This window comes from Winogradskyella sp. 266wxhm, from assembly GCF_058964685.1.
In genome coordinates, this window is record NZ_CM179559.1 from 3,512,916 (window position 1) to 3,570,586 (window position 57,671).

The following is a 57,671-nucleotide window of genomic DNA, read 5'->3' on the forward strand; positions in this document are numbered from 1 at the left end:
AGGGCAAACAAAAGATAAAATTACCATCTTATATTGTTACAAATGAATTAATTATTCTACCTGCTTTTAGTCTTTTTACAGGTCTAAATACCCGCTTGAATTTTACCGAAAATGAATATTTCGCATTTTCAGACGCTCATTTTTATTGATTTCACTATAAAAAAAGTGCATTTCGTCGAAAAAATACTTCTTTTTATCGGTAGTTTAATTTTTGATTTATATGTTTGTCATCCCAAATTGAAATAAATAGGTTGTTGCAACTTATTTGTTATTAAACTTTTAACCAATGAAAAACCTACTTAGGCTAATGCCTTTTTTAGGGCTTACAGCTATGTTCCTTACCTGCACTTCTCCAATGGAAGATGAAGAGGTAATAGATTTCGAAGTTCAAAACTCTACATTAGTTCCTTGTGTAGATGATGACCCAATTACCAGAGTTGTTAATAACGGTACGGCTACGTTCGATTTGAATGTATTAGATAGTGACGGTGTAGTTTTGGTATCAATACCAAACATTCCACCAAGCTCTACCACATCATGGGCTAGTTTTCCGCAGGGAGAAGTTCTTTTTGAACTTGCAAGTCAGACTACATTGGTTAGTGATGACAAAGTGATAATACAGATGGATAACTGCATGGCTTTTGATATAGAAGTGAACAGTAGTAATCAAATCGTGTCTTATATACCTACGTCACTTTAGAACAGATAATTACAATTTTTGAGTTATTAAGATCGGTGGTGAAAAAAATATAGTTTTCACCACCATCTTTAATTTTGAATTTTTTTCGAATATCATTTACTGATATAGGGAAATTTCTGGTAGTGATATTAGCTTTCTTAATACCTTCTTTTAAGATTGCTTTTTTATTGAAATCTATACATTTTTCTATTTTGAAAGATCTACCAGGAAACTCAAATAAATCTACAGAGGTGTAAAGATGTGAGTGCTTATGTAGTTTTTTCAGCTTCAGTTTGTCACTAATTGAATTGAAAGCGCCCGATTTTAAGATTGCTGAATTAGGCTCATACAGATAATTTAGCGGTTTTGAATATTCAGCTATAGCAAAACTTTCTTCCTCAATTTTGAAGTCAAATACTTGATTTGATTCTTTTTGTAAATTGATGGTTTTTACAAGAATATCTTTGGTGTAATCTTTCTCTAAGATCCATAAAAGCTCTTTAACTTCATTATTTACTGCAACAACGTGTATCTCTTTAATGTAATCTAAAACATCAATAGTTGCAGAAAAATCCAATAAAGGTGATGTTTTTATCATCACATTTTTAGCATTTTGAAAAAATAAATTTTGAAGTTTCTCTACATCAGGTGTGCAATCACTTAATAGAAAAACTTTTTGTTTACTATTATCTCGTCTTGAAGGGTCTATATAAATCCAGTCAAATACTTTGTCAGTGTTTTCTAAAAAGTCTATTCCACTGTCTTTAATACATGAAATATTTGTAACTCCAAGTTGTTTATAGTTGTGTTTTGCAATAGAGGAAAGTTCTTCATTTATTTCACAATGCGTAAGCTCGTCAACTTTTTTAGAAAAGAAATAACAGTCAATTCCCAACCCTCCTGTAATATCAATAAGTGATTTTCCAAAAATTAAATTTGCTTTATAAGAAGCTGTAATTTCTGATGAAGTTTGCTCAATATTAAGCTTGTTAGGATAATAGATATTGTTAGTATTAAACCAAGTTGGTAGCTTTTTTTGAGAGCGCTTTTTAGCTTCAATTTGTTCTATAACAGCTTTAGGGTCAACATCATTAAAAGGAACACCTTTCAATAATAATTCAGAAATATTTGAATTTATATTTGAATTTATAAACTCTTGAATTTTAGTATTTAAGATGGTTTTATCCAAACTAAATTTATAAGTCTTTAGTAAGTCGTTTTACCACTCTATATTCACTGAAAAATTCTTTAGCAATCACTTTAATTGAGGTATAAAGTGGGATTGCAATTATTAATCCGGTCATTCCAAAAAGTAAACCGAAAATAATAATAATTAAGAAAATTTCTAATGGATGTGATTTTACACTCGTTGAAAATATAAATGGTTGACTGAAGAAATTATCGATTAGCTGGGCGATAATAAAACCAATCATTACATACATGGTTTTTGGTAAAATAACATTACTGAAATCTTGACCTAAATTACTACTAATAGTCAGTAAGATTATTAAGACAGCGCTTATTAGTGGCCCAACATAAGGGATAATATTTAACAGCGCACAAAGTGTAGCAATTACGATGGCATTTTCAATACCAAATATAAAAAGCGTAATAGAGTAGATGGTAAATAAAATCAAAATCTGAAGTAATAATCCACCAAAATATCTAGATAGTAAATCTCTAATTTTTGAAAATGTATTTTTTAGTCTTGTATCTTCTTTCTTAGGAAATAAGGTTAAAATAGCATTAGTAAAGAGTTTGCTATCTTTTAGAAAGAAAAAGAGAATAAATAAAACTGAAAAAAGACCAATACTAAAACTGCCAAATCCGGTTATAATTGAATTCAAAAAATTAGGAACAAAGCTAAAATTCATTTTGGAAAGAAATTGAGAGTCTTCAATCGTAGATTCTACGTCCTGTTCGTTCATACCAAAATGTTCTATCCAACTAACATAAATATCTTCTACACTGCTTTGAAGGTCGTCTACATCTAATAAGGACAAATTTTGTCCTTGCTCAATGACTAAAGGAATAAACATGCCAATTATTCCAGTAATTATTAGTAAAAAGAATACCATAGTAACAATGACAGCTACTGTGTTGTTAAATTTAAGTTTTCGTTCTAAAAAAATCACAACGGGTCTTCCTAATAACGATAAGACTCCAGCGATGGCCAAATAGACTATAACAGTCTGAATTTTATATAAAAAGATAAGAGTTAAAGCTATAACGACAATAACGCCTAAAGCTCTTAAAATGCCGTTTGCAATAGTTTTTGAGTTCATAAAACTTAAATATACCCAAAGATGCTAAAATATTTTGATAGTATAACGACGTAATAAAAAATTATGAGTTGAGCTGTTTGGTTAACTCATATAAGGTAATGCCTGTAGCCTGTACAACATTCATACTACTATTATTACCATACATGTTAATATGAAGTACAAAATCAGCATTGTTTAGAATTGTTTCTGAAACTCCAAAGTTTTCATCACCAAGAATTAGAGCAATAGGATGTTTAGAAGTCAATTTAAAATCGGTTAATTCAATACTGTTTTCTGTAATTTCTAATGCAATTAACTGATAGTCTTGTTTTTTTAGATGGTTTATAGCCTCTGAGATGTTATTTTCAATTCTATAAGACACATATTTTTCTGTAGAACGTGATGTTTTAGTCATGCGTTTACCTAGAGGAATATCATTACCACAAAAAACTATTTCTTCGATACCAAAAGCATCTGCAACTCTAAATAAACTACCAATATTTGGTGCGTTAGTAATATTATCGCAGACCAATGTTATTGGGTGTTTTTGTTTTTTAAAATTTGAATTATAGTGGGTGAGTTGACTCAAAATTATTTTACCATTGTTCGGTTAAAGCTACTAGATTTTTTCTTCATTTCTATCCAAAACCAAATAGGAACACTAAAGGTTATACTAGAAATAAAGCCTAAATCCCATAAAAGAATAGTTGCAATTGCAGCGGCTACGAAACCTATTAAAACTAAGGAGTAATTGTCCTCAGCATAAAGTCTATTGATGTGTTTCTTCGTGAAATTACCACAGTGTTTACATCTTTCATGGAATTCGTTTTTTCCTAACTCCATAAGTAATTCATGTCTATTTTTAGCTTTCGTTTTTAAAGTATTATCTTTTTTACAAGAGCTACAGCGGTAGGATAATTTCATATAAGTGAAGTATTATTAATTCTCAAAAGCATATTTAATAATATTAGCGCCCATTTTTAAGGCTTTTTCACGAACATCTTCCGGGTCGTTATGTACCTCTTCATCTTCCCAGCCATCACCTAAATCACTTTCAAAAGTAAAAAGTAAGACTAATCTGCTTTCCTGAAATATACCAAATGCCTGAGGTGCTTTACCATCATGCTCATGAATTTTGGGTAATCCATTTGGGAACTCAAATGCTGTGTTGAAAATTTCATGATTTTTTGGAATTTCAACCAATTCACTATTAGGAAACACCTTTTTTAGTTCTTTGGTTATATATGGCTCCATACCGTAATTATCATCAATATGAAGAAAACCTCCTGAGACTAAATAGTTTCTGAGGTTTATAGCATCGTCTTCATTAAAAAACACATTACCATGCCCTGTCATATGTAAAAAAGGAAACTGAAAAATATCGGTACTTCCTACTTCTACAGTTTGAACATTTTCATCTATAGAAGTATTGATATTCTTATTGCAATATTTTACCAAATTTGGCAAAGCAGTAGGATTACTGTACCAATCTCCACCACCATTATATTTTAAAACAGCGACTTCTTGTGAAAAAAGTAACAAAGCGAAAAGTGATAAAAAAGCAGAGAACAATAGTTTCATATGTTATTCATTTAAAAATGCCACGGAATGACAGGCAGCAATAGCAGCAGTTTCAGTTCGTAATCGTGTGTCTCCCAAAGTTACAGGAATGTAATTCTGCTGCAAAGCAATTTCAATTTCTTTAACGCTAAAGTCACCTTCCGGTCCAATTAATATGGTATAGTTGCCGTTTTCTTGTAATTGTGATTTTAGGGATTTTTTATCTGTTTCTTCACAATGCGCTATAAATTTTTGACCTTCAAGTTCATTTAAAATGAAATCTTGAAATGCAATAGCTTCATTAAGAATTGGCTTGTAACATTGCAATGACTGCTTCATTGCCGATTGAATAATCTTTTCGAATCGTTCTGTCTTTATAACTTTACGTTCGCTATGATCACAAATAATTGGTGTAATAGTTTCTATGCCTATTTCAGTTGCTTTTTCTAAAAACCACTCATAACGATCGTTCATTTTTGTGGGAGCAACAGCAAGATGTAGGCTGTAAGGTCGTTTTTCTTGAACTGATTTTGAGGTGATATTAACAATGCAGTTCTTCTGATCAGCAGTTGTTAACTCTCCTTCAAACAACCAACCTTTACCATTGGTAATATGAAGTTTATCTCCAATTCTTTTGCGGAGTACTTTTACAATATGTCGACTTTCTTCTTTATCGAAGCTAAAATTGGTTTCATTTTCTGAAATATCGGAATTGTAAAATAGTTGCATGAATTTTTAAATCTCTTCTGTAAATCTTAACACCGTAATTTCCTCAATAGGTTTTTTATCTGCCGTACGCATTACAAGATAAAACTTTTTATTTTCAACATCATCAACTTTAAATACATCATTTAGAGTATGAGTTTTTATGAAAGCTTCTTTGTCAAAAGCTTCCGATATTTCCCCTTGTTTTATCCAACCAGCATCACCGTCAGTTTTTGCAGTGTTACCAGAGGAATGGTGTTTTGCCAAATCACTAAATTTTTTGCCATTGTTGTATTCTGCTAGAATCTTATCACGTATAATTTTCGCAGATCTGTTTGATGATGTTTTGCCATCAATTAAGATAAAACTGAACTTATAATGGTCAACAATATCTTTGTTGATGACTTTATAGAAGGTTTTTTTTAGGCCAGTTTTAACAACTTTTTTCCCACCTTTAGAAAGTCTAAAAAGGTCATTTGCTAATTGAGTTTTGTGCTTTTCTTTATTGTAAGTGTACAATTTGCCATCTTCGGGCTTATGAGCTTTCAAAAAAGTTTTGGCGTCTTCTGAACTTGCAATTGAATCTAAATTTTTTTCAAGTGAATTTTGAGAAAAGCCATAAAGTGAAATAAATAGTAAAAGCGGTAAACAATATTTCATTTTAGTAGGACTTGTTACGTTAGGGTAACTACAAAAAAACTAAAATTTAAGAGAATTAAAAAATAAACTTTCTATATGAGATTTAAATATCAGATAATCAAATTTTTAATCGTGCAGTTGCCATTACATCAAAATCAGAAAAATCTTTCTTTAGGTATTTTAGGTAGCCAACTATAGCAATCATAGCAGCGTTATCTGTAGTATATTCAAATTTAGGGATGTAGGTTATCCAGCCAAACTTTTGTTCCCCATCTTTAAGTGCTTTTCTAATTCCAGAATTTGCAGACACTCCACCACCAATAGCAATATACTTTATTTCAGTTTGTTTTACGGCGAGTTTCAGTTTATCCATTAAAATTCCGATAATGGTATACTGAATTGAAGCACAGATATCATTGAGATTTTCTTCAATGAAATTTGGATTAGCTTTAACTTCACGTTGTACAAAGTAAAGAATAGCTGTTTTAAGACCAGAGAAACTAAAATTTAGTCCATCAACTTTTGGTTTGGTGAATTTGTAAGCTTTAGGATTTCCTAGTTGAGCTCTTCTATCTATTTCTGGACCTGCAGGATAACCAAGTCCTAATATTTTCCCACTTTTATCGTAAGCTTCTCCAACGGCATCATCTATAGTTTCACCAAGAACCTCCATATTAAAATAGTCATTCACTTTTACAATTTGTGTGTGACCACCAGAAATAGTCATGGCTAAAAACGGAAAAGGCGGTTTGTTGTGATCTTCTTCATCAATAAAATGAGCTAAAATATGAGCTTGCATATGATTCACATCTATCAAAGGAATATCCAAACCATACGCTAAGGACTTTGCAAAAGACGTACCTACTAAGAGTGATCCCATCAATCCTGGACCACGAGTAAAGGCAATTGCACTGAGTTGCTCTTTTTCAATATTGGCCTTTTTTAAAGCTTGATGTACGACAGGAACAATATTTTGCTGATGTGCTCTAGAGGCTAGTTCTGGTACAACTCCTCCATATTCTGAATGTATTTTTTGATCTGCTACAACATTGCTTAAAATACTATCGTTACATAATACAGCAGCCGAAGTATCATCACATGAGGACTCTATACCTAGAATATAAATATTTTCTTTTTCCATAGTCGATATTAGGCACAATAATTGTTAATTTTGACAGATATAGTCCATTACAACAATTACAACGTATTGTAAGAACAAAGGTAATGAAGATTTCAGACAATAAAACTTATAAATTCTATCAAAAAAGTACTTAAAATAATAGGTAAAATAGTAGCAATATTTTTGCTGCTGTTTATCATTTTGTTTTTAATTCTTTCAATTCCAGCGGTTCAGACTAGGTTAGGGAAATATGCTACAGATAGAATAAATGAAGATTTCAAAACAGACATAAATATTGGTAAGATAGGACTTCAACTCAATGGCGATATTGAGTTAAAGGAAATATTGATTAGAGATTACAAAAAAGATACACTTTTTAGTATCGGTGAGTTGAACAGCTCTATTATAAGTTTTAGAAATTTATTCAATACGAAGCTTAATTTCGGAGATATAGATATTCAAGATTTGGTTTTTAACCTCAAAACTTATGAAGGGGAAAAAGACACTAATCTCGATGTTTTTGTAGCTAAGTTTGATGACGATAACCCAAGGAAAGAAAGAAGTGATTTTCTGTTTTCATCGAGCGATTTATCTATTGAAAATGGAATTTTTAAGCTCATTGATGAAAATAGAGAAACACCAAATGTTTTCAATTTTGAAGGTATCAACGCCAATACTACCAACTTTTTAATTAACGGTCCGGACGTTAGTTGTAGGATTAACAAATTCAGTTTTACAGATAGTAGAGGTGTAGAGGTTAAAAATCTTATGACCAATTTTGAATACACTTTGGATCATATGAATTTTGGTGACCTTAACATTAAAACAGAGCGATCTGAACTTAAGGGTAACTTACGATTTAACTATAACAGAGAAGACTTTAAGGATTTTGTTGATAAGGTAAATCTTGAAGCCAGTTTTAAAGATTCAGAGATTTCATTAACAGAACTTAATGTTTTTTTTGATGAATTTGGAGTTAATCAACGTACGAGCTTTAATGCCGAACTTTCAGGAACACTTAATAATTTAAAAGCCGAAAATCTAGATTTAAGTACCACTAGAGACACACGAATTTTAGGAGATATCACTTTTAAAAATTTGTTTAGTGATGATGAAGAGGGCTTTGCTATTAATGGCCGTTTCGATAATATAGCGTCAAACTATAAGGATTTAACAGATTTACTACCACGACTTTTAGGTAATTCCATACCAACAATACTCTCTGAAGTAGGTAATTTTAGAATAAAAGGAACTTCATATATAACAGAAAAAACAGTAGATGCAGATATTGTCATTAATACTGATATTGGTTTAATAGATACGGATTTAAAACTAACCAACATTGATGATATTGATAATGCCAACTATGTTGGAAATGTTGTTTTTGACGAGTTCAATTTAGGTGAAATGTTGAATGATCCGCTATTGAAAACTGTATCATTAAATTTAGATGTTGATGGAAAAGGTTTTACAATTGATAACCTAAGAACAGGTGTAGAAGGTCAGGTTTTTGTACTAGACTACAATGGTTACGTTTATGAAGATATTACACTTTCTGGTGATTTAGGGAATAATATATTTAATGGAGTTTTAAAAGCAGATGATCCTAATCTACAATTAGACTTTAATGGTTTAATAGATTTTTCCCAAGAACTTAAAAAGTTTGATTTTAAAGCAGATGTAGCTTATGCAAATCTTAAAGTGCTAAACTTTGTAACAAGAGATAGTATTTCCGAATTTAATGGGTTGGTGACCATGAGAGGGAGTGCAACCACCTACGATACTGCAAGTGGTGAGATTAACATTACAAATACAACATATAAAAATCAGGATAGTAATTATAATTTTCAGGATTTTGATATAGTATCCTCTTTTAATGGTGATGTTAGAACGATTTCCATTAACTCACCAGATATCATAAATGGCCGTGTAGTTGGTGAATTCAAGATTATGGATGTTTTAAAATTGGTTGAAAACTCCGTAGGAAGTATCTATACAAATTATAGTCCTCACGATATAGAACAAGGGCAATACCTTAATTTTCATTTCAACATTTACTCTAAAATAGCTGCTGTATTTTTTAAGGATTTAACCCTTGGAAAAAATACATTTATTGAAGGACGAGTAGAATCTGACGAGAAAGGTTTCGATTTAAAATTTAGTTCTCCAGAAATAAAATACAAAGAGTATTTTGCTAATAATATCAATTTAAATGTAGATAACAGCAACCCTTTGTTTAATACTTTCATTGAAGTCGATAGTGTAAATGCTGGTGCTTATAGAGCGTCACAATTCAGCTTGATAAATGTGACAAAGCGAGACACCTTATTGATTAAAACAGAGTTTAAAGGAGGTGAAAATAATAAAGATAATTACGATTTAAACTTATTCTACACCATAGATCAATCTAATAAATCTGTGGTTGGATTTAAAAAGTCCGATATCAAATTCAAAGGTTATGATTGGTCTGTAAATTCAGGAAAGGATACGCTTAATAAAATTAGTTTTGATAGAGATTTTAAAACCTTTGATATTTCACCAATAAGGATAGATCATGGCAATGAGGAAATTCTATTGTCAGGTAGAATAGAAGATACGCTAAATAAAAGCTTCAAAGCAGATTTTAAGAATGTAGAATTAGTGAAAATTACACCTAGAATAGACAGTTTAGATCTAAAAGGTGTGGTTGATGGAAAGTTGGATTTAATTCAAAGTGATGGAGTGTATTTGCCAAAATCAGACGTGGTTATTAGTAATCTTTTTGTCAATGATTTCGATTTAGGAAACCTTACTGCTCGTGTAGTTGGTAATAATTCAATTACAAATTACCGTGTTAACGTTTCTTTAATTAATGATAATTTAAAATCGCTTGAAGCTAACGGAACTATTGATTTTAATGAAAGCGACCCAAGTATCAATTTAGATGTAGGTTTTGAAGAATTTCTCTTAGATCCTTTAAATCCTTTGGGAGAAGGAGTTATTAGTAATATTAGAGGTTTGGTTTCTGGAAATGCAAGGGTCACGGGAAGTCTTCGGAAGCCTAGTATAGATGGCGAACTGTTGTTAGATAGGGCAGGTATGACCATTCCTTACCTTAATGTAGACTATGGTTTTGATTTCGACTCAAAAGTAATTTTAAGAGGACAACGCTTTAACTTTGGTGATGTCGCTATGACTGATTCTAAATATTTTTCTAAAGGAAGTTTGAACGGTTATATTGAGCATGATAACTTTTCTGATTGGAAACTAGGGCTAGAGCTAAGCACCAACCGCCTTTTAGTTTTAGATACAGAAGAGTCCGAAGATGAATTATATTACGGTACTGCTTTTGTGTCAGGAGATGCTACAATAAAAGGACCTACAGATCAACTAGTGGTTGATTTTGAAGGAAGTACAGCACAAGGTACAGTGTTTAATATTCCTTTAAACGATGCTGAAAGTTTTGGTGATAACTCATTTATTCATTTTTTAAGTCCAGAAGAAAAAGCAGCAAGAGTTAATGGTGAGGTAACAGAACAGATTGAAGTAAAAGGTTTAGAACTTAATTTTGGACTTGCCGTAAACCAAAATGCTTTAATAGAAATTGTAATTGATAAAGAAGCAGGTAGTACTATAAAAGGTAAAGGAGATGGTAACCTTGGATTTTATATAAATACCAATGGTACTTTTAATATGTGGGGAGATTTTTTAGTTAATGAAGGTACTTATAACTTTAAATATGGAGGTCTTGTAGAGAAAAAATTTAAAGTGCAACAAGGCGGAACAATTGTTTGGGAAGGTGATCCAATGAAAGCTCAAATAAATCTTAAAGCTATATATTCAACTAAAGCTAATCCATCTGTATTGTTAGATAATCCAATTAGTCAAAGAATTGATGTTGAAGTAGAAATTCAACTAACAGGTCAATTGGAGCAGCCTGAACCAGATTTTAAACTGAATTTTCCAGGTGTAAGTTCAACCGTAAAATCAGAGTTAGACTATAGACTATCTTCTAAAGATGAACGCGATTATCAAGCTTTAGCACTTTTAGGAACAGGTGGATTCACTACAACTTCTGGTGGCTTAGATATTACAGGTACACTTTCTGAACGTTTATCAGGTATTGTAAATAATATTCTAGGAGGTGATAATGAAAACTTAGATATTGGTATCGTTGCTGAAATAGGGCAAGACACACCAGATGTTCAGACTAACAGTACTGTTGGGTTAACACTTCAAACAAGAATCAATGATAGATTACTGGTTAATGGTCAGGTTGGTGTTCCTTTTGGTGCGGCACAGCAAACGACCATTACTGGAGATGTTCAAATAGATTGGTTGTTAAATGAAGATGGTTCATTACGTGCTAAAGTTTTTAATAGAGAAAATACCATTAGAAACTTCGGTGAAGAAATTGGTTATACACAAGGTGTTGGTCTTTCTTATAATGTAGAATTTGATACTTTTCAAGAGTTAATTCAGATTATCTTTTCAGGAAAAAACAAGAAAGATAAAGATGAAAAGAAGGAAGAAAAGAAAGAGGAACAAAACTCAGATGCCATGCTTCCAGATTACATGAGAATGAAAAAAGAGGACTCTAAATCCAAGTCCTAGTATTATTTCTTTCATTTTTTTTAAATACTTATTAACGAAAACGTTTGAATTCATTTCGCTATCATTATTTTATGATAATAGTCACTTTTTTATGTTCATAATTAAGTAATTTTACTGAAAATAGATTACAATAATGCTACATACAATTAAGAAAATAGGTGTTATGACTTCTGGGGGAGATTCTCCAGGAATGAATGCTGCAATAAGATCTGTAGTAAGAGCATGTGCGTTTCATAATATAGAATGCTATGGTATTTACAGAGGTTATGAAGGCATGATTGATGGCGATTTTGAAAAAATGGATGCACGTAGTGTAAAAGGTATCATTAACAAAGGTGGTACAATATTAAAATCGGCACGTTCACAAGAGTTCAGAACTAAAGAAGGTAGAGCAAAAGCTCATGAGCAATTATTAAAAGCAGGTATAGATGCTTTTGTTGTTATTGGTGGTGACGGTAGTTTTACAGGTGCGATGATATTTAATCAAGAATATGGTTTTCCTGTAATGGGAATCCCAGGAACTATTGATAATGATATTTACGGTACAACACATACTTTAGGTTACGATACAGCTTTAAACACCGTTGTAGAAGTTATAGATAAAATTAGAGATACAGCAAGTTCTCATAACCGTTTATTCTTTGTTGAAGTTATGGGACGCGATGTTGGTCATATAGCTTTAAATGTAGGAGTAGGAGCTGGTGCTGAAGAAATTTTAATTCCAGAGGAAGATTTAGGTTTAGATAGACTTCTAGAGTCTCTAAGACGAAGTAAACAATCAGGTAAATCTTCAAGTATCGTTGTTGTTGCTGAAGGTGATAAAATTGGTAAAAGTGTTTTTGAACTAAAGGATTATGTTGAAGAAAATATGACAGAATACGAAGTTCGAGTTTCTGTTTTAGGACACATGCAGCGTGGTGGTTCACCATCTTGTTTCGATAGAGTTTTAGCAAGTAGAATGGGAGTTAAGGCTGTTGAAAGCTTAATTACAGGAAAGAGCAACTTTATGGTTGGTCTTAAAAATGATCAAATGGATCTAACTCCATTTGACCAAGCAGTAAAAGGAAAATCAAAAATTGATATGGAGCTTCTTAGAGTTTCAGATATCATGACTATATAAAATAACTAAGTAGAATTAAATCAAAATTAGAAATGTCAAAATTAAAATTAGGAATAAACGGATTTGGAAGAATAGGAAGAATTGTTTTTAGAGCAACCGTTAAACGTGACGATGTAGATGTTGTTGCTATCAACGATTTATTAGATGTAGAGCATTTAGCCTATTTATTAAAATATGATTCTGTACACGGTCGCTTTGATGGTACAGTTGAAGTTAAAGATGGTCATTTAGTAGTAGATGGTAAAACGGTTAGAGTAACTGCGGAACGCGATCCTAAAAACTTAAAATGGGATGAAGTTGGTGCTGATATCGTTGCTGAATGTACAGGTATTTTTACAACATTAGAAACAGCAAACTATCATATAGAAGGTGGTGCTAAAAAAGTTGTAATCTCTGCTCCAAGTAAAGATGCACCTATGTTTGTAATGGGTGTTAATGATCATGAATTAACTGCAGATCATAAAATTGTTTCAAACGCATCTTGTACAACAAACTGTTTAGCTCCTTTAGCAAAAGTTGTTGATGATAATTTTGGTATTGAAGAAGCTTTAATGACTACTGTACATGCTACAACAGCAACACAATTAACTGTTGATGGTCCTTCAAGAAAAGATTACAGAGGTGGTCGTAGTGCTTTAATGAATATTATCCCAGCTTCTACAGGTGCAGCAAAAGCTGTAGGTAAAGTGATTCCTAAATTAGATGGAAAACTTACAGGTATGGCATTTAGAGTACCAACAGCAGATGTATCTGTGGTAGATTTAACTGTTAAGACTCAAAAAGAAACATCTCTAGAAGAAATCAAAGCAGCTTTTAAAGCGGCTTCTGAAGGTCCTATGAACGGAGTTTTAGGTTACACAGATGAGTTAGTGGTTTCTCAAGATTTTGTTAGCGATGCACGTACAAGTATCTTTGATGCTGATGCTGCGATTGAGTTAAACTCAACATTCTTTAAATTAGTATCTTGGTACGATAATGAGTTTGGATATTCAAATAAATTAGTAGATTTAGCTCAAAAAGTTAATTCCCTATAATTAATAGTAACATAAATTCTAAAATTCCGTAGGATTATGTTTAAGGCATAGGCTACGGAATTTTTGTATAAAGGTATTATCATGATTTTAATTACAGATAGCGGTTCTACAAAATGCGATTGGATTGCAATTGATGACACAGGTAAGATGTTGTCAGAAAAAATTAGAACTAAAGGTTTAAATCCAGCGATTCTTCCAGAGAAAAAGCTTAGAAAAATAATCAGTAAGAGTGATGAGCTAATGCAGTTTAAGGCACAAGCAACTCACGTATTTTTCTATGGTGCTGGTTGTGGTACAGAAAATCCTAGATTAGCATTAAAAAAAGTACTTGAAGATATTTTTCCTAATGCAGCAGTAGATGTGCAGGAAGATACCATGGCTGCTGTAAGAGCATCATTAAATCACAATGATGAAGCTGCAGTGGTTTGTATTATGGGTACAGGATCTAACTGTAGTTATTATGATGGTGATAAATTACATCAGCGTGTAAAAAGTTTAGGCTATTCACTTATGGATGACGCTAGTGGTAATCACTATGGTAAATTGCTTATTAGAGATTATTATTTCAACAAGATGCCACAAACCATAAAGTTAGCATTTGAACACAAGTACAATTTAGATGCCGACTTTATAAAGTATAATTTATACAAAAAGCCAAACCCAAATGCTTATTTAGCAAATTTTGCTGAATTTATGTTTTTAAATAAAGATTCTGATTATATACAAGACGTTATAAAACGAGGTTTCAGAATTTTTGCTGAAAATATGATCATGCAATACAAAGAAGAGCTGAAAACAGCTCCTGTTCATTTTGCAGGATCAATAGCTTTTTTCTCTAAAAAAGAAATAAAGCAAGTTGCAGAAGAGTTAGGTTTTAAGGTTGGCAATTTTGTGAGACGACCAATTGACGGTTTAGTAGATTATCATATTAAAAATCTCTAAGATGGAAATTGCAATTATTGCTCATGACGGAAAAAAAGCCGAAATGGTTCAGTTTCTAAATGAGCATAAAGATGTTTTACTTCAAAAAAACATTTCTCTAATTTCAACAGGAACAACGGGAGATAAAGCTATTAAAGCAGGTTTTGAAGTTAATGCTTTACTTTCTGGCCCAGTTGGTGGAGATGCCCAGATAGCTGCTAGAGTAGCTGAAGGTAAGTGTAATATGGTTTTGTTTTTTAGAGATCCTTTGGATCGTCACCCTCATGAACCAGATATTCTGATGTTAATGAGACTTTGTGATGTGCACAATGTACCCTTAGCAACAAACCCAGCAACTGCAGAATTATTAATCAAGGCTATATAGCAATTGTTTATTTCCTGTTAATAAATCTCATTTTACCTATTGTAAAACTTATAATTTGGTTATATCTTTGCAAGAACTAAAACGTAAATAAAATAAATAGCATGTTTGATTTTGATCAATATTTAGGATTTTTAGCATTCTTAACCATATTAACAATTGGATTTTGGTTAATGATTTTCCTTTTAACTTTTGTAGTTCCTTATTGGATTTTTGGATCAGCTATTGAACGTTTTAAAGAAATTAAAGAAGAAAAGAAAGCAAAACGTGAAGCTGCAATTCACTAGTCTTTCTTAAAAGTATAAAAATAAAAGAGCGCAATTAGCGCTCTTTTTTTATGTCTCATATTAAATCCTTTTTAAACTTGCAAAACACCTAAATTAAAAGGTTTTTCAATAGGTGAGTGGTTTGCAGCTTCTATTCCCATACTGATCCAAGTTCTTGTATCCAAAGGATCAATCACACCATCTGTCCAAAGTCTAGCAGCAGCATAGTAAGGTGATACCTGATTATCGTATCGTGATTTTATCTTATTGAATAGCTCTTCTTCTTTTTCTTTTGTAATCGTTTCACCTTTCTTTTTTAATGAAGCAGTTTCAATTTGAAGTAGAACTTTAGCAGCAGAATTTCCACTCATCACAGCGAGTTCAGCACTTGGCCATGCAGCGATTAATCTAGGATCGTAAGCTTTACCACACATGGCATAATTTCCGGCACCATAACTATTTCCTACTACGATTGTAAATTTAGGAACAACAGAATTACTCACGGCATTAACCATTTTGGCACCATCTTTTATAATACCTGAGTGTTCAGACTTGCTTCCTACCATAAACCCTGTAACATCTTGTAAAAATATAAGAGGTATTTTCTTTTGGTTACAATTTGCTATAAAACGAGTTGCTTTATCTGCTGAGTCGTTATAAATAACACCTCCAAACTGCATTTCGCTAGGTTTGGTTTTTGCAGCTGTAGTCTTAACTAATTGACGTTGATTAGCAACAATACCAACAGCCCAACCATCAATACGTGCATAAGCAGTTATAATAGTTTTACCATAGCCTTCTTTATATTCTTCAAATTCAGAATTGTCAACCAAACGTTTAATGATTTCCTTCATATCGTATTGGTCAGCTCTACTTTTTGGTAAAATACCGTAGATATCGTCAGGATTTTCTTTTGGCTTTTTAGAAGCAACACGATTGTAGCCCGCTTTATCAAAATCACCAATCTTATCAACTATGTTTTTTATTTTATCTAAAGCATCTTTGTCGTCCTTAGCTTTGTAATCTGTTACGCCAGAAATTTCACTATGCGTAGTAGCTCCTCCTAAGGTTTCATTATCTATAGATTCTCCAATAGCAGCTTTTACCAAATAGCTTCCAGCAAGGAAAATACTTCCTGTTTTATCCACAATTAAAGCCTCATCACTCATAATAGGTAAGTAGGCACCACCAGCCACACAGCTTCCCATAACTGCAGCAATCTGAGTAATACCTATACTACTCATTACGGCATTGTTTCTGAATATGCGACCAAAATGTTCTTTATCAGGAAAAATTTCATCCTGCATTGGTAAAAACACACCTGCAGAATCCACTAAATAAATAATAGGTAATTTATTTTCTATGGCAATTTCTTGAGCTCTTAAGTTCTTTTTTCCAGTAATAGGAAACCAAGCACCAGCTTTTACTGTGGCATCATTTGCAACAACAATACATTGTTTGCCTTGTATATAACCCATTTTTACAACCACACCACCAGAAGGGCAACCGCCATAATCTTTATACATTTCATCACCTGCAAAAGCACCAATCTCTATAGATTTCGATTTAGAATCTAGGAGATAATCAATACGTTCCCTAGCGGTCATTTTACCTTTACTATGATGTTTTTCAATGCTTTTTTCGCCACCACCAAGCTTTACTTTGGCAAGTCTTTTCTTTAAATCAGATACAAGTAGTTTGTTATGATCTTCGTTTTTATTGAAGTTGATGTCCATATGATTATTAGTTTGCTACGAATTTACAAAAGATTAATGGCATTGGTGATGGTGATTTTTCTTAAAGCGAAGTTAAATATATTTACATGGAAATAGTTTCCTTGGAAAATAAATATTTTATCCATAACTTTGTACCATCAAAAAATAGAAATAATGAAAAAAATATTAGCCTTTGCAGGAACTAATAGTAGTAAATCGATTAACAAGCAATTAGCAGAGTATGCTGCATCTCTTTTGAAAGATGTAGAAGTTAACACCATTGATTTAAATGATTTTGATGCACCAATTTATGGTGTTGATTTAGAAAAAGAGTTGGGGGAAGCACCTGAAAGTGCTCATAGATTATTAAACCTTATTAAAAATGCTGATGGAATCGTTCTTTCTTTGGCAGAACACAACGGAGCTTATGCAACCGTATTTAAAAACCTTTTTGATTGGATGACAAGGATAGAAGGTAATTTTCTTTACAAAAAGCCGATGTTATTAATGGCAACATCTACAGGTGGTAGAGGAGGAAAAACTGTATTGACTATTGCTAAGGATAGATTTATATGGCACGACGGTAATATTGTAGGATTATTTTCATTACCTTTTTTCAACGATAATTTTGAAGCAGGAAAAATTTCCAACGAGGAGTTTAATGAAGAACTTTTAGCAGAAGTTGATAAACTACAAAAAGCATTATAAGATGGGAGATATAGCAAAAGATGTTCATTCAAAGTTTAAGGATAATAAAACTAAGGCCTTAATAAATATTTTATATACAGCCAATTGGATTTCGGCTAAACAGAATACATTTTTTGCAAGTTTTGGACTCTCACCACAACAGTATAATATTCTAAGGATTTTAAGAGGTGCTAATGAGCCTTTATCGATGCAAGTTGTTAAAGACAGAATGATAGAGCGCGCTCCTAATGCCACAAGGTTAACAGACAAATTATGTGCTAAAGATCTTATAGAGCGCATACCGTGTGAACATGATAGGCGTGTTGTTCATATTCAAATTACAAAGAAAGGTTTACAGCTTTTAGAAGATATTTCAGATGATTTTAATGATAATTGGTTAAATCGAATCACAGAAGAAGAAGCGGCACAATTAAGTGACTTGCTAGATAAATTGAGATAAATTAAAAGAAAGAGAGAAATGAAAACTATAATTCACAAAGCAGAAGATAGAGGATTTGCAAATCATGGGTGGTTGCAGGCCAATCATTCCTTTAGTTTTGCTAATTGGTATAACCCAGAAAAAGTTCATTTTGGAGCGTTAAGGGTGTTGAATGACGATATTATTGCACCAAATATGGGGTTTGGTACACATCCTCATGATAATATGGAGATTATTACCATTCCATTAAAAGGTGTGCTAAAACATCGAGATAATATGGGTGATGATTGGATACCAGTTATTCCAGGGGAAGTACAGGTAATGTCTGCAGGTACAGGTGTGCAACACTCTGAGATCAATGGTTCGGTTGATGAGTATTTAAGTTTGTTTCAAATTTGGATTATTCCTGAAGAAAGAAGCGTTAAGCCTCGTTACGATCAAAAAGCATTTAATCCAGAAGACCGACAAGGAAAACTTCAAACTCTAGTGACATCTTTTAAGGATGAGGATTCTGAAAGTTTAAAAATTCATCAAGATGCTAAATTGTCTCGTATAGATTTAAAAGAAGAAGAGTCATTTACATATGATTTAAAAAGTGAGAATCATGGAGTTTATATCATGACGATTTCAGGAAATATAAATGTAGATCAAAACACCTTAGAGACAAGAGATGCTATAGGGATTTCAGAAACCGATAGTTTTAATATTGACGCTAAAGAGGATTCTGAACTTTTATTTATTGAAGTCCCTATGCTGAAATTGTAACAAATACATTAATATAATGTTAGAAGCATCACAATTTGTGGTGCTTTTTTTATTTAAAATACGATATTTGTAACACTAACAAACTAACTAAAAGAATAATTTAATTTTAAGAAATAGGTTATGGCGATGAATAAAAATACGGTTTTAGCTTGGGCTACTACCATTATGATAATTGTAGGATTGGGATTAATTGCACTTGGGGCTTTTAGATATTACGAAGTAGCAGGCTATGGTTTTGCTGCTGTTGGTGTGGGTTTTTTAGCGGTAGCATGGGTGTTTAATGCCTTAAAAGGTAGAGTTTAATTTCCGTAAAAATAGTCTAATACATCAGAATTAAATTTTAAGAAAAAATATGAGCGACGATAAAAAAGTCATTTTCGCAATGTCAGGTCTTACAAAGACTTTTCAAGGTGCTAACACACCTGTATTAAAGAATATTTACCTCAGTTTCTTTTATGGTGCCAAAATAGGTATTTTGGGTCTTAATGGTTCAGGTAAGTCTACCTTACTAAAGATTATAGCAGGTGTAGATAAAAATTACCAAGGTGATGTTGTATTTCAACCAGGCTACACTGTGGGTTACTTGGAGCAAGAACCACAGTTGGATGATGAAAAAACAGTGTTGGAAGTTGTAAAAGAAGGAGCTGCCGAAACTGTGGCTATATTAGACGAGTACAACAGTATTAATGATCAATTTGGTTTAGAGGAAGTTTATAGCAATCCTGATAAAATGGAAAAACTAATGAACAGACAAGCTGAGCTACAAGATAAAATAGATGCCACCAATGCTTGGGAACTCGATACAAAGTTAGAAATAGCAATGGATGCTTTACGTACACCTGAAGGTGATAAAAAGATAGGTGTACTTTCTGGTGGTGAGCGTCGTAGAGTTGCTTTGTGTAGATTATTACTTCAAGAACCAGATGTTCTATTGTTAGATGAGCCTACCAACCACTTGGATGCAGAGTCTGTACATTGGTTAGAACACCATCTGGCTCAATACAAAGGAACTGTAATTGCTGTAACGCACGATAGATATTTCTTGGATAATGTTGCTGGTTGGATTTTAGAACTTGATAGAGGCGAGGGAATTCCTTGGAAAGGAAACTACTCATCTTGGTTAGATCAAAAGTCGAAGCGTATGGCACAAGAGAGTAAATCGGCTTCAAAACGTCAAAAGACTTTAGAACGAGAGTTGGAATGGGTGAGACAAGGAGCAAAAGGACGCCAAACAAAACAAAAAGCGCGTTTAAAGAATTACGATAAGTTAATGAGTCAAGATCAAAAACAGCTTGATGAAAAACTTGAAATATACATACCAAACGGTCCTCGTTTGGGTACAAATGTTATTGAAGCAGTTGGTGTAAGTAAAGCTTATGGAGATAAGTTGCTCTATGAAGATTTAAATTTTAATTTACCTCAAGCCGGAATAGTTGGCGTTATTGGTCCTAATGGGGCTGGTAAGACCACAATTTTTAGAATGATAATGGGAGAAGAAACTCCTGATAAAGGAGAATTCAAAGTAGGCGAAACAGCTAAAATTGCTTATGTAGATCAAAGCCATTCTAACATTGATCCAGAAAAAAGTATTTGGCAAAATTTTAGTGATGAACAAGAATTGGTTATGATGGGAGGAAGACAGGTAAATTCTAGAGCTTATCTAAGCCGATTTAACTTTTCCGGTAGTGAACAAAATAAAAAAGTAAAGTTACTCTCTGGTGGCGAAAGAAACCGTTTGCACCTAGCTATGACTTTAAAAGAGGAAGGTAATGTGTTACTTTTAGATGAGCCTACTAACGATTTAGATGTGAATACTTTAAGAGCATTGGAAGAAGGTTTAGAAAACTTTGCTGGATGTGCAGTGATAATTAGTCACGATAGATGGTTTTTAGATCGTATTTGTACTCATATTTTATCTTTCGAAGGTGATTCTCAAGTGTATTTCTTTGAAGGTAGTTTTAGTGATTACGAAGAGAATAAGAAGAAACGACTAGGCGGAGATTTAATGCCAAAACGAATTAAATATAAGAAGCTAGTTCGATAGAAAGAACTGAAATCATAAAAAAGCCAGCTAATTTTTAGCTGGCTTTTTTATTTTCAATATTATCGATTAATTGTCTCCGTATAGATGACCACCTGTAAAATCTTTATAGTTTTCATCAACGTCTTTAAAAGCATTAGTTTCCATTAATTTTTTATTCTCTGCCTTTAATTTGTACATCTTAATTATGGCCACAAGAATAAAAACAAGAAAAATCGAAGCTACAGCTATTAGAATCATGGTAAGCTGAGTAGTTGTTACCACTAAAGCCTTAGGAAGTAGATTGTTATACATGATTAATAGTTTAGATTTGGAATTGTGCCGCTAATATAGAAAAAAACTTAATTGTAAATGCTTAATTTTAAATTATTTATAATAAAAGTATTAAAATTTTATCGATTAAGTGATGTTAAAATGCGTTAAAACACACGTTTTTATTGACTTATTACAGCGTTTGAGAACTTATTAACAATAGTATGTTTATATAAAATTAATACCAATCTAATAGAATGACATTTATAGAGGACTCTTTTTCATTAACTAAATTTTTAAAATGATCAACGTCACTTAATCCTTCAGTTCCTCTATAATGATATGGATAAACAGTTTTAGGCTTAAAATCTAATACAGCATCTGCTGCACTTTCTACTGGCATCGTGTAAGGTAAATTCATACAAACAAATGCTTTATCAATATTTGTAAGATTTCGCATCTCTGGAATATCCTCGGTATCACCAGAGATATAAATACGCTCATCATTAATAGTTAGTATATAACCATTTCCTCTTCCTTTTTCGTGAAACTTTAAAGCCTCTTCTCTTAAGTTATACATTGGTATAGCTTCAATATCTATTGAATTGATCTCTGTTGTTTCTCCATTATTTAGAACTTTTCGGTTGGTAACTGCAGTTGACGGAATTTTTTCAGAAACCGCTTCAGGAAGAACTACCGGAATATTTTCAAGTTTTAAACCTTCTAAAGTTTCAACGTTGAGATGATCTCCGTGAATATCTGTTATAAGAACCAATGTTGGTCGTTTTTGACCTTCAAAAGCTTTTGCTCCACCTACAGGATCTATATAGATAACATCATTCTCGGTTTCTAAAACAAAAGTAGCATGCTCTATGGGATGGATTTTTATGGTTTCTTCGGTTTTGGTTACCATTTGTGGTTCTGCTTCATTGGTTGCAACCTCAGTTTGTTTTTCTTGGTTTTTGCAGCTTGCACATATAATGATAAAGCATAAAACTAGACTGGATTTTAATAATTTCATATATGTTAGTGTTTCTTATAAAGGTATTGAACAATTTTTCCTTTTAAAAGACCTGTAACATTTTTATAACAATTACTACTCATAATTTACTAGGCAAAATTTTTGTACTCTTATAAAATTACCGAAATTGCTTATCCAATTATTGTTCAACTTAATAACACTACAAATATGTCTGACGATTTTGATTTATTAGAAACAAATTCTAACGAAAAAACTGCAAAAGTCGATGTTAACTGGGGAAAAGCCATCGACCAAATGAAATCTAAATTAGCTCAAGAAGATGATCCGGAAAGTCGTCAGAAAATCTTGAATGCTACATTAGACAATGTTGTAGATATGGCAGAGAAGGACAGAACTACACTTCTAGATGCCATTAAAGATCTTACAGATTACCAAGATGAAGTTGGTATTATGTTCGAAGGTTTCTCAGCACTAAATGCTTCAGAACAAAAAGTTATAGATGATGCCATAAAGCGTTTAGAGCGTGCTAAAGTTGAACTTGAAGATGCTGAAGCAAAACCAGATACTTGGTGGAATAATCTTTGGGGAAGAAAAAGTAAGATTAAAGATGCCGAGCAAGAATTACAGAGCGCGCAAAAGGAACGTGATGCAGCAGACAATAAGGCAAAAGCTATGTTTCAACAACGTATTGAAACTGCAGATGTTCAAACCTTATTAAATGAATTGTCATTTAAAAGTCAAGCTGCGATAAAACGTTTAAAAGATAGAGAACTTGAAATCAAAGAGGTTGAAGAAAGTTTAAAAACAGCTATTGTTGAGGCGAGTAACAACCATACAAAAGCACTTGAAAAGAAAAAGCAAGTAGAAGCTCAATTGGAAGAGCAATACGCACTTTTAAAACAAGCACGACAGGCTTTGGAGGAAGTGGCAGACAAACAATCTACTGAATACTCTGAGGCTTTAGAAAAAGTAACGCAGTTAGAGCAAAAAGTAGAAGAACTAGAAGGGCTTAAAAATGCCTATACAACATTAGCGGCTTCAAAAGACAGTTTTGTGCACAAGCATAACTTAACGATTAAAGTTTTAACTTCTTTACGTAGTAATTTACAAACACATCGTGCTAAATTAAAGTCGGACACTGATGAGCGTTTAAAGTATTATGATGGTTACGTTGTGGCTTTAAAAGCACGTACAGACCAAGAGTTTGCTGCTATTTTAGAACACTTAGGTGTTAAAACGGATGAGCATATAGGTGAAACTTTAGCAGCAATGCATACTGCAAGTGCTAGAGCGCGTCAAGAAATGATGGATAATATTCCTGTACACGAAAAAGTAATGCAAGGTGTTTATGGTAGCTATGCTGAGGCTTTAAAAGATATTAGAGCTAAGGATGAAGAAATTCAAAAGAACTTTGCAGATCGTTATGGTATTGATATGAAAGAAATCTTTGATGAATACTATAAAGCAGATCCCAATGCTCCAGCGGATGGTCGTGAGCCAACAGGCCAGCCAAAACCTGAAGCTAATAATGATGATTTACTATCCTAAATCAGTGTAAAGTAATTAGTGTTTAGTTTTTAGAGCCTCTATAAACTAAACACTAAACACTGATAACTACACACTAAAATGATTGTAACCCCTTTAGATTCAGCAATACTAGACTCCAAAGTACAGTATGTGTTCTATCACAAAATGATAGATTTCACGCTCAAAGAACTTATAGTTGCTGTTCAGGAAAAACAAATACTAAATCAACAGGAGCTATTGTTATTCAAACAATATTCTGATCTGCTCTTATATTCTATCGAAGCGATGCGTGTAAAATACATGTATGACGATGAGGAAAATATGAAAGTGGATTTAACGGATTCTGGTTTTCCAAATTATTTAGAATTCCGCTATTTGTTTAATGACTTAGAGTTGCGAGAAGAATTCCTCAATAAGTTGACCGATATTGAAGTGTTGAAAGATGAATTTCTAGATACTTTAATGCGAAAAAAAGAACCAATTTCTAAACGAAAGTTGTTTCAGGCAGCATCAATAGTATATTATTCATCAGCAAAGAAGGAATATATATTTAACCGTTTTGTACAGGGTAAAATAATCAAAGCTCCTGAAGGTTCGCCTGCAGAGTTTTTAGTGAGTTGGAGTTTTTATGATGTATCTCACAACAGACCATTTATTTGCTACATGTATTTTAATTATGATGGAAAGGATGTTGATGATTACAAATCTGAAATCTATAACGTTCTAAAAAATACATCAGATAGAGAAATGAATTTGGACACTATGGCATACGCTATAGACAAACGTCTGCCCAAACTACTACCAAAATTGATAAAACGTGTTGATTTGGGACCTATTCATAATGTGTTTGCAAAAGATGAAAACAAAGTGACACATGCTATTCTTCAAGGTATTTCTAATAAGGAAATCTCACTGGAATCCTTCGCAATATCATTTAAGATAGACGAATTAAAATCTGGTAGTGAATTCAAAGAAGGTAGCTTTTTTAGCAAACAAACCTTTCAAAAATGGGATGCTGTTTTTAGACAACGATATGTTTTTGCGCCACATAGAATTATACAATTACTATATAATAAAACACCAGAAATTATGAACAAGTTGGCGATTCCACCTATTCAGATTTCAGAATTTAAAAATTAAAAGGGGCCAGAAGTTTAAGGATGGAAGCTTGAAGATTCTGAGCCCAACTTAATACTTGTAACTTTTTACTTATTACTCAAGATAATGCAACACAACTCAACTTTTCCTATAAAACAAAGTGAACTCGATATGCTTCGTGATGAAGCAACATCTTATTTGAAATCCATTCAATGGGAGCAGAGTCAACGTGCCAAAAATAGAGATAATGACGGTAAAGATGAATCCATATTACTTTACCTTTCTAGGGCAAATAATGGTAGTAGTGTTACGATAACTTCAGTTTCTAAAACCATATTAGCACTAAAGAAAAGGCTCTTACCAGAATCTGTGGCTTTGCCTGTGTTTTTAAACCAGACTCTATTTGCAGTACAAGAAGCTTTAACACTTGGTGTTTGGATAAAGGACAGTTACTATGATGCATCTGGTTTATCAAGTTTAAGCGAAAATAAATCTGCTTTAGATAGCTCAGGGAAACGTGAATATGAGAGTAAAATGCTCACCGCAACGGCCTTCATGCTTTTTGCAACGGCTTATAAAGTATTACATGATTTAAAACCCTATGCTTCGGACGATTTATCTGTAATGAAGCAGAAGTTTGCAGGAATTCCTGAAGTGTCCTTTTTGTCACCTCTAAAAGGTATTTCATGTCAACTGTTTTATTACGATAAATATTTAGGTCATCCTGAAATCATAAAAACAGATAAGGATGTTATAGATTTTACAGTAGTTTATTTTGAAGCTTTAATCGCTGAAATTCAATTAAGAAAAAGCACTTTAGAATACACGGAAACTATAGTTGACCGAACCTATAAATTGGAAAACTCTGATTTCGCAGTATCGGGTTGGGAAAATGTATTTCAAGGTACTGCTAAGAGTGTCGAATTTAATAAAATTCAATTCGAGCAAATTGTAGGTAACCGTGATGCTAAGCACTTTGCGCGTCGTTTAACGGAGCGTATGCTGAGTTATGATTTTGAGGCAAAGAAAAATCCGTTTCAAGAGCTTGGTGGTTTTATGCCTGTTTTTATGGGTTATGGTATTCCTGGTACAGGTAAAAGTATGCTCATTGCTGCTATTGCCACACGTTTAAAGGAACACTGTGATAACTTAGATATTCCGTTTTTGTTTCATCCAATGCCAGATACGTTGATTAGTACTTTTCAAGGTGGTTCGGCCGAGAAAATGGTAGAGTGGATGAAACCTTTACAAGATCCTTCTAAATTGATTTTCGCACCAATTGATGATGCTGAGAATAATCTTCAAGAGCGTACTGCCCAAGGGGTTTCTGCTGGTGTAAAAGAAGTTATAGGTGTGTTTTTAAGATATACAGAAGGTGCCTACGCTGTTAATTATGGTAATAGTTCAATAGGCTTATTTACCAATTTGCCTGAGATGTTAGATAAAGCGGTAATCTCTCGTGTACAAGGAAGGTTTAAAATTGATGGCGCAAGAACGGAGCATGATTTCTTAGATCAAGATTATATCTGGTGGAGAAAACTTCAAAGTACAATGCCAGATTTTATAAATATGGATGATCCTGAAGTATATCAATATTTGTCAGACCAAGGTTTGGCAAAAAGTATGGGAGACATTCTCAATGCTGTTGAAAATCCGACAGAAGAACGTGTTCATGAAACTTTTGATAAAATTGAAAAGCTACATGAGACTAATGATCATATGTTTTATGCTGCATTATACACTGAAATTCAGAAAATATTCCCGTTTTTCTCATCAAGAGATGTTAGAAACATTCAATCTGCAATATCGTTACGATTAACGGATTTTGATTTGGAAGACGATTGGTTTGATAATCCTGATAAGTATTTCAAAAAGGATTATGACACTAAATTCAATATGTTGCAAGAATTAATGAAGTCCAACATGAAAGGGCTCAACTTTTCAGATATTAGACGACAAGAGGTGATTCGCTACTTGGATAATGTTGCTACAATTGCAGATACAGATTTCAAACGAAAGGTAGACGCACGAGTTAATCAAATGAATATTGAAACTGAAGCGAGAGAACAGTTTTCTAAAAAATAAGGATGCAAAAGCTAAAAAACATAACAAGAACAACACTTTCTAACGATTGGGCAACACTTCATCGAATAGACTATGATTATCAGTTTGAAGATGGTGAGTGGAGGCGATTGTCTCGAGAAACGTATAACAGAGGTAATGGTTCAGGAATCTTGTTGTACAATACTAAAAAATCCACAGTGATTCTCACCAAACAATTCAGAATGCCTGTTTATGACGTTAATAAAAATGAAGGTATGTCAATCGAAGTTTGTGCAGGAGCTATAGATAATAACGATTCTCCAAAAGCGACCATAATAAGAGAGGTTGAAGAAGAAGTTGGATATAGAATTAGTGACGCGACACAAGTACTGTCGGCTTACACATCTCCTGGTGCTTTAACCGAAAAAATGTATCTCTTTATTGCAGAATATACTGATGACATGAAAGTGAATGAAGGTGGTGGATTAGAAATTGAAAACGAAGATATTGAAGTATTAGAATTACCATTCAGTAAAGCCATTGAAATGGTGAAAAATGAAGAAATTATAGATGCAAAAACCATTATGTTATTGCAGTATGCTCAGATAAATAAAATAGTATAGTTGTCATTTCTGGTAAAGCAGGAATCTCAATCATAAAATATGAACAAACTAAAACAAGCAAATTTATATAGAAGTGAACTCATCCCAGTAAGTGGGAAATTGGTAGAGCGCTATAATAAATGTCTTAAAACCTTAGGGTTTTCAGAAACCAATCTTAAGTCTTTCTCAATAGATGGCTTGGGTTGGAGTCCTGAAGTTGCTGAGGAAAAACAGAATACACAATACCTTAATCATGGAGAAGCTAATCCTCATGGTATTATCATTTCTCCATTACAAAAAGGAAAACCTGTGTATTTGCCTTTTCACTCGTTTGATAAGGATATGATGCAACATATCTTTAAAACCCATGGACAAAAAATTAATGATATCACTAGGGATTCGGCTATTTGTATCGATTTTGATCAAGATATAGACGTGTTTTATGAACCTTTGGATATTCTTAAATACGAAGATATTAGTATCTCATTTCGACTGATAGATAATTTAGAAGAAAAGCAAAAGGAACAACTACAACTGGTTGATAAATTCAGAACAGGAAATAATTTTATAGATGAAGATCTTCATCAGCAAATATTAGATTCTGCCCAAAACTATGGTGATTTACGACATAGAGATCTAAACTTACATCCACTACATTTTTCAACCAACTCATTTTATACTAGAGCCTTTAAAGGTGTGTATGTGCTTAGGGATTTTATTACACCTATTGTAGTTTTTGAAGATTTGGAAGTGTATAGGCAAGCCATAAAAGATACGATTCATGATGTATTGATTTACCACATATCTCAACCAGAATTGATAGAAAAACTGAAAGATCATATCATAATTGAGTGTGATTTAGAATACATGGTAACCACACCAAATTATGATCGTATCAAGAAATTTGAAATGTCTAGTTTTTTGAAGGATACAGAACATCCAATTAAAGATATTTTGGATAGTAAATCTTTATTCAAGAGTTATCTCAATAAAATAGATATTGAAGCGCGGAAAAAAGTAATGGGAGTGGAGTTGTATTTAGAAAAACTAGAACGCAGTAATACCTACAAAATAGAGGATATGGTAGAGCAGTCTATGTATTTTGCACTGCACCAACCGCATTCGTCGTTAACCGCAGAGCATCGTGATTTAATTCATAAGTTGCTCATTAATATTGCACCGAAAGATGTTCTCTTTTTATACTGGTATGATAAAGAGCAGTTTTACAAGAGTTACGAGACTTGGAACGATTCATTTAGAGATTGGGTAATTGCGATTATTCGTAACAATATTTAATAATTTTAGACTAATTTTATAGAGACTGTCATTCCTTACGCGTCATGGAATGTATAAAAGAGGAAATTATATAAAATAGAAAAACTTACCATTATGGGCATAGATTTAGTCGTTTTTATTGTAGCAATATTATTCGGGATTTTCTTGTATTGGCGAGAATCCAATGGCAATGGAGCATATCGTTTTTTGAATAAAATAATGAATAGCAAAGAACTACAGATGCGTGCAGACAATCCAAAAGGGTTTGTTTACAAGCAATCCTTTTTACCACGATTGATTTTTGTGGTGACTTTAGTGTTAATTGCAGCACTCATTGTAGAATTTTTAACGCCATTGGCTGTATTTTCAAGTTATAATGGTATTTCTGCATTTGCGTCATTCGCTGCTGGGACATTGATTGGAACTTACCTAGCTAGTTTCGTTATAAAATCTTCTGAAGTTATAGAAGAGCAGAGCGAATCTTTAGAGGATAAGTTTGATAATGTTGTAGAAAAAGGCAAAGATTTTTTCGAAGAGCTTAAGAATAAAGATAATAAAGCGGTTGAAGAAGCTAAGAAAGAAATAGAAAACGAACCGAAACTAAAAACAGAGGAAAAATCGGCAAGAGAACGATTGAAAGATAAGGGGTTGATGTAGTAAAGCCCATCCTAAACTTCCCAAAGGGAAGGAAATGAAGCGACAATAAATAAAGTGTCTTGGACTGAAGCCAAGTATACTGTTAACAAAATAAATACCCAGTTTTCCCCTCTGGGGAATTAAAGGGGCTGATATCATGATAAAAAACTACTGGAACAAAGGCGCAAAACAAAAACGAATTACAGTTTTTGTAGTGCTATTATTGCTCATTCTCTTGTTCTTTTTTAGGGACGACTATCAACCTGTATTGTTATTTTTTAGAAAATACATCTTCGTTATTCTCTTAAGTCTTTTGGTTCTGATTTTTGGTTTACGAAAGTTCAGGAAAACAGCCAGTACAGGATCAAGATTAGGTATTCTTGGATTGTTGATTGTATTTTTTGGAGTTTTGTATTTCTTTGGGTGGAATCAAGGTTTGTACGATTACATGAAAACTTACAATGTATTCAATAATCTCAATAAAGTTGAAATCGATGATCTTCCGTTAACTCAAAACGAGCGTATTCAACCCTTACGAAACATATTTTCTATGGCTAATGAAAGCGTTGGTGAAACCAAAGATGTGTCCTTGCCGCATTTAGTAAGAATTGGTACAGAAAATAAATGGACTATGGCTATTCAACCAAGTGAAAAATACGTCATGCAGCGTATCAGCGATAATACTGAAGAAGTATTTTCGGTTAGTAGTACAACACCATTTCCGAGATTTTCAAATGAAAACAGAATTGAAGTTACCTTTTCAATAGGTGAGTCTTTGAAATTTAGCCGTAACACCTACAATGCAGTCGTACAACGTTTTAATCCTTGGATGCTTTTCAATTATGAACCAAGCGACACCTTTTACATGAAAAATGATGAAGGTAATTGGGTAGAAGTGGTGAGTTTAATCAAATGGAAAGGTTTCTTCTTTCCGTATCCTACGTTTGGTGGAGTTATGATTATTGAGAGTGGAGAGCATGATTTTAATGACTACATAGAGCGCATCACCATCGGAAAAGGAACATTTGTGAGTCCAGAAGACATAAAGAATTACAAGTTTTTACAGAAGCAAAATACACTAGCAGAAGAGGTGTCTCAGCTACAAGCGGAATCTTTAAAGTTTTTAGGTGGTTTTAGTGATCCTTTGCCTTGGAATATGGAAACTGCAGTTAAAATTCCGTTGATGCCAAAAGACCAAAACCAACAACCTTACGTCACCGATTTTGATTTTGCTGGTAGCAACTCTGATGCCTACAGCGGCTTATACCATTGGTTTGGTTTAGAGCCAGTAGGAGACGAGCGCACAAGTTTAAGCTACAGTGTATTTATTCCTGCTGACGGTACGGATAAATTATATTATTACGATCATGCCTCAAAAAAACAAGGCTATGCAGGCGTATCAGCGATGCCTCTTAAAGTGAAAGAATCTCGTAAAGAATATGATTGGAAAGCGAGCACACCAGTAGAGTTTAGGCCTTATGTAAAAGAAATAGCAGGTAGAAAGCGTCTATTTTTCTTAGGAACAATTTCGTCTATAAGTGATACAAATGCACAACAATTCGATGGCTCTGCAACACCAGATTTAGTTTTGATTGACAGTGAATATCGTGACGTTATTTGGGTAGATGTAAAACATCCTAGTGGTTGGGACGAAACGGTTTATAACCAATTAAATGAAGCCTGGAGAGCGAGTGAAGGTATAGGTTATTACTACAAAGAAGTACCAAAAGATGAAGATATTTTAGAACAACAAATGGATTCTATAATGAGTATTCCTAGAGTAGAAGATAATTCCGAAAAAATAGAAGCCTTACAACGTCAGTTAGATTCTTTAAAGGCTTTAAGTGATAATTAATTAAAATAAAAAAATGAAGAATTGTACTTTAATAATAATCTGTTTTGCATTTACATTGATGAGTTTTGCTCAAGATGAAAATATTAAAAGTAAGTTTAGTTATGGTCTCAATTTAGCTGTTGGTGGTGCCACGCTAGAAAATAATAAAGTAGGGCTGTTAAATGGAAATGTTTTTGCAATTCGATTCAATGTCGATTATGATTTTTCAGACAATGAAAAAACCAAGCTGCTTTCTGGTGTTGAGATTGTAGAGTTTAATTCAAGCTTTTTTAATGGTACGGATCAAAGTCGTTTAAAAAATGAATATTTACAAATTCCATTACGTTTGGTTCAAAGAGTGTCATTAGATAATGAACAAAAATTTAATCTTGTTACAAGCATAGGTGCTTATGGTAATTTTCTTTTACGTTCAAAAATAAATGATTTATCTAATGAGGTTGACACAAAAAGTGGTGGCGTTAATTTTGGTGTAGGTATTTCGTTTGGTACAGATTATGAAATAACTTCTAATACTCGAGTAAATATCTTATTTGATATTATGAATGAAACTAGTAGTATATCAAAGAATGGTTTTAGGCAAAAGCAAAAAGATATTTACCTATTAGGTATAGGGTTTATGACACGATTTTAGTTGTCATTATAGTTACTGAGTAACTATTGAGTTAGATGAGTAGATTTTGGGAAAGTCTATTCACTTACTTGAAAATTAAACATATATTAGTATTCATAATACTAGTTGTAGTATTACTAACGGTGCCATTTAATGAATTTTTTAAATGGTTAGCAACCATATAAATGAATAAATTTTATGATGTCTAAATATTATAATTTAAAATATTTAAAAGGAGATTTAACAGGTGGCTTAGTCGCAGGCGTTGTAGCCTTGCCATTGGCTTTAGCATTCGGTGTACAATCTGGTTTAGGTGCAATTGCAGGACTTTATGGCGCAATAGCTGTTGGTATTTTTGCTGCTATTTTTGGTGGTACAAGGACACAGGCTAGTGGGCCAACAGGTCCTATGACTGTGGTTTCGGCTGCTTTGGTTGCAGCTTCCATAGAGCTTACTGGGAGTTTAGAATCGGCGATGCCAATTATTATCCTTACGTTTTTAGCTGGTGGAGTTTTTCAGATCATTTTTGGTCTTATAAATATAGCTGGTTATGTGAAGTATTTTCCTTATCCAGTAGTATCGGGATTTATGAGTGGTGTTGGTCTTATCATTATTATTTTGCAATTGTTTCCTTTTGCAGGCTTAGGGTCTGAAAAATCAACATGGTTGGTGATGCAGGATTTACCTAGGTTGTTTACAGATTTTAATTGGCAGGCATTAACGCTAGGCGTTTTTACAGTTCTTGTGTATGTAGTATTTCCTTATATAACTAAGGCTATTCCAAGTGCTTTGGTGGCTTTGGTTTTAGCGTCAGTAGCAAGTTACTTTCTACAATGGGATGTGCCTATTATTGGTGAAATACCTTCAGGTTTACCAAGTTTACAAGTTTCGGGATTGTTCTCGGTTGACGCGAGTGCTTACGCTATAATTCTAGAGTATGCTCTAGTTTTAGCGGTATTAGGTTCTATAGATTCTTTGTTAACTTCTGTAATTGCTGATAACATGACTAAGACAAAGCATAATAGTAATAGAGAATTAATTGGTCAAGGTATCGGAAATTCAATAGCTGCAATTTTTGGGGGAATTCCAGGTGCAGGAGCAACAAAAGGAACTGTAATTAATATTAATTCTGGTGGTCGTACAAGATTATCGGGTGCTGTTCATGGCCTGTTTTTACTGGCAGTACTATTAGGTTTAGGTAAATTGGCGGCTTATATTCCTTTGTCGGTTTTAGCAGGTCTATTAATTCCTATAGCATTAAAAATTATTGATGTTAAGGGATTAAAACACCTATTAGTAGTTCCAAGAGCAGATGCTGTTGTTTTAATTATTGTATTGTTGATTACTACTTTCGGTAGTTTAATCCAAGCTGTTGGTATTGGTTTATTACTAGCATCTTTATTGTTTATGAAACGCTCTAGTGATATTGGTGAAAAAGGCATGGAAGTAGGAACAATTGCTGGTTTTGATGGAGAAAAACCATGGCAAGATGAAATTGAATTCTATGAAGAGTATAAAGACAAAGTTTACATAAAACATCTTTATGGACCATTGTTTTTTGGATTTACTTCTCACTTTCAAGATGAAATAAAAAATATACCAGAGCAGATTCAGGCATTAATTATAAGAATGGATCGTGTACCTTATATAGATCAGTCTGGACTGTATGCTATAGAGAATGCTGTTTTAGATTTGGAAAAAAGAGGAGTTCAGGTATTATTAACAGCAGTACAAGAGCAACCAAAAGACAAATTAGTATCCATTGATATTGTACCAGATTTAATTTCTGAAGCACATATTTTTGAGGAAATTAATGGTGCTTTTACTTATCTTAAAAACAATTTGAAATCTAAAACTTCAAAAACATCTTAATATCAGCACGTTCATAGGGATTGTCTTTTTCAAGTTCTAATTCTTTAAAACCATATTTTCTATAAAGGTAGATGGCATTTTCTAATTTGGTGTTAGAATAGAGTAGAAGTCCTTTTAATTCTTTGGTTTTACTAAAATCGATGCTGTGCTGTAATAATTGCTGGCCTATTTTCTGTCCGCGCATTTCAGGTGAAACAGCCATTTTCGTTAATTCTAAAACACCAATTTCTTCAGTTGGCATTAAGGCTACGGTGCCAACTACAATGTCATTTTTCATAGCAAAAAAGATATAACCTCCTTTATCTATAATATATTTATTAGGATGACTTAAAACCTCTTCGTCGTAAGGTTCTACATAAAAAAAGGTTTCTAGCCATTCAATATTTAATTCATAGAAATGCTTGGCATACTTGCTTTTGTAATCTATAATCTTAATTGCCATGCGCTCTTATAAAGTCAGTAATTAAATAGGTAATAAGTTTGCCAACCTTGGTTTCTGTTTTGCTTGTTGGTGCGGCTTCACAGATATGAAGATACATAGCATTTTTATCCTTCCCTAAATAATGCACAAATTGTCTGGCTTGTTTTACGCTAAAACCAGAAGGAGTCATAGCACTGCTAGGTATATTCTCTATAGCATCGCAATCTATTTCAATCCCAAAACATTTTTCAGAAACATGGTCTAATGCTGTTTTTAATTCAGCTTTAAAATCAGTTTCATTTCGTATTTCCATGGCATCATACGTATTATAGTTTAGATATTTTATCTTCTTTAGACCTTTAAAAATATTATCTGAAGTATAATTTTCGTGTAGACCAAAAATGAAATAATTTTTTAAAAAACCTTCAGCAAACGCATAGCTAAACCCATTACCACTGTGTCTGCCTTCTTCAGCTCTGAAATCGGAATGCGCATCAAAGTTCACCACATTTATCTTGGTATTGCACGCAAGTGCAGAACCTTTTATGTTACCGTAAGCATTATTATGTCCGCCACCAATAATTATAGGAATTTTACCAGCTTTTACGATAGAAGACACCACATGCGTAACATCTTTATCAATAGTTTCTACAAACGTTCTGGCTTTATTGATGTTTTTCTTCTTTTCTGAATCTAAAGTTGTTAGCGCTTCGCAGGCTTTTGAATAGTCTAAATGGCCTAAAATAAGAATGCGTTTAGCATTTGTAAAGCTATTATCCTGAATATTTAACAAAACTTTTAGAGTAGCCTCAAAAGCTTTGTGAGCTCCAGTATTTCCGTGGTTTGCGTAAACTCCAATATCTTCTTTAATCCCAAAAATTACGTAGTCAACGTCTAAATTAACGATATCATCGTATATGTTAGTGAGGTTAGGTATTAACTGAACGAGTTCTCCAAATTTTGATTCTCCTTTACGTTTCTTTAAAAGATGTTGTTTGTCTTTTTCTGTAAATAGAGTGAAGTGTTGCATTTGGACGAAAAATTAAATTAAAATTAAAAGTACAGTTTTATTTAATTACTTTAATCTCGAATTAGTTTTTAAAACAAGAATTAACAATAACTTTAAAAAACACAATTTATGGAAAGTTCACAAAAAACTAGTACAGGACTTAAAGTTGGATTAGGAATCCTTTTAGTTCTTTTCTTAGGTACAGCATTTTATACTTCTAAGCTTTACAATGATAAACAAGAAACTGAAAAAGTATTAGTAGGAGAGAAGAAACAAATACAGCATGAGTTAGACAATATGCTCGTTCAATATGATGAAGCTATTGCAGAAAGCAAAGTGAAAAACCAAGATCTTATTGCAGCAAGAGAACGTATTCAAGGTTTAATGGATTCGCTTAAAGTATCTCAAACTAGCGTTAATAGCTTATGGAGATATAAAAAGAAATTTTTAGCACTTCAAGAAGAAATGGATGTGTTAATGAAAGAAAATGATAGACTTAAAGGTGAAAATGAATATTTAGCGTCATCTTTAGACAGTACTCAAGTACAGTTAGCTGAACGTACCATGTTCACAGATTCATTATTAGTTCAAAATACAGAGTTAGCAACAGTTGTTAAAGATGCATCAGCATTACAAACCGTAGGTTTAATTGGTATGGGTGTGATTGAAAGAAGTAGTGGTAAGCAAATCCCAACAGAAAGAGCAAGACGTAGTGATAAAATTAAAATCTGTTTTACAGTAGCTAAAAACACTATTGCAGAATCTGGTGATAAAGAATTATATGTACAAGTAATTGATCCTAAGAATAATATTTTAGGTTCTAACGATCAGTTACAATTTGATGATCAAGTATTAAACTACAGTTTAATCAGTAGATTCAACTACGAAAACAGAAACCTAAACATTTGTGAGTATATCTCAGCTGCAGACGACCAAAAGTTTGAAGAAGGTAGATATAAGATCAATGTTTTTAACGATAAAGAATTGATTTCTACTTCTGAATTCACAATGAAGTAAGGATTGATTGTTTGATTGATTGATAGCTAAAAAATCCGGAAGTATATCTTCCGGATTTTTTTGTTTATGATAATATGAGATTCAAATAGTCGTGCGTTGATCTAGTTGTGTCTGTATAAGATTTTTGGAGTATGAACTTATTTATTCTTTTTTAAAGTATCCTTTTTTTCCAATTCCAATCGTCCAAAAGTATTTACCTTCATCTGATTCAGGTATTGGTTCAGATTGTTCGTCTAGGATTGGAACTACTTGTCTCCAAACGGCTAAGTCAATTGAAGGAAATACATAAGAATATGGTATTTCGTTTTCATCTTTATCGAATTCTGAATTTGTAGTAAAAGAAATTTTTTCGATTAATTGTGGCGCTGGTGTTTTAAAAATTTCAATGTCATTCAAGTAAACTTCAATATATTCAGAGTCTTTTCCTGAAAATTCAATAAAATCTGCTCTATCTTCATTATCGAAGGTAATTTGAAGTTCATTTTTGTAATAGCCTATCTTAGCTGGGACAGGCAATGAGAAATCTCCATAATTAAATATAGATTTCTTTGAAGAGTATTCAGGTTTACCTAAAGCTAGTTGAATTTCTTCTCTTGTCTGACCAAATTTTACAACTCCTACACCAATATGTGGTTTTAATTTAAATCTCATAAAATTAGGATTAATCAACTTAGTCTTCTACAAGCTCAGACTAACAAATTCAGACTTTTTTTTTTTACTTCAATAACTGACCGTTGATGACAATTTGATCTACAGGACTGTGTCCAAACTCATAAGGAATCTCACTGTAATGATTCATAGGTTTTGTAATGATAACATTGGCCTTTTTTCCTCTGGTAATACTACCATACATATTACTGATTCCCATAGCATAAGCGCCATTTATTGTTGCAGCATTGATAGCTTCTTCAGGTGTTAGCTTCATTTTTACACAAGCTGAACCTACTACAAAATTCATATTACCACTAGGAGAGGAGCCAGGATTAAAATCTGTAGCAATCGCCAAAGGTAAACCTGCATCAATAATTTCTCTACCTTTAGTATAAGGAATACCTAGAAAGAACGAACAACCTGGAAGTCCCACAGGCATAGTGTCACTCTCTTTTAAAGCTTCAATATCGTTATCATCTAATTCTTCGAGATGATCTACAGAAAGGGCATTGTATTTTACACCTAAAGCAACACCACCAAGAATATTAAACTGATTAACGTGTAATTTTGGACGTAAACCATGGGTCTCAGCTGCTTTTAAAATGGCTTCGGTATCTTCAATATCAAAATAGCCTTCTTCACAGAAGACATCAATATAATGAGAGATGTTCAACTCTGAAGCTTGTGGAATAAGTTCTTCCGTAATCAATTTGATATAGGCTTTTTTATCTTTCTTGTATGCTTCTGGAATAGCATGAGCCGCTAATAAGGTTGGGATAATAACCGCTAAACTGTCTTGCTTGATACGCTTAATCACACGAAGCATTTTTAATTCCGCTTCAACAGATAAGCCATAACCAGTTTTGATTTCTATAGCACCTGTTCCCATTTTTATAAGCTCATCTACACGTTTTATGGATTGTTCGTATAAATCGTCTTCAGAAGTGTCTTCAAGAAGTTTAGCTGAATTCAAAATACCTCCACCTTTATTGGCAATATCTGCATAAGTCAAACCATTGATTCTATCTACAAATTCCGATGTTCGGTTACCAGCATAAACCGTGTGTGTATGCGAATCGCACCACGACGGTAACACTAATTTTCCGGTAGCATCAATAACCGTTTCGGCATCAAAACCTTCGCAATCGTCCATAGTGCCATATTCAATAATGGTATCGTGTTCTATATAGAGGTAAGCGTTTTCTAATACAGGAAGGTTTTTCATTTCCTTTCCTTTTACAATCGTGACGTTATGATCGTAAACTTGTACAAGTTGTTTTATGTTAGTTATTAGTATAGACATCTTAGTTGGTTTTATGTAAATATTGTCATTTTTTCGAACAAAAAAAAACGCTAGTTTAATTTTACTAGCGTTTTTAAATTATTTGTGTGGTAATGGTTTGAAAATGAAACTTATTTCAAACTTCCTACCATATCTTCTGGTTTTACCCATTCGTCATAATCTTCAGCAGAAACATAACCTAAGTTAATAGCCTCTTCACGAAGTGTAGTGCCATTTTTATGTGCTGTATTTGCAATTTCAGCAGCTTTGTAATAGCCTATTTTTGTGTTAAGTGCGGTAACTAACATCAATGAATTATTTAATAAAGTCTTAATAACATCATGGTTAGGTTCTATACCACTAGCACAGTTTTCATCAAAGCTAACACAAGCATCACCAATAAGCTGTGCGGATTGTAAAATGTTAGCAGCCATCATAGGTTTAAAAACATTAAGTTCGTAATGACCTTGTGTACCACCAACTGTTACGGCAACATCATTACCCATTACTTGAGCGCAAACCATAGTCATCGCTTCACACTGTGTAGGGTTTACTTTTCCTGGCATAATAGAACTTCCTGGTTCGTTAGCAGGAATAATAATTTCACCAATACCTGAACGCGGACCAGAAGCCATCATTCTAATATCGTTAGCAATTTTATTCAACGACACTGCTAATTGTTTTAAAGCACCATGTGTTTCTACAATAGCGTCGTGTGCTGCAAGAGCTTCAAATTTATTTTCTGCCGTTACAAATGGTAATTCTGTAAACTCAGCAATATATTTTGCGACCAAAACATCGTAACCTTCTGGTGTGTTAAGTCCTGTACCAACAGCAGTACCACCTAAAGCCAATTGACTTAAATGTGGTAAGCTATGTTCTAAAGCTTTAATACCATGATCTAGTTGAGCCACATAACCTGAAAATTCCTGACCCAAAGTTAGAGGTGTAGCATCCATAAGGTGTGTACGACCAATTTTCACCACATCTTTAAACTCTAAAGCTTTTTTGTGTAGTGTGTTGCGTAACTGAATAACACCAGGAATAGTTGTTTCTACCACTTTTTTGTAAGCAGCAATATGCATACCAGTAGGGAAGGTGTCGTTAGACGATTGTGATTTGTTAACATCATCATTTGGCTGAATGGTTTTTTCACCTTCGCCAATAACTTTACCAGCAATTTGATGCGCACGGTTAGCCACCACCTCATTAACGTTCATGTTACTTTGCGTACCAGAACCCGTTTGCCAAATTACTAAAGGAAACTGATCATTATGTTTGCCTTCTAAAATCTCATCACAAACCTGAGCGATTAAATCGCGTTTTTCTTTAGACAATACCTCAAGCTCGCAGTTGGTATAAGCCGCTGCTTTTTTAAGATATGCAAAGCCATACACAATCTCTAAAGGCATAGAAGCTGCAGGCCCAATTTTAAAGTTATTACGAGAACGCTCTGTCTGTGCGCCCCAAAGTTTATCGGCAGGTACTTTTACCTCACCCATAGTGTCTTTTTCTATTCTATAAGTCATTGTATTGTGATTTTTTATAAAGCACTACAAAATTACAGATTTTGTAGAAGAGGTACTATAAATCCTAGGGTTTTATTTATGGTAAAAGTTGAGGGTTTAGCCTGCGTTTTAACCTTAAATATTTGTTTTTTAACGATATACGTAACTTTACGTATAGTTTGGTTGATTTTGAAGGTGTATATTGAAGCATTAAACCTATAAGTTGGATATAGTTAATGAGTATATCCAGTTGTTGTGTACAATATCCACAGAACGCTGAAAAATGAGAAAAATATTGATTTTAATATCAACCTTTTTACCTCTGACTTTACTCGGACAACACTTAAAATGTTGTGAAACTGAAAAAGAAGTAGAATCATATTTGAGTGGAAAATGGAAAATAAAAAATTCGGACTCAAAAACTGTTTATCATTATTGGTTTGAGAATGGAAAAGGAAATTTAGAAGACTTTGAACCAGCCGAAAATGGAGAGGAAATAATTATTGAGGACAATCACTCATTCGTGGAAATAATAAAATACGAAAACGGATTTAAACTCAAATACACATATCTATACGGAAACTGGATTTCGGAATTGAAATACTTGAACTCTAAAAAATTGATTTTAATAACAGACGGAGAAGAAACTGAATATTATAAAATTGCGGAATAAAAATACTGTACACAACACTGGCTATAATCCATTGCTACATATGGCTAAAACAGAAAATATAGTAACTTTAAACACTATGATTCCTACTCGGAAAATCCTGCGGATTTTACTCGCAACGGAATCATAGCCAAACACGTTGTGCGTCAGCTGAAAAAAAAGAAAAAGATGAAAATAGCAAGTTTAACAATTGAAAATTTTAGAGGTTATCGAAATGCTACTAAAATTTCATTCAATGATTTAACTGTTTTAATTGGTAAAAATGATATAGGAAAATCGACTATTTTAGAAGCTCTTGACATCTTTTTTGAAAATAGAAAGTTAGACTCTGATGATGTAAATATAAATGCAAGAGAAAACAAAGAAACTGTAAAACTATCAGTTGAATTCTCTAATCTACCTCAAGAGATAGATTTAGATGCGGGTGCTATAACTGACTTAAAAAGTGAATACCTTTTGAATTCTGACAATTTCTTAGAAATTAAAAAAGACTTCACCGCTCTTACAAAACCCAAAACTTACATTGTTTGTAACCATCCAAATAATGAAAAAGGAAATGACTTACACAGCCTTAAAATAAAAGAACTTCAGGACAGAATTAAGAAGTTAAATTTAAACGGCGATTTTAAGGCAAATGTAAAAAATGAAATAAGAAAAGCTATTTGGAATAGTTTTGCAGACAACATTAAACTTTCAACTGCTGAAATTGAAATAAGTCAGGATGGTGTAAAAGATATTTGGAATAAAATATCACCACAACTACCTTTATATGCCTTATTTCAAAGTGATAGAAAAAATGACGAAAAAGATAAGGAAATACAAGACCCATTAAAATTTGCAGCTGAACAAGCTTTAAAAAAGCATACAGAAGCTCTTAATAAAATTAAAAAAGAGGTAGAAAAGGAAATATCAGAGATAGCAAATCTTACAATTGAGAAGTTAAAAGAAATGAATCCGGAAGTAGCTTCTCAACTTTCAACTAATTTTCCAACCGAATTAAAATGGGCGAATCTGTTTTCACCTACTCTTACAAGTGATGAAATTCCTATGAATAAAAGAGGAAGCGGTGTGCGACGTTTGTTACTTATAAATTTCTTTCGTGCAGAAGCGGAACGAAAGAAAAATGCTAAAAATATACCAAGTGTAATTTATGCAATAGAAGAACCTGAAACATCTCAGCATCCAGACTGGCAGATTAAATTAATAGAAGCATTGTCTCAAATTTCAGAAAGTGGCTCTTCCCAAGTAATTACAACAACACATAGTCCAGCTTTAGCTAGTTTAATAGCTGTAGAGAATTTACGATTTGTGCATAAAGAAAATGGAAACAACTTTATAGAAGTTGGAAACAATGGAAACTTAGAAAAAATAGCTTCAACTTTGGGTGTTTTACCTTCGGTAGAAAAAAACACAGATAAAGTCAAAGCTTTTCTATGTTTAGAAGGACCAACAGATATTATGTTTTTTAATAATATTTCCTCGTTGTTTGATATTGATTTAGTTAATGATGATAGAATTGTCACAATTAGCCTAGGTGGTGGAACTTTGGGACATTGGGTGACAAATAATTATTTAAAAAAACTAAATAAAACTGAAATTCACATCTACGATAAAGACGAGGATTTAAAATACAAAGACTTTGTAGATGAAGTAAACAACAGAGGATTAAATCATTATGCAACCCTTACGAACAAAAGGGAAATAGAAAACTATTATCACGAAAGTATCATAATTCCAAGTTTTGCTGATTCAGACGGTTTCTCTATATCTATTACAGTAGATGATGATTCAGATATTCCTACTTCCATTGCAAAATTGAGACACTCAAAAAGGCAACCCGATAAACCGTGGGAAGAACAATCAAAAAATTATAGAGATAGATGCTCTAGTTTTGTAAAAAAACATCTAAATAGTAAGATTTCTTGTGAGATTACGATAGATATTTTAAAAGAAAGAAACGCATTTGAAGAAATTAAATCTTGGTTTGATAAAATTAAAGAAAGAATAGAATAAAGACGAACGCATAACAATAGCTATAAGTAATTACTGGTTCTTGCCTACTTCTGAAAATCCTCATGGATTTAAAACGTTTTAATTAAAACAAGCAAAAAATATGATTCTTTAAAATCACTTTTAAGACCTTACATAACAATTAAAACCAAATGTAATAATGTTTATTATCAAGGCTTTATGTATCTTTGCAAAAGAAATGAGCTTATGCGTTTTACAATTAATGCATGAGCTCGAATTATTGTGGATAGCTAAGCCATTGTGGGATGAAAAAAATAATGGTTTTGGTAGGTATACTGTTAGTATCGTGCCAAAATAAAAAGACTTCAGTTACTGAAGATTTAGAGTTGGAATTTGAGAAAGTAGCCAAAGAGTTTCAACAAAATTATATAGAAGGATCAGATCATTGTAAATATATCATAAGGTCTGTTGATAAAGAAGCTCAAATATCAGAAATTCAGTTTGGGCAACCTAAAGTTCTCATTTCGTATGAGCAATTAGCAGAGTTTTGTCCACAATTATCTAAAAAGATCGTTGTAGATATGACAAGCCAACAACGACTACTTACCCCAAGTCTAGGTTACGATTATGTAAGGATGACCTACCTAAGAGAAAGTCATGGAGACACTGTTCAGAGAATTAGTTCAAGAATCTGGAGGGTAACCAAAGGTACTTGGAAGATTATTCAAATTGACAATTCGTTGAGCAAGGTTTGTGATGATTGATTTATAAAAAATAATTCAATATGAAATATATTACAAAAGCTGAATTTAGATATGGTGGTATTCTGCTGAGTCTTGGTGCGCTCATAACAATAATCTGCATTCTCTTAGAGGTAAATGCTGGTTGGGCATCATTAGTTGTAGAAATAAAAAGAACGGATTATGAAGCTGGTAAATTTTTATATGATAATTGGGATGTGATGAGTTCAATCTGGAATTGGTCGTTATTTGGTAATGTGTTTTTTGCCATTTCATCTTCTCTCTTATTTAAGGATTCAAGAACTGCAGGAAGTTTTCCTTTGAGCTTATTATGGGTTGTAAATTTTATAGGAAGCTTAGTACTTATATTGTCTTTTGCTATAAGTATTGGAAGTTACCATACTACACTGAGTGTCATAGATAGTCAACCATATTTGTTTGAGTCAATTAGAGGAACTCCTTTGTATCTTTTTAATATTGGAGCATTATTTCAGTTAAGTGTATTAATTATTTATTTTCAGCAAGGATTTAGTAAACAAGGTATTGTGCCTAAGGTTTATGCAATTGTTATGATACTTTTAATTGTAGCTTTATTTTTATTGGTGTTTTTTGGTGTTGTATCGTTTACAGTATTTGCAGTAGCTTGTTTTTTGGTGCCTTTATTATTAGGCATATTTTATTATAAGGAAGGTTTGTCTAAGTAGTAAAATTTTTAACTATAAAATCATAGATTATGAAACCAACATTATTGCTTTTGGCATTATTGCCCCTGCCTTTTATTACCTATTCTCAAGGAGATAGTTTACAGCCACCCAACTTACAGAATAGAAATAAAGACATAGCTTGGAACTTTTATAAAGATCTTTGGTTTACCAATAATACAGATAAGTATGTAGACTATGTAGCCGAAGAATATGTTGTGCATGATATTGGTGATAGAAAAGATGTGGTAGAACCAGCTATAGAACAAAAAATAACAGCAGATCGTTTTTGGGATAATGGCTCTTGGGATTCAAAGATCAATTATCAAATTGCTGAAGGTGATTTGGTAGCAACAAGATGGGAAGCAACATATAAGCCATCAACATTTTTAGGAAAGGTGGTTTTTGGTTCGGGAACCATTCCTATAATCAATGTGTTTAGGTTTAATGAGGAAGGAAAGATTGTAGAAATATGGAACCACAGACATGATATTGATACCAACCAAACCATGAGATTCACCATAAAAGGATTATTGATAGGTCTTTTAATGGCTTTAATTCCGACTATTATAGCTATTCGTTTAAAAAAGAAATTACGAGCTGCTCGGAAATAGTAAAAACTAAATAAGTTTTCAAAAAGACTTATTTCTTGTGATACGTCTAATTTTTTAAAATCAATATCATGCAAAAGTTAACTTTTTTAATGGTTATGGTATTTGGCTTTATTGTGTCTTGCAATGAATCACCAGACACCTCCAATAGAACAGAAGATATTATTGCTATAAAGCAAAATATAGAAGATTATGATCAAGGTTGGGATGCTAAGGATTTAGAAACCGTCTTAAAAGGGTATTCTAATGATATCGATTGGACCAATGCCTTTGGCGATAGAGTACAAGGTAAAGAAGAGTTACGGGAATTATTGGAAATTATTTTCAGTCTTGATTTTGTGATGTCTGGTAAAAACAATTACAAACGACCAGACATTAATTTTCTAACCAATGAGATTGCGTTGGTACGTTCTACAAACATTAGAACAGGACAGCAATGGCCAGATGGCAGCGCTATGAATGATAGAGTTATAAATCATCTCAGAGTATTTGAAAAAAGAGATGACACATGGCTTTGCATTAATCATATGATTAGTCAAGCTCATGATAAAGAGGGGAATTGAGTTTTACTGTTTTAAATTTCTATATTTAGATGTTTAATGTAAATGCTATTACGAATGACAAGATTAATCTTATGTTTTATTGTTGCCATAACAGCCTTTAGCTGCAAAGAAACCTATCCAACCTATAACGATCCAATACCCAAACATGATAGTTTAGAGGTCGCTTCTAAGTTTGTAAAAGAAACTCGTGTTATTAATGTGTGGACTCCGCCAACTTATGAGCAATCCCAAGATAGTTTTCCTGTGTTGTATATGCCAGATGGAGGTATTAAAGAGGATTTTCCACACATCGCTAATACTTTAGCAGATTTAATTGAGGCCAATCAAATTCCACCATTTATTTTGGTGGGTATTGAAAACACAGAACGTGGTCGTGATTTAACAGGAGCATCAGAATCGGAATACGATAAGCAATATTGTCCAATAACTGATGGAGCCAAAGATTTTAGAGCATTTATCACAGGAGAATTGATGCCTGAAATCGATAGCAAATATAGAACCAGTACTAAAAAAGGTATCATAGGTGAATCGCTTGCTGGACTTTTTGTTATGGAAACTTTCTTTCTAACTCCAAACGCTTTTGACTATTACATTGCCTTTGATCCTTCGTTGTGGTGGAATGAGCATTATCTTACCAAAAAAGCTGCTACTTATTTGGATAGTTTAGCAGATAAGAATATTAAATTATGGTTTGCAGGTAGTAGTGTAGAGGATATTTCGCAATACACAAGAAGTTTAGAGCAAACCTTTCAGGAATACGCTCCACAGCAACTCACTTGGAAATATTCTGACGAGCCCAATGAAGAGCACTATACCATTTTTAGAGCGACTAAAGAAAAAGCAATAATTTGGACTTTGGGAGGTGAGTAGCAAGCTTAAAATTTATATCCAAATTTAAAACCAAGAGAGAGATTAAATTGATATTTAGAATAATAATCTTCTAGATTATGTCCATAGAAGAAGTCATGATTGTCAGTATTTGCAATATGAATTTCGGGATCATAATATATATAAGGGTTTTTAACATTCCTAATTCTTAGGCCAAAGCCACTGTAAAGATCAAGATAGAATTTTCTACCTAGAGGAAAGTTTAAACCGTATTTTATATTATAAATATCTACAGATTTGTTAACTAAATAATTTTCCCTTTTATAGTACCTAATATCTTCGTCAATAACAGTATAACTAATATCATCAGTATAAAGTTGTCGTAAAAAACGTGCTTCAAGCCCGATATATTCGTTAATTCTAGGGTTATTTAAAATACTAACTAGATTGTAAAATTTAAGCTCGTATCTAAACGAACGTCCTTTATCTTGTTTAAGAATATCGCTGTTGTTTTTTATATAATATTTTAAGTATACGGTTCCGTATTCGGCACTAATACTCATATCATCTAAATAAAAATATTCACCACCTAAAGTTACAGTTGGAATTGAAAAAACATCAATAGCGGATAGAGGAGAGGTATAGACGAAAAAATCTCCTTTCTTAAAAGGAATAACTTTTTCATTCGAAATATAAAATTCATTTAAAATAGAATCGATTTTAAAATTAAATCGATTTTTATAAGTGAATCTTTTATCGTTGGTTAAATCAACCAACATTCCCAAACCATAGTTATGTAAAATATTAAAGAAAAACCAACCTGAAATCCTACGTTTTACAGCAAAATCAGTAGATATAGTATCATTTTTTAAGGTAAATCGTAATGAATCTTTGGATCTTTTTGGACTTATAATAATTTCATCATCATTAATAGATTGCGTTTGGTTATTAAAAACAACCTTAGTACTATCAGGCGCATAAATTTTTACGTTTACTTCTTTTCTATTTAAAATAGAAGCGCAGGAGCTACATAAAAGTAGCGTTGAAAAAATGAATAATAAGTAGTGAAATTTATTCATTAAATATGTTTTGCCATAGATGCAGTATTTATGTAATGGTTGCGTGCATGATTAAATTTTTGTGAAAAATATAATTGAAATATGGTTTAAGGAAACTTTAACGCAACGATAACCCTATCGCTGGGCAATTCACTTGACTTTAGACTAATAATCACTTAACTTAGCGTACTTTCACTAAGTATTCATTTCTATTTTCTTTTTGCAACATCTTGCTTACGGAATGATGTACTTCTTATAACAACCGAAAAATTGCTTATGAAGAATACCAAACTCATATTTAGTATTGCCTTAATTGTTATCATTTTTGCCATAAAACCAATTGCAGATTGGGTGTCCGATCAATGGAATGTCGATTTATCACTTGTGGTAGAACAGCGTAGAAACTTTGTAATTGTAGCTTTGGCGTGGTTTTTAATCATTCTTTTAAGGCGTATAAAACGTCAAGTGTTAAAACATTATGACATTACTAAAGAAGATAATTTAAAGTCTAGAAAACTCTATACACAATTCAATATTCTGGAAAAGGTTATTGTGTTTATTATTATTCTAACTTCAATAGGTTTAATCCTTTTATCTTTTGAGAGTATTAGGGAAATAGGTGTTGGTATTTTTGCTTCGGCAGGTTTGGCTGGTATTATTTTGGGTTTGTCCGCTCAAAAAGTATTTGGAGCTTTAATGGCGGGAATTCAGATTGCGTTAACCCAACCTTTTAGAATTGATGATGCTGTTGTGGTTGAAGGAGAATGGGGTTGGATAGAGGAAATTAATCTTACTTATGTCGTAGTTCGAATTTGGGATAAAAGGCGTTTGGTATTGCCATCAACATATTTCTTGGAGAAACCTTTTCAAAATTGGACACGCTCTAGTGCAGATATCATCGGAACTGTATTTTTGTATACAGATTATGATGTGCCTTTTGATGCTTTAAGAGAAGAATTGAAACGTATTTTGGATAACACGGATTTATGGGACAAAAATGTACAAGTTCTTCAAGTAACAGATTCTAAAGAGTATACTGTAGAAACCCGAATATTAGTCAGTGCTAGAAACTCGCCAACCGCTTGGGACTTGAGAGTTCATGTTAGAGAGAAAATGATAGATTTTATCAGAGAAAACTATCCTGAAAGTTTACCACGAACACGCGTTGTACTAACCAATCCTAATACCGAGAAAGAAGCTTAATCTTTAAACAATTTTACCGTCAACCATAGTGAGTTTTCGGTCTGCCATTTCAGCCAACTCTTGGTTGTGCGTCACAATAACAAAGGTTTGCTTAAACTCATCACGAAGTTTGAAAAATAGTTTATGTAATTGTTCAGCAGATTCGCTATCTAAATTCCCTGAAGGCTCATCAGCAAAAATAATATTTGGCTGATTTATTAAAGCTCTAGCAACAGCAACACGTTGTTGTTCGCCACCAGACATGCTATTGGGTTTATGGTGTATGCGGTCTTTTAGTCCTAAATAATCTAATAATTCCTTAGCTCGTTTTTCTGCTTCAGCTTTTGGGGTGTTATTTATAAATGCTGGAATACAAACATTCTCTAAAGCTGTAAATTCGGGTAATAATTGATGGAATTGAAAGATGAATCCGATATTCTTATTTCTGAATCTTGCCAGTGTTTTATCATTCATGGATTTTATAGATTGTCCATTGATGATAAGTTCGGTTTCTGAGGTATAATCAGGTTTGTCTAGTGTGCCTAAAATCTGAAGTAGTGTGGTTTTTCCAGCTCCAGAAGCGCCAACAATAGAGATGACTTCACTTTCGTTAATGGTTAAATCTACTCCTTTTAAAACCTTAAGGTCTTTATAAGCTTTTTCTATCTGCTTAGCAGAAATAATGGTTGTACTCATGTGGCGTGAAAATACTATATAAAGCCGTAATCCACAATATTAAGACGCAGAATTCTTTCCTTGAAATACAGATTTTATACCATTGAAATCTAGGAAATATTGTAACCTCACAGATAACGTATGCTGAATAGGTTGTTCAAAAAGGGTATTCAAACTTTCAGAATAACTGTCTTTAGACAAAGTATCTGAATTGAATAACTGATTACGATATAATGCGGTTAGGAAGCTTCCTGGTGCAAATTGCCACGAATAACTTAAATCGATATTCCAAGTACTAAAATTAATGTTAGGGCTTTCTTCAACATTATCTACCGTGTAGCCAGAATCTGTTGTTAATAAGCCATTATCCAGCAATGTGAATAATTCATAATCATAATTTACCGTGTCCCAATAATGCCTAAACGTTAGAGAAAGTGTGTTAAAAGGATTAAAAGTATAATTAGCAGAAATGGTATTGGTAAGTCGTTGTCTATTGCGTTCACCAAAAATAGGTTGATCGTCTGCTTCCGTAGCATAACCTCTAGAACCATTAGACATGTTGAGGTTAAAACTATAAATAGTTAGAAATTTATCATTGAATCTAAATCTAGGACTTAAGCTGAGGTTGTAACCAAACAAATCTCTACCGTCTTCAAATATTTTATAGGAATTCGCACTTATATCATAAGCGAATTTTTTATTGTAGTTAGATGAATAATAACCGCCAGCACTAGCAATATTTTCATAAATGAAGTATCTGCCATCTCTAGATTCAAAATAATCATATTGCTTCCCAGGTTCCATATCAAACCAAAAACCGTAATTGTTTAAACCTTTATTTTGTGCATTATATTCAGCACCAAAATTGGTACCTGTAAATACACCAGGATTGGCTAGGTTACGATAATTGATATAAGCATTAATTCTATAATTGTTGAGGTTGCCTTTAGGTTCAAAAATGCGATACGATACATCGGCACCAAAATTATTATAGTTATTTCTTAGAATAAGTCCAAGATCATTAATGTCGTATTTGGTATCAGCAAAACTATGGTCAAAACTATAGCGGAATTTACCATGTGATTTTCCAATATAGAAGAATGAACTATATCCAGTTTCACTAGCTTCAAACTGGTGATTAACATTACTCATTTTTGCTTCAGCTACAATATTGTAGGTGTTTCGTTTATTCTGTAAGTTAGTCACCAAACCTGTAACATTAGCATCTCTAAAATTACCTTCTCGCATCACGTTAGTGTTAATTAAGCTTACAGATGAATTACCATTAAAAAGTTGATCTACCACCAAAACATTATAGTTAGCAAAAGGTTCAACTACTTCTTTACGTTGTTCACCTGTTTCGGTATTGGTAATGCTAGCTTCAGTCTTTTCGGTAATAGCATTAAAAATTCCAATACCTAAGCCGTTTTTAGTACGACCAGAAACTTTGATAGCATTAAGGACTTTTACTTCTCTAGGAACATTAGCCTCTTCATCATCAGAAAGCGATAACTCACCACTAGGTCTACCACCAATACGCCTAGAAAAAAACAGGTTACCTTTTGAAAACAGATCGACACCTTCGGTGAAAAATTGTCTTTGTTCAGAAAATGTTTGTTCAAAAGGGCCTAAGTTTAGGGTTACATTATCAAATCCTGCTTGACTAAAATCAGGAACTAAAGTAGCATCTAGCGTAAAATTATCGGTTATACCATATTTTACGTCCATGCCAAAGTTTAAATCAGTGTCGGTATCTCCATCAAAGTCATTAACAATTCCTGTAGCAAAAGGGTAGAGGTTAAGTCTTACAGGTGGTGTAATGTTTTGAAGCCCTTTGAGTTCACCATGATAAATTCCAATATTACCTTTAGTTGGGTCGATAGGATTCCACGTATATTGTGAGCGCTCCCGTCTAAAATGTCTATGGAATTGAATACCCCAAACAGGATCTTCTTGATCGGTAAAACGTATGCATCGGTATGGAATTTTAACTTCAACAATCCAACCATCATCTACAATTTTTACGGCACTTTGCCAAACAGCATTCCAGCCAAAATCTTCACCTATTGTTGGGCTTGCCAAAGCATCGGCTTGTTGTCCCGAACCGAAAACAAAAAACTCAGTATCGTTTTGAGCATCATTGTTAGGATTTATAATAATGCCTAAAAAATCACTTTGACCAAAATTATCTCTACTAGTCAATTGTTTCATGATTTTAGTAGGATCATCATAGAGATAAGCTGCTATATAAATAGCCTGATTATCATAAGTCATTTTTATTTCTGTACGTTCTTCTTTAGGTCTTTGCTTTCCTATTTCAGGTCTGAAAGAAATAAAGTTTGTAGCAATATCTGCATCTTCCCATAGGGCTTCGTCTAGTATACCATCTATTTTTGGAGCTTCTGAAGAACGCTTTATTTGTAACGATTTTTTGTCTTGGGCGACTAATGAATTAATGATTCCCAAGACTAAACAAGAAAATAGGGTTATAGAACGTAGGTTCATAACGGATTGATTGATGAATAGTTTAGTTTTATTAAAGATGTAATTATGTTGCGGTTGTTACTCTCTAACTTTTGCAAATCTACAATCTCATTTAACATATAGCTCTTAACTAAAAGTTAAAACCTAAAATAGGTTTGATTATGAGTTGTTTATGACGATTTGACATCAGAAGAAATTGGAATACTTATTGCGTATATAATATTGAAACTCAAGAATTGATTATGAAAAAAAGCAGAAAACTTATACTAGGACTAATATTTGACGCTTTAGGTTATGTGTCATTTGTCTTTCCATTATTTGATGTTGTTTGGGCACCTTTATCAGCCTATTTAATGACCAAAATGTACAAAGGCAAAGAAGGTAAGGTAGCAGCAGTAGTGTCTTTTATAGAAGAAGCTTTACCATTCTTTGATGTTATACCTACATTTAGTATAATGTGGTTGTATACATATGTTATAAAAACTGAAAAATCTGTAGTAAAGACATAAAAAAAGCGCTCATATTGAGCGCTTTTTTAACTGTATTACAAAATATAATTTATTGTACTTCTATATTAAAAGTCACCTGAACATCAGTACTTCCACCAGCACCATCTGCAGTACCATCATTTGGTTTTGTAGGCTCGTGCTTTAAGATTACTGTAAGTGTTCCTGTACCAGCATTACCAGTAGTTAAAGATGATTCAATACCTATAGGATTTCCGTTTTCATCAACATCAGTTTTTGTAATTGCTATATCACTGATTGATGATGAGATAAAAAATTCGTGTTCATCACCTTCATTTTGTACTTCTTCAGTTATATTATCAGCTGGATTTTCTGTTTCATTCAACAACTGAATAGATCCAGTATACGTTGTGTTAGCAGTTAAAGGACCAGAAATATCATAAGTTGGTGCAGCACTACCATCACCATCTAAATCTTGAAACTCTAAAGTAACTACATCAGTACCATTAGTTAGTCTATAAGTGACAGTTGTGATTAATTCTTCATCGTGATGGTGACCGTGATCATCGCCATCATCATCACTAGAACAACTTACTGCTGCAATATTTGCAACAAAAAGTAATGCTAATAATTTTATGGTTTTTATAGATTTGAAATTTTTCATGTTTTTAAATTTTATTGTATTAATAATTTATTTTGATTTTTAAGTTAAAGTTCCTGCCTAAGTCGTCAGCAAAATAACGTAGTCTATTAAGATATTCTCTGTAAGAAGTATTGAATATATTTTCAACATTGAATTCTATTTTTAGACTACCTTTTTTGAAAGCTTTAAAGCTCATTGAGCTGTTGAAGCTAAACAGAGAGTAGGCAGGTGGTGTAGAGCTAATATCTACATAAACATCTTCCTGTAGTATAGGGTTGAAGGTGAAAAAGTTATAATCAGGATATCTTTTTTGTTGTAATACAGTTTTGTGATTTAAACTCAGTGTTAAGGAATTTAAATTTTCATTGAAATAAGATATACTGTTATTGAAATTAGTAGCAGGCATTAGGATTAAAGGAATATCTTCTGATATATTATCACCTCTTAGTAAACTAATACCTCCATTATACTTTAAGTTATTATTGATTTTTTTATTGATATCAATATCAACTCCAAATATTCTTGCATCAATTTGATTATATTCCCAAACAGGGAAAGCACCTCGTATTGTTGTTGTTATACCAGCAGGAATCAGCTGTATATAATTGTCAATTTGTTTATAATATGGACTTATAGTAAATCCAAAATTTTCATTGTTTCTTTCTAATGAGGCTACAAATTTATTAGCAACCTCCTTGTCTATAGTTAATAAACCAATTTCTATTCTAGCAGCTCCGTGATGAAGTCCATCACTGAACAATTCAGAAGGATTAGGTACTCTAGTGGCTAAACCGTAATTAAAAGAAAACGATAGATCATTATTAAACCTTTTAGAATAGCCTAAACTTGCTGAAATATTATGATATGTAAACTCAGGACGCGTTAAGATCTGAGAATTATCTATGTTACTGGTTTCAAATTCAGGAAACAATACGTCATAATTATAAGCTTCCCAATCTGATATATTATAGCTTTTTGTGGCTTCGATTTTACTAAAATCATAGCGAAGACCAGCGCTTAGATCTGAAGTTTCGTTTAAATCATAATTTCCTACAGTGTAAATGCTAGCGTCGTATTTGTCATAATCGGGAATCAGAGGACGTGCACCTGTACCTGAAACAGCATCATTTTGTTGATATCTGGCCATAATACCAGTATCAATCTTTAGGTTGTTAATATAATCTATACGTAAATTGGACTGTAGCGAATTCGTAAATAACCTTAAGTCAACTACAGGAACGTTATCTCTGTCCCCACGTCTTAAATCAAATTCCTTTCGTCTATTGATCTGAAGATCGTATTGAACCGTGAGTTTCCCCAATCCTTTAAATCGTCTATAAGCTTCTATTTTCCCTAAATGATGTAAAATACTTTGTCTAGGATTTTCAATATCATAAGAAAAGTCTTCAATAATTCGAGGTTGACCACTATTTGTAGATGCTACTAAATCATTAACATTTCCTATATGTGAAGCCGCTAGAATACCTAATTCATTATTTACAACACTGTAATAGGCTTCAAAACCTTTTTCAAAACTATTGTAGCCAAATCTTAATGAAGCATTGAAGTTTTTAAATCCAGTATTGGTAAGATAATAATCTGATGATTTAAAATCTCCAAACTTTCTATAGCTCGACTGAAACTTGGTGTAAAACCCAGATTGGTACGTTTTAACAAGTTCGGTATTTACATTTCCACCTCTTCCGTTAGAATTTAAAGAAAGCATGGTGCTGCCAAATAAACTATCTATAGCAGCATACTTTTTTGGATTTACTAGAATTAGACCTCCAATAGCATCGCTACCATATCTTAGCGTATTTGCACCTTTTACAACCTCAATTCTGTCAGCAGAATTAATATCGATATTAGGTGCGTGTTCATCGCCCCATTCTTGATCGAATAAGCGTACGTTATTATTAATAATTAATAATCGACTGCTATGAAGACCATGAATCATTGGTTTAACTATAGTATTTCCAGTATTCAAAGAAGATACACCACTTACAGAATTTAAGGCATCTCCCAAAGATTTGTCAGAGTAGTTTTCTATCTCACTCTTATTTAGAGATTGCTCAATACTTGTAGTTTCTGTTTTTATAGTAGAACTTACTACGACTTCACTGAGTTCTTCTAAATGATGCTCTAAAAATATAATTTCAGAACTATCATTAGTAATATTGAATAAAACCGTTTTAGTCTCACAATTAACGTGAGAAATAGTTAATGTTAATGTACCAGAGCACAGATCTTCAATTTTAAATTTGCCATCAAAATCTGAAACCAAGTATTTGTCTTTTTCTTTAATATATATGGTAGCAGAAGCAATTGCAGACTTATCATGAAAATCTTGAAGATTACCTAGAAAAGTGTAATTACAATCTTGACTATAGTTATAGCAACTAAATGCTATAAATAAGCCAACGAAAAATCGTTTCATTTAAAGTTTAATTTTGTTTGTGAATAGAGATAGAAAATCTAGACAAACAAAGGAGGTCCTCTTAAGAAGGAGTGTGTTCTATTTTGTGTGTGGTAAGAACTATAATAGAATGATTGTAGTTCAGAAATATCATTTTTTAAATCTTCCTGATACTCATAAATATTTAAGAATTGTGAGTTAGTAAGCTTAAACTTGTAAAAATCACAATCTAAATCAGATTCATGAAAGTGGGTATCATGTTTAGCATCTTCATTACAAACTTTATGACTATGATGAGTAAATGCATGACTTAACTTTACAAAAGAAGGAAATAGAACAGTAAGCGCTACTGATAAGGCAAATACCTTAAATAAAGATGATATGATGGGTTTTATATTCAATCTAAAAAACGCTTAAGTCCAAATCTTCGTAACATTTTCTTTTCAAATTCCCAGAAGAATTTAAACTGACCAAAAAGCCAACCAAAAGTCACCAAAAGAATCTGATAAAAAATGAGCCCAATGATAATAAATAATATCCAGTAGAGTATGGGATTTAAGTTTTCTTTAGTAATTCCGATAAGCTTTATAATTGGCCTCCCAACAAAAACCGAAGACGTACCCGTAATTGCAAATACAATGAAGACTCTAATCATTTCCCATTTATAATCTAGAATCCACTTTTTTTCTAGTTTTTTGAAACAATAAAGTGTTAGCCTTAAAAGGCTATAAAATACTGGAAATACAGCAGTAATAGTGTAGACTATGTTTTGGTCTTTTAGAAAAGCATACGAAATCTTAAAGGCTGAATACGCTAAAATAATTAGGCCTAAAACAGGGAAAATCAACTGCCAATTCTTTTGAATTTCCCAATGTTCTTTAAATTTTTTCATAGCACTCTTAAAAGTGCTGCAAAATTAAGGATTTTATAATAATAAGTAACTATATCCTCGGTTGAAACGAGGTTAATTGTTGTTTGTATTTTAATTGAAAGTAAACGAAATAGTTATATAGTTTATAATTAACTTCATAACCATAATCTGTATTAACGTCATAGTCAATTCTTAATTGATACAAGTCAGGATTGTAGGTGTGAGGCTGTAAATTTCTTTGGTTCCATGCTTGGACTAAAACTATATTTCTAGATTCTAACCACTCTTGAGAATAGTAGCCTTCTGGTCTTGCCGTAGAGGCTAACCAAGAATTAAATCCTGGTTCAATAATTATAATTTCATAATCAGTTTCGTCACTACTAATGGAAACAGTATCATTATCAACCAAAGCGCTACTGTTGCCATTGTCTATGGTTTGATTAGTGTTGTAAGATTTGCAACTAGCAATAAGAATTGCAAGAATAATAAAAGGAATAAGCTTTTTCATAATAAATTAAATATATTAAAAATTCGGTTAATTAAGTTGTCTTTTTGGTTTCATTTAACGATACAAATATTTATAAAAGCTTTCTATTATTAAAGTACCAATGAGTGAGAACTTCTTTTGAATGAGTAATTCCTTTATAGAAGTTAGCCATAAAAAAAAGCAGTACCAGAAGGAACTGCTTTTTAAATAAGTTATTATAGTGTTTTATTTCCCGAATAATCCTCCAAGAAGACCACCTACGCCACCTTTCTTTTTACTTCCACCTAAAAGCATACCAGCAACATCATCTACTACGCTACCATCTCCATCGGCATCTAATATTTTTTCTAAGAAACTCTGTTCGTTTTGAGCACTGCTTCCTCCAAGCAAACCTCCAAGAAGTCCTGTAATGTCATTTTGAGAACTTACATTGTTTTGTTTAGCTTGTTTACCAAGAATACCCATTAATATTGGTGCAGCTACTTTAAGAATATTGGCTACAGAACCAGCATCTAATCCTGCTTTTTGTCCAATAACTTGTTCAACACCTTGTTTCTTTTGTCCTAAAATATGTCCTAAGATTTTATCTCCATCGGTTTTCACGTCTTCATCAACTCCGCCACTAAATAAGCCTCCTAGGTTATCTAAAATACTTCCATCGTGCTTATTACTTAGAGCGCCCATTAATCCTTGTGCACCTTGTTCAGTTGCTGCGTTACGTTCCATTGCTTTCATTAAAACAGGTAATGCCATTGTAAGCACACTACTGGTTTTGTCTTGGTCTGTTCCGGTAGATCCAGAAACACCACTAACTATGGTTTTTCCTAAATCGCTGTTTAATAAATCTAAAATTCCTGCCATGTTTTATAATTATTTTTTGATTAAAAATTTGGTACTTCAATGTACAAAAAAAGTCCTACAATTGTAGGACTCAAATATTATGTTTAGGTCACATTTATTAACCTAAAATGCTCTTAATCTGATCTGCAAGTTCAACTCCTATACGATCTTGTGCTTCGTTTGTAGCAGCACCAGTGTGAGGTGTTAATGATAATGCAGGATTCATTAATAATTGGATTTCTGGTTTAGGTTCTTTTTCAAAAACATCTAAAGCTGCTCTTGCTACTTTACCTTTTTCAATGGCTTTTACTAAAGCAACTTCATCAACAACACCACCTCTTGCTGCATTAGCAATGATTACTCCATCTTTCATTAGGTCAAATTCCTTTTCACCAATAACATAGTCTTTTTGTGCAGGAACGTGTAGTGTTAAGAAATCAGCTTGCTTAAGAACCTCTTCTTTAGATATTGTTTTGATTTCAAAGTTTACTTTTTGTCCATCAAAGAATTCTAGTTCTAAATCAGCTTTTTCCATGTAAGGATCGAATGCAACTACTTTCATACCAGCTCCAATAGCAACTTTAGCAGTAGCTTGACCTATACGACCGAATCCTAAAACACCAAGGGTTTTTCCTTTTAGTTCAGTTCCTTTAGCGTAAGCTTTCTTTAAACCTTTAAAATTAGCATCACCTTCTAAAGGCATATCTCTGTTGGAATTGTGTAAGAAACGCGCTAAACCATAAAAGTGACCAAATACTAACTCTGCTACAGAATGTGAAGAAGCAGCAGGCGTATTGATGACATGAAGTCCTTTTTCTTTAGCGTATTCTACATCGATATTATCCATACCAACACCACCACGACCAATAATCTTTAGGCTAGGGCAGTTGTCTA

Annotated in this window: 58 protein-coding genes (2 of these 58 cut by a window edge); 32 read left to right on the top strand and 26 right to left on the bottom strand. The window is 32.8% G+C overall.

The annotated features are described in order from the left end of the window. Window positions 1-149 carry the 3' end of a ligase-associated DNA damage response endonuclease PdeM gene (pdeM, locus tag AC2H4K_RS15820; protein ID WP_281139568.1) on the top strand. 490 nt of this gene lie to the left of the window's left edge, so 149 of the gene's 639 nt are visible here — the last part of the coding sequence; its start codon lies beyond the left edge, outside the window; the stop codon is at window positions 147-149. 137 nt (window positions 150-286) lie between these two features. After that, the gene (locus AC2H4K_RS15825) at window positions 287-700 is read left to right on the top strand and encodes a hypothetical protein (protein WP_281139567.1); all 414 of its coding nucleotides are present in this window, start codon (window positions 287-289) and stop codon (window positions 698-700) included. Here AC2H4K_RS15825 and AC2H4K_RS15830 read toward each other — a convergent pair. The 8 genes from AC2H4K_RS15830 to tsaD all read right to left on the bottom strand — a co-directional run bounded on the left by AC2H4K_RS15830 (window position 687) and on the right by tsaD (window position 6,988). Then, window positions 687-1,868 (bottom strand): class I SAM-dependent methyltransferase, encoded by a 1,182-nt coding sequence (locus AC2H4K_RS15830; RefSeq protein ID WP_281139566.1) that lies wholly within the window; start codon window positions 1,866-1,868, stop codon window positions 687-689. The genes AC2H4K_RS15825 and AC2H4K_RS15830 overlap by 14 nt on opposite strands. A gap of 7 nt (window positions 1,869-1,875) precedes the next feature. Next, window positions 1,876-2,964: an AI-2E family transporter gene (locus AC2H4K_RS15835; protein ID WP_281139565.1), complete on the bottom strand. Its 1,089-nt coding sequence runs from the start codon at window positions 2,962-2,964 to the stop codon at window positions 1,876-1,878. A 61-nt stretch (window positions 2,965-3,025) separates the two neighbouring features. After that, window positions 3,026-3,532 carry a TrmH family RNA methyltransferase gene (locus AC2H4K_RS15840; protein ID WP_281139564.1) on the bottom strand — a complete coding sequence of 169 codons (507 nt, stop codon included), beginning with the start codon at window positions 3,530-3,532 and terminating at the stop codon, window positions 3,026-3,028. 2 nt (window positions 3,533-3,534) lie between these two features. Further along, window positions 3,535-3,867, bottom strand: coding sequence for a hypothetical protein (locus AC2H4K_RS15845; protein ID WP_281139563.1), 333 nt, complete (start codon window positions 3,865-3,867; stop codon window positions 3,535-3,537). A 15-nt stretch (window positions 3,868-3,882) separates the two neighbouring features. Further along, window positions 3,883-4,524, bottom strand: a complete 642-nt coding sequence (locus tag AC2H4K_RS15850) for a DUF4159 domain-containing protein (protein WP_281139562.1) — start codon at window positions 4,522-4,524, stop codon at window positions 3,883-3,885. Between the two features lie 3 nt (window positions 4,525-4,527). After that, entirely contained in the window at window positions 4,528-5,232 is a 705-nt protein-coding gene (locus tag AC2H4K_RS15855; protein WP_281139561.1) for a 16S rRNA (uracil(1498)-N(3))-methyltransferase, read from the bottom strand. Window positions 5,233-5,238: 6 nt separating this feature from the next. Further along, entirely contained in the window at window positions 5,239-5,868 is a 630-nt protein-coding gene (locus tag AC2H4K_RS15860) for a peptidylprolyl isomerase (RefSeq protein WP_281139560.1), read from the bottom strand. Between the two features lie 97 nt (window positions 5,869-5,965). Next, window positions 5,966-6,988 carry a tRNA (adenosine(37)-N6)-threonylcarbamoyltransferase complex transferase subunit TsaD gene (gene tsaD / locus AC2H4K_RS15865; RefSeq protein ID WP_281139559.1) on the bottom strand — a complete coding sequence of 341 codons (1,023 nt, stop codon included), beginning with the start codon at window positions 6,986-6,988 and terminating at the stop codon, window positions 5,966-5,968. A 180-nt stretch (window positions 6,989-7,168) separates the two neighbouring features. Between tsaD and AC2H4K_RS15870 the strand changes: the two genes are divergently transcribed. From AC2H4K_RS15870 to AC2H4K_RS15895, 6 genes are all read left to right on the top strand, one after another. Further along, on the top strand, window positions 7,169-11,560 hold the full coding sequence (locus AC2H4K_RS15870; protein ID WP_281139558.1) for a translocation/assembly module TamB domain-containing protein: 4,392 nt from the start codon (window positions 7,169-7,171) through the stop codon (window positions 11,558-11,560). 133 nt (window positions 11,561-11,693) lie between these two features. Then, a complete protein-coding gene (pfkA, locus tag AC2H4K_RS15875) occupies window positions 11,694-12,680 on the top strand; it encodes a 6-phosphofructokinase (RefSeq protein WP_281139557.1) in 987 nt (328 codons plus the stop codon). A gap of 32 nt (window positions 12,681-12,712) precedes the next feature. Then, the gene (gap, locus tag AC2H4K_RS15880) at window positions 12,713-13,714 is read left to right on the top strand and encodes a type I glyceraldehyde-3-phosphate dehydrogenase (protein ID WP_281139556.1); all 1,002 of its coding nucleotides are present in this window, start codon (window positions 12,713-12,715) and stop codon (window positions 13,712-13,714) included. 81 nt (window positions 13,715-13,795) lie between these two features. Continuing rightward, window positions 13,796-14,656: an N-acetylglucosamine kinase gene (locus tag AC2H4K_RS15885; RefSeq protein ID WP_281139555.1), complete on the top strand. Its 861-nt coding sequence runs from the start codon at window positions 13,796-13,798 to the stop codon at window positions 14,654-14,656. Between the two features lies 1 nt (window position 14,657). Then, a complete protein-coding gene (locus AC2H4K_RS15890) occupies window positions 14,658-15,020 on the top strand; it encodes a methylglyoxal synthase (protein ID WP_281139554.1) in 363 nt (120 codons plus the stop codon). A gap of 101 nt (window positions 15,021-15,121) precedes the next feature. Then, window positions 15,122-15,304, top strand: coding sequence for a hypothetical protein (locus AC2H4K_RS15895; protein ID WP_281139553.1), 183 nt, complete (start codon window positions 15,122-15,124; stop codon window positions 15,302-15,304). Window positions 15,305-15,375: 71 nt separating this feature from the next. Here the strand turns inward: AC2H4K_RS15895 and AC2H4K_RS15900 are convergent, their stop codons facing one another. Beyond that, entirely contained in the window at window positions 15,376-17,019 is a 1,644-nt protein-coding gene (locus AC2H4K_RS15900; protein ID WP_281139552.1) for an acyl-CoA carboxylase subunit beta, read from the bottom strand. Between the two features lie 153 nt (window positions 17,020-17,172). On the opposite strand from AC2H4K_RS15900, the gene AC2H4K_RS15905 reads away from it, so the two are divergent. From AC2H4K_RS15905 to ettA, 5 genes are all read left to right on the top strand, one after another. Then, entirely contained in the window at window positions 17,173-17,706 is a 534-nt protein-coding gene (locus tag AC2H4K_RS15905) for an NADPH-dependent FMN reductase (protein ID WP_281139551.1), read from the top strand. Window position 17,707: 1 nt separating this feature from the next. After that, entirely contained in the window at window positions 17,708-18,145 is a 438-nt protein-coding gene (locus tag AC2H4K_RS15910; RefSeq protein ID WP_281139550.1) for a MarR family winged helix-turn-helix transcriptional regulator, read from the top strand. A gap of 18 nt (window positions 18,146-18,163) precedes the next feature. Next, entirely contained in the window at window positions 18,164-18,889 is a 726-nt protein-coding gene (locus AC2H4K_RS15915; RefSeq protein WP_281139549.1) for a pirin family protein, read from the top strand. A gap of 126 nt (window positions 18,890-19,015) precedes the next feature. Then, window positions 19,016-19,192 carry a CAL67264 family membrane protein gene (locus AC2H4K_RS15920; RefSeq protein WP_281139854.1) on the top strand — a complete coding sequence of 59 codons (177 nt, stop codon included), beginning with the start codon at window positions 19,016-19,018 and terminating at the stop codon, window positions 19,190-19,192. Between the two features lie 49 nt (window positions 19,193-19,241). After that, the gene (ettA, locus tag AC2H4K_RS15925; protein WP_281139548.1) at window positions 19,242-20,933 is read left to right on the top strand and encodes an energy-dependent translational throttle protein EttA; all 1,692 of its coding nucleotides are present in this window, start codon (window positions 19,242-19,244) and stop codon (window positions 20,931-20,933) included. A gap of 66 nt (window positions 20,934-20,999) precedes the next feature. On the opposite strand, the gene AC2H4K_RS15930 is transcribed toward ettA, so the two are convergent. Both AC2H4K_RS15930 and AC2H4K_RS15935 read right to left on the bottom strand, forming a co-directional pair. Then, window positions 21,000-21,224 carry a hypothetical protein gene (locus AC2H4K_RS15930; protein WP_281139547.1) on the bottom strand — a complete coding sequence of 75 codons (225 nt, stop codon included), beginning with the start codon at window positions 21,222-21,224 and terminating at the stop codon, window positions 21,000-21,002. Between the two features lie 196 nt (window positions 21,225-21,420). Then, window positions 21,421-22,203 (bottom strand): MBL fold metallo-hydrolase, encoded by a 783-nt coding sequence (locus AC2H4K_RS15935; RefSeq protein WP_281139546.1) that lies wholly within the window; start codon window positions 22,201-22,203, stop codon window positions 21,421-21,423. 168 nt (window positions 22,204-22,371) lie between these two features. On the opposite strand from AC2H4K_RS15935, the gene AC2H4K_RS15940 reads away from it, so the two are divergent. The 9 genes from AC2H4K_RS15940 to AC2H4K_RS15980 all read left to right on the top strand — a co-directional run bounded on the left by AC2H4K_RS15940 (window position 22,372) and on the right by AC2H4K_RS15980 (window position 33,682). After that, entirely contained in the window at window positions 22,372-23,712 is a 1,341-nt protein-coding gene (locus AC2H4K_RS15940) for a microtubule-binding protein (RefSeq protein ID WP_281139853.1), read from the top strand. A 78-nt stretch (window positions 23,713-23,790) separates the two neighbouring features. Continuing rightward, window positions 23,791-24,831: a hypothetical protein gene (locus AC2H4K_RS15945; RefSeq protein ID WP_281139545.1), complete on the top strand. Its 1,041-nt coding sequence runs from the start codon at window positions 23,791-23,793 to the stop codon at window positions 24,829-24,831. A gap of 84 nt (window positions 24,832-24,915) precedes the next feature. Continuing rightward, window positions 24,916-26,874: an AAA family ATPase gene (locus tag AC2H4K_RS15950; protein ID WP_281139544.1), complete on the top strand. Its 1,959-nt coding sequence runs from the start codon at window positions 24,916-24,918 to the stop codon at window positions 26,872-26,874. A 2-nt stretch (window positions 26,875-26,876) separates the two neighbouring features. Further along, the gene (locus AC2H4K_RS15955) at window positions 26,877-27,455 is read left to right on the top strand and encodes an NUDIX domain-containing protein (protein WP_281139543.1); all 579 of its coding nucleotides are present in this window, start codon (window positions 26,877-26,879) and stop codon (window positions 27,453-27,455) included. Window positions 27,456-27,494: 39 nt separating this feature from the next. Further along, window positions 27,495-28,730: a DUF6638 family protein gene (locus AC2H4K_RS15960; RefSeq protein ID WP_281139542.1), complete on the top strand. Its 1,236-nt coding sequence runs from the start codon at window positions 27,495-27,497 to the stop codon at window positions 28,728-28,730. A gap of 93 nt (window positions 28,731-28,823) precedes the next feature. Then, a complete protein-coding gene (locus AC2H4K_RS15965; protein ID WP_281139541.1) occupies window positions 28,824-29,366 on the top strand; it encodes a hypothetical protein in 543 nt (180 codons plus the stop codon). A gap of 136 nt (window positions 29,367-29,502) precedes the next feature. Further along, the gene (locus AC2H4K_RS15970; RefSeq protein ID WP_493742601.1) at window positions 29,503-31,200 is read left to right on the top strand and encodes a hypothetical protein; all 1,698 of its coding nucleotides are present in this window, start codon (window positions 29,503-29,505) and stop codon (window positions 31,198-31,200) included. 13 nt (window positions 31,201-31,213) lie between these two features. After that, the gene (locus AC2H4K_RS15975) at window positions 31,214-31,831 is read left to right on the top strand and encodes an outer membrane beta-barrel protein (protein WP_493742602.1); all 618 of its coding nucleotides are present in this window, start codon (window positions 31,214-31,216) and stop codon (window positions 31,829-31,831) included. A gap of 177 nt (window positions 31,832-32,008) precedes the next feature. Then, the gene (locus tag AC2H4K_RS15980) at window positions 32,009-33,682 is read left to right on the top strand and encodes a SulP family inorganic anion transporter (RefSeq protein WP_281139538.1); all 1,674 of its coding nucleotides are present in this window, start codon (window positions 32,009-32,011) and stop codon (window positions 33,680-33,682) included. Here AC2H4K_RS15980 and AC2H4K_RS15985 read toward each other — a convergent pair. Together AC2H4K_RS15985 and AC2H4K_RS15990 are read right to left on the bottom strand one after the other, a co-directional pair. Then, window positions 33,660-34,124 carry a GNAT family N-acetyltransferase gene (locus AC2H4K_RS15985; protein WP_281139537.1) on the bottom strand — a complete coding sequence of 155 codons (465 nt, stop codon included), beginning with the start codon at window positions 34,122-34,124 and terminating at the stop codon, window positions 33,660-33,662. The two genes, AC2H4K_RS15980 and AC2H4K_RS15985, sit on opposite strands and share 23 nt — an antisense overlap. After that, on the bottom strand, window positions 34,114-35,133 hold the full coding sequence (locus AC2H4K_RS15990; RefSeq protein WP_493742603.1) for a formimidoylglutamase: 1,020 nt from the start codon (window positions 35,131-35,133) through the stop codon (window positions 34,114-34,116). The genes AC2H4K_RS15985 and AC2H4K_RS15990 overlap by 11 nt, the downstream gene beginning before the upstream one ends. 108 nt (window positions 35,134-35,241) lie before the next feature. Here AC2H4K_RS15990 and AC2H4K_RS15995 point away from each other — a divergent pair, with 108 nt between their 5' ends. Beyond that, entirely contained in the window at window positions 35,242-36,129 is an 888-nt protein-coding gene (locus AC2H4K_RS15995) for a DUF8428 domain-containing protein (protein ID WP_281139535.1), read from the top strand. 141 nt (window positions 36,130-36,270) lie between these two features. On the opposite strand, the gene AC2H4K_RS16000 is transcribed toward AC2H4K_RS15995, so the two are convergent. The 3 genes from AC2H4K_RS16000 to fumC all read right to left on the bottom strand — a co-directional run bounded on the left by AC2H4K_RS16000 (window position 36,271) and on the right by fumC (window position 39,591). Beyond that, window positions 36,271-36,780: a hypothetical protein gene (locus AC2H4K_RS16000; RefSeq protein WP_281139534.1), complete on the bottom strand. Its 510-nt coding sequence runs from the start codon at window positions 36,778-36,780 to the stop codon at window positions 36,271-36,273. Between the two features lie 64 nt (window positions 36,781-36,844). Further along, a complete protein-coding gene (gene hutI / locus AC2H4K_RS16005; protein ID WP_281139533.1) occupies window positions 36,845-38,083 on the bottom strand; it encodes an imidazolonepropionase in 1,239 nt (412 codons plus the stop codon). A 110-nt stretch (window positions 38,084-38,193) separates the two neighbouring features. After that, the gene (gene fumC / locus AC2H4K_RS16010) at window positions 38,194-39,591 is read right to left on the bottom strand and encodes a class II fumarate hydratase (protein ID WP_281139532.1); all 1,398 of its coding nucleotides are present in this window, start codon (window positions 39,589-39,591) and stop codon (window positions 38,194-38,196) included. 262 nt (window positions 39,592-39,853) lie between these two features. Between fumC and AC2H4K_RS16015 the strand changes: the two genes are divergently transcribed. The 7 genes from AC2H4K_RS16015 (at window position 39,854) to AC2H4K_RS16045 (ending at window position 45,696) form a co-directional block, all read left to right on the top strand. After that, window positions 39,854-40,243, top strand: a complete 390-nt coding sequence (locus tag AC2H4K_RS16015) for a hypothetical protein (protein WP_281139531.1) — start codon at window positions 39,854-39,856, stop codon at window positions 40,241-40,243. Between the two features lie 165 nt (window positions 40,244-40,408). Further along, a complete protein-coding gene (locus AC2H4K_RS16020) occupies window positions 40,409-42,253 on the top strand; it encodes an ATP-binding protein (RefSeq protein ID WP_281139530.1) in 1,845 nt (614 codons plus the stop codon). 263 nt (window positions 42,254-42,516) lie between these two features. Further along, window positions 42,517-42,975, top strand: a complete 459-nt coding sequence (locus AC2H4K_RS16025) for a hypothetical protein (RefSeq protein ID WP_493742604.1) — start codon at window positions 42,517-42,519, stop codon at window positions 42,973-42,975. Between the two features lie 20 nt (window positions 42,976-42,995). Beyond that, the gene (locus AC2H4K_RS16030) at window positions 42,996-43,655 is read left to right on the top strand and encodes a hypothetical protein (protein ID WP_281139528.1); all 660 of its coding nucleotides are present in this window, start codon (window positions 42,996-42,998) and stop codon (window positions 43,653-43,655) included. A gap of 29 nt (window positions 43,656-43,684) precedes the next feature. Next, window positions 43,685-44,266: a nuclear transport factor 2 family protein gene (locus AC2H4K_RS16035; RefSeq protein ID WP_281139527.1), complete on the top strand. Its 582-nt coding sequence runs from the start codon at window positions 43,685-43,687 to the stop codon at window positions 44,264-44,266. Window positions 44,267-44,334: 68 nt separating this feature from the next. Continuing rightward, window positions 44,335-44,826: a YybH family protein gene (locus AC2H4K_RS16040; protein ID WP_281139526.1), complete on the top strand. Its 492-nt coding sequence runs from the start codon at window positions 44,335-44,337 to the stop codon at window positions 44,824-44,826. Between the two features lie 54 nt (window positions 44,827-44,880). Next, on the top strand, window positions 44,881-45,696 hold the full coding sequence (locus tag AC2H4K_RS16045) for an alpha/beta hydrolase (RefSeq protein ID WP_281139525.1): 816 nt from the start codon (window positions 44,881-44,883) through the stop codon (window positions 45,694-45,696). Between the two features lie 5 nt (window positions 45,697-45,701). Here the strand turns inward: AC2H4K_RS16045 and AC2H4K_RS16050 are convergent, their stop codons facing one another. After that, a complete protein-coding gene (locus AC2H4K_RS16050; protein ID WP_493742605.1) occupies window positions 45,702-46,733 on the bottom strand; it encodes a hypothetical protein in 1,032 nt (343 codons plus the stop codon). 255 nt (window positions 46,734-46,988) lie between these two features. Here AC2H4K_RS16050 and AC2H4K_RS16055 point away from each other — a divergent pair, with 255 nt between their 5' ends. Beyond that, window positions 46,989-47,915, top strand: coding sequence for a mechanosensitive ion channel family protein (locus AC2H4K_RS16055; RefSeq protein ID WP_493742606.1), 927 nt, complete (start codon window positions 46,989-46,991; stop codon window positions 47,913-47,915). Window positions 47,916-47,918: 3 nt separating this feature from the next. Here AC2H4K_RS16055 and AC2H4K_RS16060 read toward each other — a convergent pair whose 3' ends face one another. After that, complete coding sequence (locus tag AC2H4K_RS16060; RefSeq protein WP_493743075.1) at window positions 47,919-48,578, bottom strand: ABC transporter ATP-binding protein; 660 nt, start codon at window positions 48,576-48,578, stop codon at window positions 47,919-47,921. A gap of 51 nt (window positions 48,579-48,629) precedes the next feature. Beyond that, entirely contained in the window at window positions 48,630-51,074 is a 2,445-nt protein-coding gene (locus tag AC2H4K_RS16065; RefSeq protein ID WP_281139522.1) for a DUF5916 domain-containing protein, read from the bottom strand. A gap of 221 nt (window positions 51,075-51,295) precedes the next feature. On the opposite strand from AC2H4K_RS16065, the gene AC2H4K_RS16070 reads away from it, so the two are divergent. Then, window positions 51,296-51,562: a hypothetical protein gene (locus tag AC2H4K_RS16070; protein ID WP_281139521.1), complete on the top strand. Its 267-nt coding sequence runs from the start codon at window positions 51,296-51,298 to the stop codon at window positions 51,560-51,562. A gap of 49 nt (window positions 51,563-51,611) precedes the next feature. Here the strand turns inward: AC2H4K_RS16070 and AC2H4K_RS16075 are convergent, their stop codons facing one another. The 7 genes from AC2H4K_RS16075 to AC2H4K_RS16105 all read right to left on the bottom strand — a co-directional run. Next, on the bottom strand, window positions 51,612-52,184 hold the full coding sequence (locus AC2H4K_RS16075) for a type 1 periplasmic binding fold superfamily protein (protein ID WP_281139520.1): 573 nt from the start codon (window positions 52,182-52,184) through the stop codon (window positions 51,612-51,614). 19 nt (window positions 52,185-52,203) lie between these two features. After that, window positions 52,204-54,600 carry a TonB-dependent receptor gene (locus AC2H4K_RS16080; RefSeq protein ID WP_493742607.1) on the bottom strand — a complete coding sequence of 799 codons (2,397 nt, stop codon included), beginning with the start codon at window positions 54,598-54,600 and terminating at the stop codon, window positions 52,204-52,206. Between the two features lie 38 nt (window positions 54,601-54,638). Then, window positions 54,639-54,980, bottom strand: a complete 342-nt coding sequence (locus AC2H4K_RS16085; RefSeq protein ID WP_281139518.1) for a hypothetical protein — start codon at window positions 54,978-54,980, stop codon at window positions 54,639-54,641. After that, the gene (locus tag AC2H4K_RS16090) at window positions 54,977-55,471 is read right to left on the bottom strand and encodes a DUF6787 family protein (protein ID WP_281139517.1); all 495 of its coding nucleotides are present in this window, start codon (window positions 55,469-55,471) and stop codon (window positions 54,977-54,979) included. The genes AC2H4K_RS16085 and AC2H4K_RS16090 overlap by 4 nt, the downstream gene beginning before the upstream one ends. 49 nt (window positions 55,472-55,520) lie before the next feature. After that, window positions 55,521-55,958, bottom strand: a complete 438-nt coding sequence (locus tag AC2H4K_RS16095; protein ID WP_281139516.1) for a DUF6146 family protein — start codon at window positions 55,956-55,958, stop codon at window positions 55,521-55,523. A 204-nt stretch (window positions 55,959-56,162) separates the two neighbouring features. Next, window positions 56,163-56,798 (bottom strand): DUF937 domain-containing protein, encoded by a 636-nt coding sequence (locus AC2H4K_RS16100; RefSeq protein ID WP_281139515.1) that lies wholly within the window; start codon window positions 56,796-56,798, stop codon window positions 56,163-56,165. Window positions 56,799-56,895: 97 nt separating this feature from the next. After that, window positions 56,896-57,671 carry the 3' portion of a D-2-hydroxyacid dehydrogenase gene (locus tag AC2H4K_RS16105; protein ID WP_281139514.1) on the bottom strand. Its footprint extends 175 nt past the window's final position, so 776 of the gene's 951 nt are visible here — the last part of the coding sequence; its start codon lies beyond the right edge, outside the window — the gene reads right to left on this strand; its stop codon occupies window positions 56,896-56,898.

Excerpts from the sequence above, each read along its gene's own strand:
- AC2H4K_RS15960 (WP_281139542.1), top strand. The coding sequence starts at position 27,495 with ATGAACAAACTAAAACAAGCAAATTTATATAGAAGTGAACTCATCCCA.
- AC2H4K_RS15985 (WP_281139537.1), bottom strand. The coding sequence starts at position 34,124 with ATGGCAATTAAGATTATAGATTACAAAAGCAAGTATGCCAAGCATTTC.
- ettA (WP_281139548.1), top strand. The coding sequence starts at position 19,242 with ATGAGCGACGATAAAAAAGTCATTTTCGCAATGTCAGGTCTTACAAAG.
- AC2H4K_RS16100 (WP_281139515.1), bottom strand. The coding sequence starts at position 56,798 with ATGGCAGGAATTTTAGATTTATTAAACAGCGATTTAGGAAAAACCATA.
- AC2H4K_RS16055 (WP_493742606.1), top strand. The coding sequence starts at position 46,989 with ATGAAGAATACCAAACTCATATTTAGTATTGCCTTAATTGTTATCATT.
- AC2H4K_RS15975 (WP_493742602.1), top strand. The coding sequence starts at position 31,214 with ATGAAGAATTGTACTTTAATAATAATCTGTTTTGCATTTACATTGATG.
- AC2H4K_RS16065 (WP_281139522.1), bottom strand. The coding sequence starts at position 51,074 with ATGAACCTACGTTCTATAACCCTATTTTCTTGTTTAGTCTTGGGAATC.
- AC2H4K_RS16025 (WP_493742604.1), top strand. The coding sequence starts at position 42,517 with ATGAAAAAAATAATGGTTTTGGTAGGTATACTGTTAGTATCGTGCCAA.
- AC2H4K_RS15915 (WP_281139549.1), top strand. The coding sequence starts at position 18,164 with ATGAAAACTATAATTCACAAAGCAGAAGATAGAGGATTTGCAAATCAT.
- AC2H4K_RS16030 (WP_281139528.1), top strand. The coding sequence starts at position 42,996 with ATGAAATATATTACAAAAGCTGAATTTAGATATGGTGGTATTCTGCTG.
- AC2H4K_RS15905 (WP_281139551.1), top strand. The coding sequence starts at position 17,173 with ATGAAAAAAATATTAGCCTTTGCAGGAACTAATAGTAGTAAATCGATT.
- AC2H4K_RS15940 (WP_281139853.1), top strand. The coding sequence starts at position 22,372 with ATGTCTGACGATTTTGATTTATTAGAAACAAATTCTAACGAAAAAACT.
- AC2H4K_RS16040 (WP_281139526.1), top strand. The coding sequence starts at position 44,335 with ATGCAAAAGTTAACTTTTTTAATGGTTATGGTATTTGGCTTTATTGTG.
- AC2H4K_RS16080 (WP_493742607.1), bottom strand. The coding sequence starts at position 54,600 with ATGAAACGATTTTTCGTTGGCTTATTTATAGCATTTAGTTGCTATAAC.
- AC2H4K_RS15990 (WP_493742603.1), bottom strand. The coding sequence starts at position 35,133 with ATGCAACACTTCACTCTATTTACAGAAAAAGACAAACAACATCTTTTA.
- AC2H4K_RS15890 (WP_281139554.1), top strand. The coding sequence starts at position 14,658 with ATGGAAATTGCAATTATTGCTCATGACGGAAAAAAAGCCGAAATGGTT.
- AC2H4K_RS15855 (WP_281139561.1), bottom strand. The coding sequence starts at position 5,232 with ATGCAACTATTTTACAATTCCGATATTTCAGAAAATGAAACCAATTTT.
- AC2H4K_RS16095 (WP_281139516.1), bottom strand. The coding sequence starts at position 55,958 with ATGAAAAAGCTTATTCCTTTTATTATTCTTGCAATTCTTATTGCTAGT.
- AC2H4K_RS16020 (WP_281139530.1), top strand. The coding sequence starts at position 40,409 with ATGAAAATAGCAAGTTTAACAATTGAAAATTTTAGAGGTTATCGAAAT.
- AC2H4K_RS15825 (WP_281139567.1), top strand. The coding sequence starts at position 287 with ATGAAAAACCTACTTAGGCTAATGCCTTTTTTAGGGCTTACAGCTATG.
- AC2H4K_RS15900 (WP_281139552.1), bottom strand. The coding sequence starts at position 17,019 with ATGGACATCAACTTCAATAAAAACGAAGATCATAACAAACTACTTGTA.
- tsaD (WP_281139559.1), bottom strand. The coding sequence starts at position 6,988 with ATGGAAAAAGAAAATATTTATATTCTAGGTATAGAGTCCTCATGTGAT.
- AC2H4K_RS16070 (WP_281139521.1), top strand. The coding sequence starts at position 51,296 with ATGAAAAAAAGCAGAAAACTTATACTAGGACTAATATTTGACGCTTTA.
- AC2H4K_RS15935 (WP_281139546.1), bottom strand. The coding sequence starts at position 22,203 with ATGAAATTATTAAAATCCAGTCTAGTTTTATGCTTTATCATTATATGT.
- AC2H4K_RS16000 (WP_281139534.1), bottom strand. The coding sequence starts at position 36,780 with ATGAGATTTAAATTAAAACCACATATTGGTGTAGGAGTTGTAAAATTT.
- AC2H4K_RS15970 (WP_493742601.1), top strand. The coding sequence starts at position 29,503 with ATGATAAAAAACTACTGGAACAAAGGCGCAAAACAAAAACGAATTACA.
- AC2H4K_RS15950 (WP_281139544.1), top strand. The coding sequence starts at position 24,916 with ATGCAACACAACTCAACTTTTCCTATAAAACAAAGTGAACTCGATATG.
- AC2H4K_RS15910 (WP_281139550.1), top strand. The coding sequence starts at position 17,708 with ATGGGAGATATAGCAAAAGATGTTCATTCAAAGTTTAAGGATAATAAA.
- AC2H4K_RS16015 (WP_281139531.1), top strand. The coding sequence starts at position 39,854 with ATGAGAAAAATATTGATTTTAATATCAACCTTTTTACCTCTGACTTTA.
- AC2H4K_RS15930 (WP_281139547.1), bottom strand. The coding sequence starts at position 21,224 with ATGTATAACAATCTACTTCCTAAGGCTTTAGTGGTAACAACTACTCAG.
- AC2H4K_RS15980 (WP_281139538.1), top strand. The coding sequence starts at position 32,009 with ATGATGTCTAAATATTATAATTTAAAATATTTAAAAGGAGATTTAACA.
- AC2H4K_RS15955 (WP_281139543.1), top strand. The coding sequence starts at position 26,877 with ATGCAAAAGCTAAAAAACATAACAAGAACAACACTTTCTAACGATTGG.
- AC2H4K_RS16050 (WP_493742605.1), bottom strand. The coding sequence starts at position 46,733 with ATGAATAAATTTCACTACTTATTATTCATTTTTTCAACGCTACTTTTA.
- AC2H4K_RS16090 (WP_281139517.1), bottom strand. The coding sequence starts at position 55,471 with ATGAAAAAATTTAAAGAACATTGGGAAATTCAAAAGAATTGGCAGTTG.
- AC2H4K_RS15850 (WP_281139562.1), bottom strand. The coding sequence starts at position 4,524 with ATGAAACTATTGTTCTCTGCTTTTTTATCACTTTTCGCTTTGTTACTT.
- fumC (WP_281139532.1), bottom strand. The coding sequence starts at position 39,591 with ATGACTTATAGAATAGAAAAAGACACTATGGGTGAGGTAAAAGTACCT.
- AC2H4K_RS16035 (WP_281139527.1), top strand. The coding sequence starts at position 43,685 with ATGAAACCAACATTATTGCTTTTGGCATTATTGCCCCTGCCTTTTATT.
- gap (WP_281139556.1), top strand. The coding sequence starts at position 12,713 with ATGTCAAAATTAAAATTAGGAATAAACGGATTTGGAAGAATAGGAAGA.
- AC2H4K_RS15895 (WP_281139553.1), top strand. The coding sequence starts at position 15,122 with ATGTTTGATTTTGATCAATATTTAGGATTTTTAGCATTCTTAACCATA.
- AC2H4K_RS16045 (WP_281139525.1), top strand. The coding sequence starts at position 44,881 with ATGACAAGATTAATCTTATGTTTTATTGTTGCCATAACAGCCTTTAGC.
- AC2H4K_RS15965 (WP_281139541.1), top strand. The coding sequence starts at position 28,824 with ATGGGCATAGATTTAGTCGTTTTTATTGTAGCAATATTATTCGGGATT.
- AC2H4K_RS15920 (WP_281139854.1), top strand. The coding sequence starts at position 19,016 with ATGAATAAAAATACGGTTTTAGCTTGGGCTACTACCATTATGATAATT.
- AC2H4K_RS15845 (WP_281139563.1), bottom strand. The coding sequence starts at position 3,867 with ATGAAATTATCCTACCGCTGTAGCTCTTGTAAAAAAGATAATACTTTA.
- AC2H4K_RS15885 (WP_281139555.1), top strand. The coding sequence starts at position 13,796 with ATGATTTTAATTACAGATAGCGGTTCTACAAAATGCGATTGGATTGCA.
- pfkA (WP_281139557.1), top strand. The coding sequence starts at position 11,694 with ATGCTACATACAATTAAGAAAATAGGTGTTATGACTTCTGGGGGAGAT.
- AC2H4K_RS15860 (WP_281139560.1), bottom strand. The coding sequence starts at position 5,868 with ATGAAATATTGTTTACCGCTTTTACTATTTATTTCACTTTATGGCTTT.
- hutI (WP_281139533.1), bottom strand. The coding sequence starts at position 38,083 with ATGTCTATACTAATAACTAACATAAAACAACTTGTACAAGTTTACGAT.
- AC2H4K_RS15835 (WP_281139565.1), bottom strand. The coding sequence starts at position 2,964 with ATGAACTCAAAAACTATTGCAAACGGCATTTTAAGAGCTTTAGGCGTT.
- AC2H4K_RS15945 (WP_281139545.1), top strand. The coding sequence starts at position 23,791 with ATGATTGTAACCCCTTTAGATTCAGCAATACTAGACTCCAAAGTACAG.
- AC2H4K_RS15995 (WP_281139535.1), top strand. The coding sequence starts at position 35,242 with ATGGAAAGTTCACAAAAAACTAGTACAGGACTTAAAGTTGGATTAGGA.
- AC2H4K_RS16075 (WP_281139520.1), bottom strand. The coding sequence starts at position 52,184 with ATGAAAAATTTCAAATCTATAAAAACCATAAAATTATTAGCATTACTT.